45 protein-coding genes and 4 tRNA genes (1 of these 49 running past the window's edge) are annotated in these 57,671 nt (G+C 57.7%); 18 read left to right on the top strand and 31 right to left on the bottom strand.

The annotated features are described in order from the left end of the window. From NQ490_RS13710 to NQ490_RS13655, 12 genes are all read right to left on the bottom strand, one after another. A protein-coding gene (locus tag NQ490_RS13710; protein ID WP_040917619.1) for a PolC-type DNA polymerase III crosses the window boundary here: on the bottom strand, window positions 1-3,885 show its 5' portion. Its footprint begins 423 nt before the window's first position; 3,885 of the gene's 4,308 nt are visible here — the first part of the coding sequence; it begins with the start codon at window positions 3,883-3,885; its stop codon lies off the left edge, out of view. A gap of 39 nt (window positions 3,886-3,924) precedes the next feature. Then, window positions 3,925-4,191 (bottom strand): hypothetical protein, encoded by a 267-nt coding sequence (locus NQ490_RS13705; RefSeq protein WP_007046589.1) that lies wholly within the window; start codon window positions 4,189-4,191, stop codon window positions 3,925-3,927. A 33-nt stretch (window positions 4,192-4,224) separates the two neighbouring features. Then, window positions 4,225-5,277: a flavodoxin-dependent (E)-4-hydroxy-3-methylbut-2-enyl-diphosphate synthase gene (ispG, locus tag NQ490_RS13700; RefSeq protein WP_007046590.1), complete on the bottom strand. Its 1,053-nt coding sequence runs from the start codon at window positions 5,275-5,277 to the stop codon at window positions 4,225-4,227. Window positions 5,278-5,289: 12 nt separating this feature from the next. Continuing rightward, entirely contained in the window at window positions 5,290-6,381 is a 1,092-nt protein-coding gene (locus NQ490_RS13695) for a M50 family metallopeptidase (protein ID WP_007046591.1), read from the bottom strand. A 16-nt stretch (window positions 6,382-6,397) separates the two neighbouring features. Further along, a complete protein-coding gene (dxr, locus tag NQ490_RS13690) occupies window positions 6,398-7,549 on the bottom strand; it encodes a 1-deoxy-D-xylulose-5-phosphate reductoisomerase (RefSeq protein ID WP_007046592.1) in 1,152 nt (383 codons plus the stop codon). An 18-nt stretch (window positions 7,550-7,567) separates the two neighbouring features. Further along, window positions 7,568-8,428: a phosphatidate cytidylyltransferase gene (locus NQ490_RS13685; RefSeq protein WP_007046593.1), complete on the bottom strand. Its 861-nt coding sequence runs from the start codon at window positions 8,426-8,428 to the stop codon at window positions 7,568-7,570. Between the two features lie 105 nt (window positions 8,429-8,533). Further along, window positions 8,534-9,088, bottom strand: a complete 555-nt coding sequence (frr, locus tag NQ490_RS13680) for a ribosome recycling factor (protein WP_007046594.1) — start codon at window positions 9,086-9,088, stop codon at window positions 8,534-8,536. 53 nt (window positions 9,089-9,141) lie between these two features. After that, on the bottom strand, window positions 9,142-9,849 hold the full coding sequence (gene pyrH / locus NQ490_RS13675; RefSeq protein ID WP_007046595.1) for a UMP kinase: 708 nt from the start codon (window positions 9,847-9,849) through the stop codon (window positions 9,142-9,144). Between the two features lie 153 nt (window positions 9,850-10,002). Next, window positions 10,003-10,806: a sensor histidine kinase gene (locus tag NQ490_RS13670; protein WP_007046596.1), complete on the bottom strand. Its 804-nt coding sequence runs from the start codon at window positions 10,804-10,806 to the stop codon at window positions 10,003-10,005. Window positions 10,807-10,840: 34 nt separating this feature from the next. Then, a complete protein-coding gene (locus NQ490_RS13665) occupies window positions 10,841-11,596 on the bottom strand; it encodes a response regulator (RefSeq protein WP_040917620.1) in 756 nt (251 codons plus the stop codon). Between the two features lie 59 nt (window positions 11,597-11,655). Next, window positions 11,656-11,937, bottom strand: coding sequence for a hypothetical protein (locus NQ490_RS13660; RefSeq protein ID WP_007046598.1), 282 nt, complete (start codon window positions 11,935-11,937; stop codon window positions 11,656-11,658). 274 nt (window positions 11,938-12,211) lie between these two features. Then, window positions 12,212-12,287, bottom strand: a tRNA-Ala gene (locus NQ490_RS13655). Window positions 12,288-12,480: 193 nt separating this feature from the next. On the opposite strand from NQ490_RS13655, the gene NQ490_RS13650 reads away from it, so the two are divergent. Together NQ490_RS13650 and NQ490_RS13645 are read left to right on the top strand one after the other, a co-directional pair. Beyond that, complete coding sequence (locus tag NQ490_RS13650; protein ID WP_050764686.1) at window positions 12,481-14,367, top strand: SGNH/GDSL hydrolase family protein; 1,887 nt, start codon at window positions 12,481-12,483, stop codon at window positions 14,365-14,367. Window positions 14,368-14,452: 85 nt separating this feature from the next. After that, window positions 14,453-16,228: an ABC transporter ATP-binding protein gene (locus tag NQ490_RS13645; RefSeq protein ID WP_007046600.1), complete on the top strand. Its 1,776-nt coding sequence runs from the start codon at window positions 14,453-14,455 to the stop codon at window positions 16,226-16,228. A gap of 33 nt (window positions 16,229-16,261) precedes the next feature. On the opposite strand, the gene NQ490_RS13640 is transcribed toward NQ490_RS13645, so the two are convergent. Continuing rightward, entirely contained in the window at window positions 16,262-17,572 is a 1,311-nt protein-coding gene (locus NQ490_RS13640) for an oligosaccharide flippase family protein (RefSeq protein ID WP_007046601.1), read from the bottom strand. Between the two features lie 115 nt (window positions 17,573-17,687). Between NQ490_RS13640 and NQ490_RS13635 the strand changes: the two genes are divergently transcribed. From NQ490_RS13635 to NQ490_RS13620, 4 genes are all read left to right on the top strand, one after another. After that, on the top strand, window positions 17,688-18,497 hold the full coding sequence (locus NQ490_RS13635; protein ID WP_007046602.1) for a purine-nucleoside phosphorylase: 810 nt from the start codon (window positions 17,688-17,690) through the stop codon (window positions 18,495-18,497). 86 nt (window positions 18,498-18,583) lie between these two features. Next, window positions 18,584-19,405: an Mrp/NBP35 family ATP-binding protein gene (locus tag NQ490_RS13630; RefSeq protein WP_187118508.1), complete on the top strand. Its 822-nt coding sequence runs from the start codon at window positions 18,584-18,586 to the stop codon at window positions 19,403-19,405. A 244-nt stretch (window positions 19,406-19,649) separates the two neighbouring features. Next, the gene (gene gltB / locus NQ490_RS13625) at window positions 19,650-24,200 is read left to right on the top strand and encodes a glutamate synthase large subunit (RefSeq protein ID WP_007046604.1); all 4,551 of its coding nucleotides are present in this window, start codon (window positions 19,650-19,652) and stop codon (window positions 24,198-24,200) included. Window positions 24,201-24,214: 14 nt separating this feature from the next. Further along, window positions 24,215-25,687, top strand: coding sequence for a glutamate synthase subunit beta (locus NQ490_RS13620; RefSeq protein ID WP_007046605.1), 1,473 nt, complete (start codon window positions 24,215-24,217; stop codon window positions 25,685-25,687). A gap of 66 nt (window positions 25,688-25,753) precedes the next feature. Here NQ490_RS13620 and NQ490_RS13615 read toward each other — a convergent pair whose 3' ends face one another. The 6 genes from NQ490_RS13615 to NQ490_RS13590 all read right to left on the bottom strand — a co-directional run bounded on the left by NQ490_RS13615 (window position 25,754) and on the right by NQ490_RS13590 (window position 33,192). Next, complete coding sequence (locus NQ490_RS13615) at window positions 25,754-27,076, bottom strand: alpha-amylase family glycosyl hydrolase (RefSeq protein WP_007046606.1); 1,323 nt, start codon at window positions 27,074-27,076, stop codon at window positions 25,754-25,756. Between the two features lie 48 nt (window positions 27,077-27,124). Next, window positions 27,125-27,664, bottom strand: coding sequence for a hypothetical protein (locus tag NQ490_RS13610; protein WP_007046607.1), 540 nt, complete (start codon window positions 27,662-27,664; stop codon window positions 27,125-27,127). 33 nt (window positions 27,665-27,697) lie between these two features. Then, entirely contained in the window at window positions 27,698-28,462 is a 765-nt protein-coding gene (locus tag NQ490_RS13605; protein WP_007046608.1) for a polysaccharide deacetylase family protein, read from the bottom strand. A gap of 155 nt (window positions 28,463-28,617) precedes the next feature. Beyond that, on the bottom strand, window positions 28,618-30,084 hold the full coding sequence (locus tag NQ490_RS13600) for a TrkH family potassium uptake protein (RefSeq protein ID WP_007046609.1): 1,467 nt from the start codon (window positions 30,082-30,084) through the stop codon (window positions 28,618-28,620). Window positions 30,085-30,094: 10 nt separating this feature from the next. Further along, complete coding sequence (gene trkA / locus NQ490_RS13595; protein WP_040917624.1) at window positions 30,095-31,459, bottom strand: Trk system potassium transporter TrkA; 1,365 nt, start codon at window positions 31,457-31,459, stop codon at window positions 30,095-30,097. 227 nt (window positions 31,460-31,686) lie between these two features. Continuing rightward, window positions 31,687-33,192, bottom strand: coding sequence for an IMP dehydrogenase (locus NQ490_RS13590; RefSeq protein WP_040917625.1), 1,506 nt, complete (start codon window positions 33,190-33,192; stop codon window positions 31,687-31,689). A 279-nt stretch (window positions 33,193-33,471) separates the two neighbouring features. On the opposite strand from NQ490_RS13590, the gene NQ490_RS13585 reads away from it, so the two are divergent. After that, window positions 33,472-34,671, top strand: coding sequence for a hypothetical protein (locus NQ490_RS13585; RefSeq protein ID WP_007046612.1), 1,200 nt, complete (start codon window positions 33,472-33,474; stop codon window positions 34,669-34,671). A gap of 100 nt (window positions 34,672-34,771) precedes the next feature. Here the strand turns inward: NQ490_RS13585 and NQ490_RS13580 are convergent. The 3 genes from NQ490_RS13580 to clpB form a co-directional block, all read right to left on the bottom strand. Continuing rightward, window positions 34,772-34,855, bottom strand: a tRNA-Leu gene (locus NQ490_RS13580). Between the two features lie 100 nt (window positions 34,856-34,955). Continuing rightward, window positions 34,956-36,110: a hypothetical protein gene (locus NQ490_RS13575; protein ID WP_040917627.1), complete on the bottom strand. Its 1,155-nt coding sequence runs from the start codon at window positions 36,108-36,110 to the stop codon at window positions 34,956-34,958. Between the two features lie 157 nt (window positions 36,111-36,267). After that, a complete protein-coding gene (clpB, locus tag NQ490_RS13570; RefSeq protein ID WP_007046614.1) occupies window positions 36,268-38,880 on the bottom strand; it encodes an ATP-dependent chaperone ClpB in 2,613 nt (870 codons plus the stop codon). Between the two features lie 286 nt (window positions 38,881-39,166). Here clpB and NQ490_RS13565 point away from each other — a divergent pair, with 286 nt between their 5' ends. The 5 genes from NQ490_RS13565 to NQ490_RS13545 all read left to right on the top strand — a co-directional run bounded on the left by NQ490_RS13565 (window position 39,167) and on the right by NQ490_RS13545 (window position 44,538). Continuing rightward, on the top strand, window positions 39,167-39,835 hold the full coding sequence (locus tag NQ490_RS13565; protein ID WP_007046615.1) for a response regulator transcription factor: 669 nt from the start codon (window positions 39,167-39,169) through the stop codon (window positions 39,833-39,835). Then, window positions 39,832-41,247, top strand: a complete 1,416-nt coding sequence (locus tag NQ490_RS13560) for a sensor histidine kinase (RefSeq protein WP_007046616.1) — start codon at window positions 39,832-39,834, stop codon at window positions 41,245-41,247. Before NQ490_RS13565 ends, NQ490_RS13560 begins: the two co-directional genes overlap by 4 nt. Continuing rightward, window positions 41,234-41,932: a hypothetical protein gene (locus tag NQ490_RS13555; protein ID WP_007046617.1), complete on the top strand. Its 699-nt coding sequence runs from the start codon at window positions 41,234-41,236 to the stop codon at window positions 41,930-41,932. The genes NQ490_RS13560 and NQ490_RS13555 overlap by 14 nt, the downstream gene beginning before the upstream one ends. A 176-nt stretch (window positions 41,933-42,108) precedes the next feature. Further along, window positions 42,109-43,221 carry a hypothetical protein gene (locus NQ490_RS13550; RefSeq protein WP_007046619.1) on the top strand — a complete coding sequence of 371 codons (1,113 nt, stop codon included), beginning with the start codon at window positions 42,109-42,111 and terminating at the stop codon, window positions 43,219-43,221. 21 nt (window positions 43,222-43,242) lie between these two features. Beyond that, on the top strand, window positions 43,243-44,538 hold the full coding sequence (locus NQ490_RS13545; protein WP_007046620.1) for a hypothetical protein: 1,296 nt from the start codon (window positions 43,243-43,245) through the stop codon (window positions 44,536-44,538). A 49-nt stretch (window positions 44,539-44,587) separates the two neighbouring features. On the opposite strand, the gene NQ490_RS13540 is transcribed toward NQ490_RS13545, so the two are convergent. Next, entirely contained in the window at window positions 44,588-45,724 is a 1,137-nt protein-coding gene (locus tag NQ490_RS13540; RefSeq protein WP_007046621.1) for an aldo/keto reductase, read from the bottom strand. A 193-nt stretch (window positions 45,725-45,917) separates the two neighbouring features. Here NQ490_RS13540 and tig point away from each other — a divergent pair, with 193 nt between their 5' ends. The 3 genes from tig (at window position 45,918) to NQ490_RS13525 (ending at window position 48,171) form a co-directional block, all read left to right on the top strand. Next, on the top strand, window positions 45,918-47,099 hold the full coding sequence (gene tig, locus NQ490_RS13535) for a trigger factor (RefSeq protein ID WP_050764688.1): 1,182 nt from the start codon (window positions 45,918-45,920) through the stop codon (window positions 47,097-47,099). 135 nt (window positions 47,100-47,234) lie between these two features. Further along, on the top strand, window positions 47,235-47,516 hold the full coding sequence (locus NQ490_RS13530; protein ID WP_007046623.1) for an autorepressor SdpR family transcription factor: 282 nt from the start codon (window positions 47,235-47,237) through the stop codon (window positions 47,514-47,516). Continuing rightward, entirely contained in the window at window positions 47,506-48,171 is a 666-nt protein-coding gene (locus NQ490_RS13525; RefSeq protein ID WP_007046624.1) for an SdpI family protein, read from the top strand. The genes NQ490_RS13530 and NQ490_RS13525 overlap by 11 nt, the downstream gene beginning before the upstream one ends. A gap of 44 nt (window positions 48,172-48,215) precedes the next feature. On the opposite strand, the gene NQ490_RS13520 is transcribed toward NQ490_RS13525, so the two are convergent. Further along, entirely contained in the window at window positions 48,216-48,719 is a 504-nt protein-coding gene (locus NQ490_RS13520; protein ID WP_007046625.1) for a CarD family transcriptional regulator, read from the bottom strand. 186 nt (window positions 48,720-48,905) lie between these two features. Continuing rightward, on the bottom strand, window positions 48,906-49,544 hold the full coding sequence (locus NQ490_RS13515) for a type I phosphoribosyltransferase (RefSeq protein ID WP_007046627.1): 639 nt from the start codon (window positions 49,542-49,544) through the stop codon (window positions 48,906-48,908). Window positions 49,545-49,722: 178 nt separating this feature from the next. On the opposite strand from NQ490_RS13515, the gene NQ490_RS13510 reads away from it, so the two are divergent. Both NQ490_RS13510 and NQ490_RS13505 read left to right on the top strand, forming a co-directional pair. Next, on the top strand, window positions 49,723-50,634 hold the full coding sequence (locus tag NQ490_RS13510; protein WP_007046628.1) for a DnaD domain protein: 912 nt from the start codon (window positions 49,723-49,725) through the stop codon (window positions 50,632-50,634). Between the two features lie 3 nt (window positions 50,635-50,637). Further along, complete coding sequence (locus tag NQ490_RS13505) at window positions 50,638-51,600, top strand: ATP-binding protein (RefSeq protein WP_007046629.1); 963 nt, start codon at window positions 50,638-50,640, stop codon at window positions 51,598-51,600. 96 nt (window positions 51,601-51,696) lie between these two features. Here the strand turns inward: NQ490_RS13505 and NQ490_RS13500 are convergent. Both NQ490_RS13500 and NQ490_RS13495 read right to left on the bottom strand, forming a co-directional pair. Next, window positions 51,697-51,769 (bottom strand) — tRNA-Pro (locus NQ490_RS13500). Window positions 51,770-51,804: 35 nt separating this feature from the next. Further along, a tRNA-Gln gene (locus NQ490_RS13495) sits at window positions 51,805-51,878 on the bottom strand. 231 nt (window positions 51,879-52,109) lie between these two features. Here NQ490_RS13495 and NQ490_RS13490 point away from each other — a divergent pair. Continuing rightward, window positions 52,110-53,186, top strand: coding sequence for a 6-phosphofructokinase (locus tag NQ490_RS13490; RefSeq protein WP_007046631.1), 1,077 nt, complete (start codon window positions 52,110-52,112; stop codon window positions 53,184-53,186). Between the two features lie 53 nt (window positions 53,187-53,239). Here NQ490_RS13490 and NQ490_RS13485 read toward each other — a convergent pair whose 3' ends face one another. From NQ490_RS13485 to NQ490_RS13470, 4 genes are all read right to left on the bottom strand, one after another. Next, window positions 53,240-54,058 carry a tyrosine-protein phosphatase gene (locus tag NQ490_RS13485; RefSeq protein WP_007046632.1) on the bottom strand — a complete coding sequence of 273 codons (819 nt, stop codon included), beginning with the start codon at window positions 54,056-54,058 and terminating at the stop codon, window positions 53,240-53,242. Between the two features lie 72 nt (window positions 54,059-54,130). Then, window positions 54,131-55,036, bottom strand: a complete 906-nt coding sequence (pfkB, locus tag NQ490_RS13480; protein ID WP_007046633.1) for a 1-phosphofructokinase — start codon at window positions 55,034-55,036, stop codon at window positions 54,131-54,133. A 31-nt stretch (window positions 55,037-55,067) separates the two neighbouring features. Further along, window positions 55,068-56,339, bottom strand: a complete 1,272-nt coding sequence (locus NQ490_RS13475; protein ID WP_007046634.1) for a hypothetical protein — start codon at window positions 56,337-56,339, stop codon at window positions 55,068-55,070. 133 nt (window positions 56,340-56,472) lie between these two features. Then, window positions 56,473-57,639, bottom strand: coding sequence for a nucleotidyltransferase family protein (locus tag NQ490_RS13470; RefSeq protein ID WP_007046635.1), 1,167 nt, complete (start codon window positions 57,637-57,639; stop codon window positions 56,473-56,475). Between the last annotated feature and the right edge of the window lie 32 nt (window positions 57,640-57,671).

Here is a 57,671-nt window from a genome sequence, read left to right as displayed (position 1 = left end):
GATATCCGCGCCGCGCACCGTGAAGTACACTGCGTAGAAGATGGCCGGATGATAGACTTTGAACCACATCAGTCGGATGGCCGCCATCAGGTAGGCCACCGCATGGGCTTTGGGGAACATATATTTGATCTTGCGGCAGGATTCGATGTACCAGTCCGGCACGTCGTGTTCCCGCATAGCTTCCTCCCAGCCCGGCTGGAAACCACCTTTGGCCACCTTGCCTTTACGCACGGCCTCCATAATATCGAAAGCCATTTTGGGTTCCAGGCCTTTGCGCAGCAGATACAACATGATACTGTCACGGCAGCCGATCACTTCCGCGATGGTGCAGGTGCCCGAACGGATCAGTTCGTCGGCGTTGTTGGTCCAAACGTCGGTACCATGGGACAGCCCCGAAATCTGGATCAGTTCCGAGAAATTCTTAGGCTGTGCATCCAGCAGCATCTGGCGCACGAAGTTGGTGCCCATCTCGGGAATTCCAAAGGTACCGGTCTTGGAACCGATCTGTTCCTCCGTCACCCCCAGCGCCTCCGGGCTGGTGAGCAGGCTGTACACCTTCTCGTCGTTCATCGGCACCGAGTCGATGGGGATACCGGAATATTCCTCAAAGTATTTATAGAACGTAGGCACATCGTGGCCCAGCTCATCCAGCTTGAGCAGCGTATCGTGCAGATATTTGAATTCGAAGTGGGTGGTCAGCAGGCCGCCCTTGACGTCGTCCGCCGGATGCTGGATGGCACAAAAGTCATAGATATCAAACGTATCGGGCACAACGACCATGCCGCCGGGATGCTGGCCCGTGGTGCGTTTGACGCCGGTGCAGCCGATAACCAGGCGGTTTTCCTCCGCACGGTTGACGGTCTTTCCACGCTCCTCCAGATACTTTTTGACATAGCCATAGGCCGTCTTATCCTGCAGACCGGAAACCGTACCGGCCTTGAAGACGTTTTCCTTGCCGAAGAGTTCCTCCGTGTAGCGATGGACATGAGACTGATACATACCCGAGAAGTTCAGGTCGATATCCGGTTCCTTGTCACCATAGAACCCCAGGAAGGTTTCGAAGGGAATGTCGTGTCCTTCCACGATCATCTTATGCCCACAGACCGGGCAGTTTTTATCGGGCAGGTCGAAACCGTCCATATGGATACCGTCATCAATCCACTCGCTGTGCTTGCATTCAGGGCACAGATAATGAGGCGGCATGGAGTTGACTTCGGAAATACCGGAGAAGTGGGCAACCGCCGACGAGCCGACGGAACCACGGCTGCCAACCTGGTAACCGCCCGCATTGGAGTAGGCCACCAGACGCACAGCAATGACATACAGAACCGCGTAACCGTGGCCACAGATAGAGTCCAGTTCCTTCTTCAGACGTTTTTGCAGCACATCGGGCAGCGGCGTGCCGTAATCCCTGGCTGCATGTTTCCAGGTATCGTCGCGCAGTTCCTGCTCGGCGCCCGGGATGCTGGGCGGGTAGGTGCCCTTGGGGATAGCCCGCAGATTGTTGTCGATGGTAGCCGCAATCTTGTTGGGGTTGGTGACAACGATTTCAAAGGCCTTGTCCTGGGGCAGATAGCTGAAGTCCTCCAGCATTTCTGTAGTGGTGTGGTAGTACAGCGGCGCCTGGTTGTCGGCATCCTTGAAGCCATTGCCCGCTTGCAGCACAGCACGGTAGATCCAGTCCTCCGGCTCCTGGAAGTGGGAGTCTCCCGTGGCCACCACCGGCTTGTGCAGATCCTCGCCCAGTTTGATCACGGTTCGGTTAAAGTTTTTGATGGCCTCGATAGAGTCCACCTGGCCGTTGCGGACCATGAACTCGTTGTTGCCCAGCGGCTGCACTTCCAGATAATCGTAGTAATCGGCAATGCGCAGCAGCTGCTCATAGGGCTGTCCGGCCACAATTGCCCTGTAAAGTTCGCCTGCTTCACAGGCCGGCGAGAGCAGCAGGCCCTCGCGGTATTTGTTCAGCAGGCTGCGCGGCACGCGGGGCTTTTTAAAGAAATACTGGGTATGCGCCGCGCTGACAATCCGATACAGATTTTTCAGGCCAACCTGGTTCTGCACCAGAATGATCAGGTGATAGTATTTCTTTTTCAGAACTTCCTTGTTGCCGCCCAGACCGGTGTTGATGGCTTCCACGGTGGGGATGTCCTTTTCCTGCAGGTCATTGAGCATGACCTCAAAAATCCGTGCCAGGGCCATGGCATCGTCCACCGCCCGGTGATGGTTAAAAGGCGGAATTTCCAAGTGCTTGTTGATGGTGTCCAGCTTATAGTTGCGCAGGCCCGGGAACAGCGCCTGGCCCATGGGCAACGTATCAATATAGGTGTTTTCGTCAAAGCTGATGCCCGCCTTCTCCCCCGCCTTGCGGATGAAGAGCATATCAAAGCTGTGGGCATTATGCGCTACCAGTACATGGTCCCCACAGAATTCCTTGAATGCACGGATGGCTTCCTCAGGCGTGGGTGCATCGGCCACCATGGCATCGTTGATACCGGTCAGTTCCACAACCTTCTGAGGAATGGGCTTACCGGGATTCACAAAGGTGCAGAACTTCTTTTCCTCGTTGATCTTGCCGTTTTCCACGTAGACGGCACCGATCTCGGTCAACGCCTCCACGTTGGAGTCCAGGCCTGTGGTCTCGGTATCAAACACCACAAAAGACCCGGACAGCGGCATCTGTGCCTTGCCATAAACGGCCGGAATCATATCGTCCACAAAGTACGCTTCACAGCCGTAGATCAGCTTGAAATTCGGGTCGTTTTTGTGAATATCGTCGGTCGCCAGCATCGCTTCGGGATACCCCTGGCAGACACCGTGGTCGGTGATGGCAATGGCACGGTGCCCCATCCGGTGGGCCAGGCGCACAATCTTGCCGGGATCGTTGAAGCCGTCCATGGAACTGGACTTGGTATGCAGATGCAGTTCCACCCGCTTCTGTCCGTCGGGAGCGGTGTCCTGGCGGGGTTCCCGCTCCACCTGCAGCACATCGTAGGGCATGATGACAAAATCATGCTCATACTTGTCGTACATATAATTGCCGCGGACAATCAGCGTGGTGCCGGGCTTGAGCCCTTCCCACTTGGACATGTCGGCATCTTCGTCGCCCAGGATCTTGAGGTTGACCGACCCGGTATAGTCGGTGATGGAAGTAAAATAGATCTTGCGGCGGCTGCCTTTGACTTCGGTGGCAAAGACGTCGCCCCAGACCACCACCTTGCCGCCGTCGCCCAGATCGTTGAGACGACGGGTCTCGGCAGGTTTGAAATTCTTGCCGTAGAATACTTTGACCGGTTTGTTGGACAGGGACAGACCTTCAATGGTGAAATCAGGCGGCGTTTCCTTGGCCTCGAATTTGACCACCGGCGTCTTTTCCTGCAGATACTGCTCGAATTCTTCCTCGGTGCGGGCGTTGCCGGTATCGGCCAGGCGCACAATCGGCAGTGAACCCGTGCGCTCCTGAATCAGCTCCGCCAATACCCGGGGCAATTCCACGCTTTCCAGAATGGTACGTCCCGCGTTCACCCGGATGGTAATTCCGTCTTCGCCAAACACCACCGGCTGGTTCTTGTCCAAAAAGCCATTGACCGGCATGCCTTTTTCTTTCAGTTCCTCGATCATCAGGCAGACCGATTCCGGCGTAATATTCGGATAGGAAAAATAATTGCGAAGATGCAGCTCATACCCTGCAAATACTTCCTGCAGGGATGCACAAAGGCGCCCGCACAGCGCCTGGTCCAGAGGTTCGGCACTGCGCAGGCAGATAACAACCTGACGTTTGGTACGGTGCAGTTCCACGCGCTCAACCAGTACGCTGCCGAAGGCGTTGCAGAACTGCTGGTCCGCCGTAAACTGCGGCCAGACCTGGGTAACAAGTGGTTTCAAAATAGCTCCTTTGCAACTGAATAAGCAAAAGTCCTTGCATCATTTCCGGCGTCCGTTCTGCCGTTTTTGGGCAGCACACCGCTTATAAACGCCCGTTTTGAATCCCGCGATGAAAACGACCAGAAACAGGATGGCCGCAGCCAGACTGCCACCGGCCCGGAAGGGCTGGTCCGCGGCATAGTAAAGATAGCTCGCCAACCCCAGAAAAAGAACCAGCGCGCCGTTGACAATGGCCAGAATGGGCGGCCAGATTGCCTGCAGGACTTCCAACAGGATCGTGCCGATGATCTCCACCAGAGTCTCCATGACGGACCGGCTCCTTTCCGGCACTTCAGCAGCTCACAGTTTATGGATTTCGTCAATGAACTGACCGACGATATCCCCTTTCAGCATGCGGACTTTTTCTCCGCGGATAAAGAGCAGGGCCTCATCCTTGCCGCCGGCAATACCGATGTCCGCATCGGATGCTTCGCCGGGACCGTTGACCACACAACCCATAATGGCAATTTTCAGAGGCTTCTTGAATCCTTCGTCACGCAGACGGCGCTCCACCTCGTTGGCAATCTCGATCATCGGATACTGGGTCCGGCCGCAGGTGGGGCAGCTGATGATCTCAGGCCCTGCCACAGCATAGCCCACCGCCCGCAGGATATCATATCCGGCGTAGACCTCATTTTCCGGATCCTCCGTCAGCGAAACACGCAGCGTATCGCCGATACCTTCCAGCAGCAGTCCCCCAATGCCCATGCCGGACTTGATGAGCCCCATACGGTTGCCGCCCGCCTCGGTCACACCCACGTGGAGCGGGTAGTCCGTCTGCGCCGACAGCATTCGATAGGCTGCCATCATACGGGGGACATTGCTGGATTTGATGGAGATGACAATGTTGTCAAAATCGTGTTTTTCCAGCAGGCGCACATGATACAGTGCACTTTCCACCATAGCCTCCGGCACCGGAGCGCCATACTTGGCAAGGATATGCTTTTCCAGGCTGCCGCCGTTGACACCGATCCGGATGGGCACATTTTTGGCATTGCAGGCATCCGCCACCGCCTTGACCCGGTCATCATCGCCGATGTTGCCGGGGTTGATGCGGATCTTGTCGGCCCCGGCATCCAAGGCGGCCAATGCGGCGCGGTAATCAAAATGGATGTCCGCCACCACGGGGATATCCACCGCTTCCTTAATGGCAGAAACCACCGCCGCATCGGCAGGCGTAGGCACGGTAACACGAACGATCTGGCAGCCGGCTGCCGCCACCCGCTTGGCCTGGGCCACATTGCCCGCAATATCCTTGACCGGAACGTTGAGCATCGTCTGTACGGTGATGGGATGGGTGCCGCCGATGGTAATGTTTCCGATCTTGACTTCTCGTTTCAGTTGGCGCGTCATAGCTGCTCCTCCTTATAAAATCCTGGTAATATCCTGCATCGTCACCAGCAGCATCAGCCACAGAAGCAGGACCATTCCCGCGGTATTGACCGCGATCTGAAAGCGCTGGGGCACTGCATGTCCCGTCAGGCCTTCAAACAACAAAAACAACAGTTTGCAGCCGTCCAGAGCGGGAATGGGCAGCAGGTTGAAAATTCCCACGTTGATGGTCAGAAGAGCCATCAGGGAAAGAACGTCCCGCCAGCCGTACTGTACCGCCTGGCTGACCGCTGAAACCGTACCGATGGGGCCGGATAGCTGGTCGACGCCGACCCGTCCGGTAGCCAGTTCCCAGAAACCTCCAAGAATGGCTGTACTGTAATACTGAAAGAATTCCCCGGTTTGTACCAGCACATTGCGCAGCGTCTTGGGCACCGCCGCCACGCGGAAATCCACACCGCTGATGACGTTGCCGTTTTCATCGGTAGTGGGGGCCACCGTCACATCATGGAGCGTTACGATTTCTCCCTGGCGCAGCACCGTCATCGTATGCTGTTTTGATGTCCCGTCAAACAATTGTGCCAGGGAATTGGCGGTGCGCACCCGGTTACCGTCCACAGCCACAACGGTATCCCCCAGCTCAAGCCCGGTCTGGCTGCTGGAAGCGCCATCCACGAACTGAGCGATGGTAGTACCGCCCAGATTCGCCATGCTGAAAACCAACACAAGCAGAACGATCAGCCCGAGCAGAAAATTCATCACTGCTCCCCACAGCGTCACAAAGAAGCGCTGCCAGGCTCCGGCCTGCTCGAATTCCAGACCGCGCACCGTTACCGGGAACAGCGTTTTCTTCCGTTCCGGCGGACGAACCGGAAGTATTTCTTCCCCGTCCTCATCTGGATCCGGCGGCGTGGCAAAAAGATTGTACCCGCCCAGCGGGATCAGCCGCAATGTATACCGGGTTCCGCCGCGGTTCCAGGCAAACAGCTTTGGGCCAAATCCGATGGAAAATTCCTCCACCCGGATGCCGCAATGCCGGGCCGCCCAAAAATGGCCCAGCTCATGCACCAAAATGACAACCCCGAACACGAGCAGGGATACCAGCCCGGTCAGCAATGCAGTCATAGGCACCTCTCAAATCTCAAATATGGGCTTCCACATACGCGCGGGCCATCCGGTCACATTCATGTACGTCAGCCAGGGTGTAGTCACCGCCGAAGCTGTCGCTGTCCACCATGCCTTCCACCAGGCGGCCGATATCCAGAAATCCGATCTCGTCCCGCAGGAAATGGGCAACCGCCGCCTCATTGGCGCCGTTTGCCGCACAGGGTGCAAGACCTCCCTTACGGATGGCCTTTTTGCAGGCGGCCAGGCAGCGGAAAGTTTCCTCATCCGCCGTGGCAATGCTCAACTTGGTCAGCGCTGTAAAATCCAGCTCCGGGACCGGGCTGGGCAGGCGCTCCGGCCAGGTCAGGGCATACTGGATGGGGATGCGCATATCCGGCACGCCCAGCTGGGCAATGATGGAATGATCGGCAAACTGAACCGCCGAATGAATGATGCTCTCGCGCTGAACGACAATCTGGATCTTGTCTTCCGGCAGGCCGAACAGCCATGCCGCTTCAATCAGTTCCAGACCTTTGTTCATCAACGTCGCCGAGTCGATGGTAATTTTAGCTCCCATGTTCCAGTTGGGATGGCGCAGCGCATCCGCCTTGGTCTTGCCGCGCAGTTCCTCGGTGGTCATGCCGAAGAACGGGCCGCCCGACGCTGTCAGCAAAATTTTCTCCAGCGTTTTGGCGCTGTGGGCATCCTGCAGACACTGGAAGATGGCACTGTGCTCACTGTCCACCGGCAAAAGGTGCACACCGTTGCGTTTGACCGCATCGGTTACCAGGTGACCGCCGGTAACAAGGCTCTCCTTGTTGGCCAGCGCCAGATCATGACCGCTCTCGATGGTTGCCAGCGAGGCATCCAGACCCGCAATGCCGACCACCGCGTTGAGAACCACATCCGGGCCGTCCATGGCGGCCAGCTCCCGCAATGCGTCAGGCCCCTGCATCAGTATCGGTGCATCGGGCTGCCCGGCCAGTTCTCCTTCCAGTTTGCGGAAAGCGTCCGGGTCCACAACCACGACATAGCGCGGATGAAATTCTTGAATCTGCTCCAGCAGTTTATCCACGCGGGAATGCGCTGCCAGACCAAAAACCGAATAACCGTGCATGCGGCATACATCCAGGCTCTGGGTACCGATGGAACCGGTGGAGCCCAGCAGAGTGATGGTCTTACTCATGATTTTTCATCCTTTATTTTACAGTACATAGAAGAAATAACGCACGACAATCGCCACAAACGGGGCAATAAACATCACGCTGTCAAAACGGTCCAGAATCCCGCCGTGTCCCGGGAAGATCGTACCGTAGTCCTTGATGCCCGACTGACGCTTGACTGCCGAGGCAAACAAATCTCCCAGAATACCCAGCACCGAGGCGATGGCTCCCATGAAGAGCAACACCAGGTAATGTTTGGGACGCATCTGGATACTGATCACATTATATCCGGAAGAAAGCAGCGTATAAGCCGCCGTCAGCAGCATTCCGGCAATGATACTGCCCACAACACCCCCGATGGCACCTTCCACCGTCTTGTTGGGACTGACAATCGGTGCCAGCTTGCGCTTGCCAAAGGCACGCCCTGCAAAGTAGGCGGCGGTGTCGCCGCCCCAGGCGAAGCAGAGAATCAACAGAATAAAATATACGGCGTCGTAGCGGTATGTTTCAAAAGGCAACATCCGTTTCAGGTGAATGAGAGAGTAAAAACAGAAGATAATGACCCCGGAAAAATAGACGTATCCTGCCAGTTTGCCGAAATCCAGTTTCTGCACCTGTGCAATCTGGCAGATATTGAAAAACAGCACCACCAGAAAGCTGACCGGCAGCACCAGCATGCGGGCCGCCTGGGTAGTCGTGAGCATGATCAGCAGCGTGTACGGCACAGCCACAGCATAGAGATACCACTGCTTTTTGCCGAATCCCATGGCGGAAAATACTTCATGAATGGCAATCAGGCAAACGGCAGTGAGCACCAGATCAAACAGGATGGTGTTGAAAAATGCCAGTACGACAGCAAGCAAAGCCAGGCCGACGACGGCGGTAATGACGCGGGTCTTCATACGGTGGTTCCCTTTCACGGATGGAATAATACAAATACTCATAACAGCCTATGCGGGCGTGCCCATCGGCATGCCCGCACAGACGATGAGGAAGTTCCGATGCAATCAGACTTCCATGATTTCCTTGTTCTTGGCAGCACAAGTCTCGTCAATCATCTTGACGTACTTGTCGGTCAGTTTCTGGGTTTCTTCCTCCAGTTTCTTCTGGTCATCCTCGGTCAGTTCGCCGGCCTTCTTCATGGCCTTGAACTTATCCATGGCATCGCGGCGGACGTTGCGCACCGCGACCTTGGCTTCCTCGCCCTGTTTCTGAACATCCTTGGTCAGCTGTTTGCGGCGTTCCTCGGTGGGGGCCGGGAACACCAGCCGAATCACCTGACCGTCATCAATGGGATTGATGCCGATATCACTGGTCTGGATCGCCTTGGAGATGGGCTTGAGCATCTGGCGGTCCCAGGGGGTGATGGTCAGGATCCGTGCTTCCGCCACGGACACAGCGGCGATCTGGTTGATCGGCGTGGGGCTGCCGTAATAATCCACCGTGACGCGGTCGAGAACCGCAGGGTTGGCGCGGCCGGCGCGGATCGAAGCCAGCTCCCGGACCAGATGGTCCACGCTGGCGTTCATCTTTTCTTCAAAAGGTTTGGTCGTGCTGCTCATGGCAATTTCTCCTTAGTTTTTATAGTAGTATAGGCACATTTTATGAATTTTTCTTACTCTTTGACGATGGTTCCCACACGCTCGCCCTGCACGGCTTTTGCAATGTTGGCCGGCTCGCCCAGATCAAAGACAACGATGGGCAGACCATTGTCACGGCACAGCGTTGCCGCAGTGGAATCCATCACCGCCAGGCGCTCATCCAGCACCCGGGTGAAAGTCAGGGTGTCATAGCGCACCGCATCGGAATATTTATGCGGATCCTTGTCGTATACCCCATCCACCATCGTCGCCTTGAACATAGCGTCAGCGCCGATCTCCAGCGCACGCAGTGCCGAGGCCGTATCTGTCGAGAAGATCGGGTTGCCGGTCCCGCCGCCGAAGACAACGATCTTACCGCTTTCCAGGGCAGCAATGGCTTTGTCACTGGTAAAAACTTCCGCCACCTGCGGCATGAAAGAACTGGTCATGACCACCGCGGGCACCCCCTGCTGCCGCAGGGCATCCTTGACAGCCAGCGCATTCATGACCGTGGCCAACATGCCGATTTTGTCGGCATCCATCCGATCCATCTTTCCACTGGAGCGGCCACGCCAGAAGTTGCCGCCGCCTACCACAATGCCGATCTGGGCGCCAAGTTCGTGCGCCGCCTTGATGCCGGCGCAGATGGAAGCGATGGTCGCTTCGTCAAAGCCGGTTCCCTTGGGGCCGGAAAGGGCCTCGCCGCTGACTTTCAGCAGGATGCGTTTGTATTGAATCCCCATAATGATTACACCACCTGTTGTTTAGTACGGTTTTATGCCGCATGGGCACAATAAACCATTGTTATTTGTATAGTATTTTACAATAGATTGCAGGTAAAGTAAAGCGCCGCCGAAAAAAAAGAGCACCACCCCCGCGGGTGATGCCCATAAAAACTATTGAGGAGGCTGCAGAAGCGGATAGAGTTCCAGCTGAAGCGCGCGGCGGCGCCGTTCCCGCTGTGCGGGCGCAGCCGCTGCCGATTCCAGCATCATACTCCCCAAATCCACCGCACAGGACGGCAATGTGAACCGAAGGCAGGTCCCCTGCCCCCGTTCCACCGCGAGAGTCCAGCCCATCGCCGCTGCATAGGCGCGAATCAGCGGAAGTCCCAATCCGCCCTGCTCCAGCAGATGCTCGCTCCAAACGCCGCCTTCCAGCAGCCCCGCTGCGTCTTCCGGCAGGCCCGGCCCGTTGTCCCGATAGTAAAACAGTCCCGGCTCACAGGACAGCGTGATCTTCACAGGTCGGCCTGCCGCCAGAGAGTTGGAAACCAGATTGGCCAGCAACCCGTTGAGAAGGGTATCGTCTCCCATGGTCAGCAAAACCGGCATCGAATCCGGTGCTTCCACCGAGACCGAAGCATCCACCGTTTCCTGCAGCAAAATCTCATTGCAGAAAGCTGCCAGTTCCCGCAACTGTCCCAGCAATTCCATGGGGCGCGGCGCACAGACCTGATGCAGAACCGGCGCAACGGCCGCATCCGCCGCGTGGTTTCCCAGACGCTGCAGGGTCAAAAGCTGTTCGGTGATCTGCCGCAAAAGCGGGCGGAGCGTTTCATATTCGGACGGCGTCACACAATGGGCCATCTGGTCGTCCAACACTTCAAAGGCATTCTCCAGCAGATGGAACGACTGGCGGAAGCGTCCGCGCAGTCCGCCGCGCAGCGCCATCGCCAGTTCCTTTTCGTTTGCCTGCATGCCGTGTTCCTCCCCTTTCCGGGCCCGGTTGGCTTTATATGATCTCCTGCTTCAGCAGTTCCAGCATTCCTTTGAGCAACTTGCCATTGGGCAGCACTGCATCTTCCGGCAGTCCGCACCGCAGACACAGCTGCCGGTACAGCGGTGTTCCCTGCTGCCACATCTTGCGCGACAACCGCATGACTGCCGCCGCAACGCTGGCCTCCTGCGTGTTGTTGTCCTGCGCTACCATCTGATAAAGCGCGGCCGCAGAACAGGGCCGGTCTGCCGTATATGCGTACAGCAGCATCTGCTCCAGATAGTCACAGCCACTCATGGCCGGATCACCATGCATCTGCTGCAGGCAGCGTCTGCAGAATCCCCGTGCCCGGTACAAACGATACTGGTCCGCACCTGCTCCCAGCAGATAAACCTGGTCAAACAAATCCTTGAGGCGGTATGGTTTGAGAAGGATCTGGCAGTCCTCAAAAATCTGCATAGCCCGGCGCGCAGCCGTCTGTTCCGGCACCGGGACCGTGAGCAGAATAACCGGCTCCGGCTCCAAATGCAGCTCGTGGATGGCCTCCATCAAAGAAAGGATTCCCATATCCGCCAACAGTACATCCAGCACCAGGACCTGCGGTGTAAGACCGCAGCGCAGCTGCTGCAACAGCTCCCGCCCACCGGACAGTACCGCCGCCGCACAAACTTCAGGGTGGGTCTGTGCATAGAGGCGGATGCAGTCCCGCTCCATACGGGCCTCGGCCACAAAGGCTGCTATCACCGTCTTCTTTTGTACCAGCGGCTGCATCGCGGCTGTTCCTCTTTCCGGAGCGCTCCGGCCCCTTTCCAACGTCCCTTGCATGGCCATTACACCGCCGTTCCGCACAGGTCCCGCAAAACGTCGGGGAGTTGTTCCGGTGCCACCGCATTCTCGTACATGTAACACAGCAGCCGACCGGCAAATGCCTCATCCAATCCGCACAAACTGCAGGAAACATCTTCTGCGGACGTTCTGCGCTTGGCATGAAAACACAGCGCATGACCGGCACGCTGCAGCGCATAGGTCACCTGTTCCGCCTTTTGCAGCCCCTCCAGCTCCGAAAAATCCCGCCGGTAAACGGCCAGATATTCCTGTCCGGCTTGTTCCATGAATTCTTCATCCTCTCCACTATACGAAACCGAAATCCCAGGAGAGCCTGCCGCGGTACAGACCTCCTTTAATAAGGTACTATAGGGCAAACAGGGAAAGGATTCAATCCACACCGAACCTACGTTTTCCTACGCGAAGCGCAAAAAAAGTGTGTTTTGATTCAGTATAGCACAAAAAGTGCAAAATGGGAACGTTTTATGAGAAAATTTGGTGAAAACCATCTCCCATCGGGCAACAAAAAAAGATCCGCACTGCATGCAGTGCGGATCTTTTTGGTGGACCTGGAGGGATTCGAACCCTTGACCTCTCGGATGCGAACCGAACGCTCTCCCAACTGAGCTACAGGCCCAAATTTTTCCGACTTGAATAGTCTACCGCATTCCCGGAAAATTGTCAAGGGGTGCTGCCAAAAAAATGGGATGAACAAATCCGAAGTTGTAAAAAGATCGACCCGGACGCCTTTTTTCTGTCGGAATGGTTTGCGCCCGCCGCGCAAATGGTGTATGATTAGAGCAAATCGGTTTTATGAGGAGTGTTTCTGGATGAAATTGCCGTCCTTCGCCCCCTGGGAAAGCTGGAACCGCAAACTGCTCCTGACGGCTGCCGGCTGCGCCGGGGCCATCGTGGTGTTTTGCTGTCTTCTGATCATCGCCCTGAACGGCAAGCCCGCGCCGGAAGGAAATTTCGATCAGGCTACCGCCGAAACGGCCGAGACCGCCTCTGCCGAGACGGCGGAAATTCCTCACGCCGCCGACCTGGCCGTGGAAACCGCCGCGGTGGGCACCGTTCTGCCGCAGACAGAGGACGCCGGGCGCAGCTATGTGGACGAAACACTGTTCATCGGCGATTCCAACACCGCCCGGTACCTGATGTATGCCGACGAGACCGGACAAGCATTCACATCGCTGAACAACAACATCGGTGTGGTGAGCATGGGAGCCGGTGCCATCACCACCCTCAAGTGTGAGAAATTCAAAGGCTCCTCCACCATGTACACCGTACCAGAGGCGGTGGCCATGCTCAAGCCCAAACGCATCATCATCTGCTATGGTACCAACAATCTCAGCGGTTCCTCCACAGACGCCACCAATTTCATCTCCACCTACTTAAAAGGCCTGCAGGCCATCCAGACGGCCTGGCCATACTGCGACATCATTGTCAGTGCAATCCCGCCGCTGGACAAACAGCGGGAAAACACCAATCTCACCATGACCCAGGTGGACGCCTACAACGCCGCCCTGGTGACCATGTGTGAGGAAAACGGCTTCAAGTTTCTGAACAGTTCCGAAGTGCTGCGGGACAGCACCACCGGCTGGGCCAAGACGGATTACACCCTTTCGGATGGGGTGCATCTGTCCAAGGCTGCTGTAACCGCCTACTTCAATTATGTGCGGACTCACGCCTATGTGACCGAAGACCGCCGTCCCCAGCCGCTGGGCACCATTCCCACCCCCGACGGCGTCCCGGCCAACCTGATCTCCGAAGACCCCATTGCCGTGCGCGGCGCCAAAGTTCCCCTGGAATTCGTGGCCACCAATGGCGGTACCCTGTCCGGGTCCACCAGCCAGCTTGTCAAGAAGGGCGGCACCGCCAGCGCCGTCACTGCGGTTGCGAAAGAAGGCTTCGTTTTTGCCGGATGGACTTCCAGCACCGGCGGCAGCTACAGCAGCGCTACCATTCAGTTCACCATGCCCTCTGACGCCAACGCCGGCGGTGTGGTCCTGACGGCTCATTTTCAGGCGGATGCCCATGAGCATCAATATGTGGAGGTAAGCGGCACCGCCGTGGCTCCCACCTGCCTGAATGCGGGCAGTGCCAAATACAAGTGCAGCATCTGCGGGGAGATCATTGAGAAGGATATTCCTGCACTGGGCCACGATTGGGATGGTGGCAGCCAGCAGGGGGATCAGATGGTATACACCTGCCGTCGCTGCGGCCAGACCAAGAGTGAAACCATTGCGCACACCCACAATTACAACATTGTGGTGAGCGACACGCCTGCAACCTGCACCAGCGCCGAGGTCATCCAATTGAAATGCAGCTGCGGTGCGCAGACCACCACCTACGGCCAGAGTGCTCTGGGGCACCAGCCCGTGACACAGGGTGACAGCAGTGTGGTCTGCGGCCGATGCGGAGTGCTGCTGCAGGAAGCGCCAGCGGCCACTGCTCCACCTGCAACGTCTACCGATCCCGGGACCCCGCCCCCCAGCGGAGACGGTTCCAGTAGTTCAACGGAAAGCAGCAGTTCTACAGAGACAGCACCTTCCGAGAGCAGCAGTTCCACCGACAACAGTTCTGCAGGTTCCTCCGAAAGCAGCTCCTCCGGAGGCGAAGGCGGCGATGGAGGCGCTCCTGCCCCCGAGCCGCCCGCCGAGCCAGAGCCTGAAATACAAGCGGAAAGTGTCCCGGCTTCTTCTGAGCAAGGCTGACACCACCATACAGTAACATTTGCTTCGGACCGCTCCCTTGCGGGAGCGGTCTTTCTATGCAACACAAAGAAATGAGGACTTTACCATGGATTCTTCCCCCAAGAAACAAGGCGGCAGCGGCGAATTGATGCGCCGGTTCCTGCCCTACCTGATGAAATACAAGGGCATCCTGTTTTTCGATTTATTCTGTGCCGCTCTGACCACCTTGTGCGATATCGTTCTGCCCAAGATCATGGGCACCTTGACCAACGCCGCTTCCGGTCAGGGGGCTGCACTGACTGTACAGGCTGTTCTGCGACTGGCCGCTCTGTATTTCGTGCTGCGCATCATCGACGGCGCCGCCAGCTATTTCATGTCCGGTATCGGGCACATTATGGGCGTGCATATCGAGACCGATATGCGCCGGGATGCCTTCGATCATCTGCTGCGGCTGGACCATACCTACTACAACAACACCAAAGTCGGCCAGATCATGGGACGAATCACCAACGATCTGTTCGATGTAACGGAATTTGCCCATCACTGTCCCGAGGAATTTTTCATCGCCTTTATCAAGATTGTAGCTTCCTTTGTGATTCTCTGTCAGGCCAGCATCCCGCTGACGCTGGTGGTATTCGCCTGTGTTCCGCTGATGGGTGTTGTTTCGGTCTGTCTCAATCTCAAACTGCGGGCCCGGTTCCGGCAGCAGCGCTTTCAGATCGGCGAGCTCAACGCCACCATTGAGGACAGCCTGCTGGGGCAGCGGGTGGTCAAAGCCTTCGCCGCTGAGGAACAGGAGCGGGAAAAATTTGCCGAAGGCAACCGTGCGTTTGAGCGCATCAAAACGCTGACTTACCACGCCATGGCCGCCTTCAACACCTCTACCCGCCTGTTCGACGGCCTGATGTACCTGGTTGTTATCCTGGCCGGCGGTCTTGCCCTGGTCTATGGCGCCATCAACGCCGGCGACCTCGTCGCCTATGTGCTGTATGTTTCCACCCTGATTGCCACCATCCGCCGCATCGTGGAATTTGCCGAGCAATTCCAGCGGGGCATGACCGGCATCGAGCGGTTTCTGGAGATCATGGACACGCCTGTGGCCATTGCCGACGCTCCTGATGCTCAGCCGCTGGTGGTGCGGGAAGGCGGCATCGAATTCCGGGATGTGAGTTTTGAATACCCCGATGACCACAACCAGGTCCTGCGCCATGTAAACCTGCGTATCCGTCCCGGAGAAAGCCTGGCCCTGGTAGGGCCTTCCGGCGGCGGCAAAACGACATTGTGCAACCTGATCCCCCGCTTCTATGATGTAACCGGCGGTGAGATTCTCATTGACGGGCAGAATGTGCGCCATGTCACACTGCACAGCCTGCGGGATGCCATCGGCGTCGTACAGCAGGACGTCTACCTCTTCAGCGGCACCGTAGCCGAAAACATTGCTTATGGCAAGCCCGGCGCCACCCGGGAGGAAATCGAGACCGCTGCCAAACTTGCCGGAGCCGACGGTTTTGTGCGTGCCCTGAAAGACGGGTACGACACCTATGTGGGAGAACGCGGTGTCAAACTCAGCGGCGGTCAGAAACAGCGTATTGCCATTGCGCGGGTCTTTCTGAAAAATCCACCCATTCTTTTGCTGGATGAGGCCACCAGCGCTCTGGACAACGAGAGCGAGATTCTCGTGGGACAAAGCCTGGACAAGCTGGCCAAGGGGCGTACCACACTGACCATCGCCCATCGCCTGACCACCATCCAGAACGCCGACCGCATCCTTGTCCTTGGCAAGGACGGCATCGAGGAGGAAGGGACCCACACCGAACTGCTGGCCAAAAAAGGCATCTATTACCGGTTGTGGAACGGACTTGTCAGTGGTCAGACCCTGTAAATCCCAATCCCCCGCCTTTCCGGCGGGGTATTTTTATACGGCGGCAGCCACTTTGAGCATACGACGTGTATTGAGGGTAAAAGTCAAAAGATTGGAGGCAATCATGATGCCGAGAAATGCCATAATGCCGTAGCGAGGCAGCAGCAGCGCAATGGCCGCAATCCGGAAAATGGAATCCATCAGAGAATACCGGAACGTGGCCAGCTGCTCCCCCAGCCCCTTGAGAACACCGTCCACCATACTTTCCAGATACATGAAGGGCGCCACAAAGCCCAACACCTGCACATACCGCCCCACCTCGGCATCCCGGTACACCCACTGGGCCAGCTGCGGGCCAAACACCACAAAACAGGCCCCTGCCGCCAGAGAAAACACTCCGGTCAGTTTCAGCATCGTAACGATCAAACGCCGGGTGCTCTGTCCGTCTCCGCGGGTATAGGCGCGAGTGATCTCCGGCATCAACAGACCGGACAGCGCAGAAAGCACCGAAAACGGGAAGAACAACAGAGGCAACGCCATCCCCTTGAAGTTGCCGTACTGGGTCATGGCCACTGCACGGCTGCCGGTATACAGCGACAGCGTCAGCGGGATCAGGCTGCTTTCCACCGCCTGCAGTCCACTGCCCAGCAGCCGGCTGCCTGTCACCGGCCATACAATCTCATACAGTTCCCGCCGGGTATACGGGTGCAGCGGCTCGTTGCTGCGCCGGGCAAACTCCCGGGTCCTGGCCGCGAAAGTCAACATCAGGCAGCAGGATACACCTTCCGAAACCGTATTGCCCAACACCACCGCCGCGCAGCCGTATCCGGCCCCCCACTGCGCCATGACCCGCAATCCCGCTACCGCCACCGTCATGCGGACCAGCTGTTCGATCAATTGGGCCACCACATTGGGCGTCACCCGCCGCGCTGCGAGAAAGCATCCCCGCAATGCCCCTGCCACCGCCATAAACGGCAGGCTGGGAGCCAGCACCCGCAGGGCTGTCTCGGCCCGGGCATCGTGCAGCAAAAGACGCGCTGCCGGACCGGCCAGCACCGCCTGCGCCACCATCGCAACCGTACCGAAAGCCAGCGCCGCTGCACACAGACCTCGCAGTGTGGCAGACATTCCCTGCCCCCTCGCCAGACTCTGCGCCGCCAGCCGGGTGGCCGCCACATTGATGCCGGCTGTCGCCAACGAAACGAACACCATATACATCGCCAGGATCAGCTGATACAGCCCCATGCCCTCGCCGCCCAGGTAGGCCGAGAGGACCACCCGAAACCCCATGCCCAGCATCCGCAGCACCAGGCCCGAGGCAGTCAGCAGCATTGCATTCTTGAGATACACGCGGCGTCTTGTCATGGTGTGCCCCCTCTCTTCCCCTTTGCATGCCTATGTTCCCACACCGCAGATTATTCCTTGCACACCCATGGGCCCCGGTGGTACAATGAAGCCAACAATTTGCAGGAGGTTTTCCATGAAAGAAGTCGATACCGCTGCCACCTATCTGCGCGAGCATCTGCCCTTTGCCCCCGACCTGGCCCTGGTGCTGGGTTCCGGCCTGGGCGGTCTGGCACAAGAGATTGAGGACGCCGTCGTCATCCCCTACCGGGAGGTACCGGGCTTTCCCATCTCCACTGCGCCGGGCCATGCCGGACAGTTTGTCGCCGGACGGCTGGGCGGGAAAAATGTGCTTTGCATGCAGGGACGTTTCCATTACTACGAAGGCCACGAGATGAGTGCCATTGCACTGCCCGTGCGGGTATTCAAAGCGCTGGGATGTACTGCCCTGGTGCTGACCAACGCCGCCGGCGGCGTGAACTGGGATTTCAACGTGGGCGATTTCATGCTCATCACCGACCATATCAATTTTATGGGCGCCAACCCGCTGCGCGGCGCCAACGATGACAGTATCGGCCCGCGCTTCTGCGATATGACCCATGTCTATGCCCCGGAACTGCAGGAAGTCGCGCTGAAAGTTGCCGCCGAACAGAACCTGGTCCTGCAGAAGGGCGTATATCTGGGCTATATGGGCCCCAGCTTTGAGACCCCCGCCGAGATCCGCGCTTTCCGGACCCTTGGTGCCGATGCCGTGGGCATGAGCACCGTCCCCGAAGCCATCGCCGCCAGCCACTGCGGGCTGCCCGTGCTGGGGCTCAGCCTGATTACCAATATGGCTGCCGGCATGGCGGGAAAGCGGCTGTCCGGCGACGAGGTTATCGAGATCGCCAACCAGCGCGGTGCCGTGTTCCAGCAGCTGGTGCGCGGCATTGTCGAGGCAATGTAAAGTCGACGGCAACCTTGCAATAACAGGGCATTTTTGGTATACTATACGTTGCCTGAGCGCATTTTTATGGTAAGGAGCAAAACATCATGAGTGAAGAATGTACCCACGATTGCAGCACCTGCAGTGCGAATTGTGATCATCGTGCCCCGCAGCATGAGCCGCCCCACCCGAGAAGCCATATCCAAAAGGTCATCGGCGTTGTGTCCGGCAAGGGCGGCGTCGGCAAGAGCATGACCAGCGCCATGCTGGCCGTCGCCATGCGCCGCCTTGGCTACAAGGCCGGCATTCTGGACGCCGACATCACCGGTCCCTCTATCCCCCGCCTGTTCGGGGTAAAAGGTCCGGCTACCGGCGACGGCGAATCCATCAACCCCATTGCCAGCCGTACCGGCATCGAGATCATGAGCATCAATCTGCTGCTGGATGATCCCGAAGCCCCGGTGGTCTGGCGCGGCCCCGTTATTGCAGGCGCCGTCAAGCAGTTCTGGCAGGAAGTGGTATGGGATGTGGATTTCCTGTTTGTGGACATGCCTCCGGGAACCGGTGACGTGCCGCTGACCGTCTTCCAGACGCTGCCGGTGGACGGCATCATCATCGTGTCCAGCCCCCAGGAACTGGTGGGCATGATCGTCGGCAAGGCCGTACAGATGGCCAAGATGATGAACGTGCCGATCCTGGGCCTGGTGGAAAACATGAGCTACGCCGTCTGCCCCGACTGCGGCAAGCATATCAACGTGTTTGGCGACAGCCATGTGGACGAGATTGCCGGCAAGTATCAGCTGCCCGTTCTGGCCAAGATGCCCATCGATCCCGAACTTTCCAAAGAGGCGGACGCCGGTATGATCGAAATGTACGCCGGCGACTTTTTGAACGGTGCTGCCGATGCCGTGGCGAAGTTAATTAAGTGAAACCCGGATTTTGTCCGGCCTGCGCCGAAGAAAATTAAGTTATAAATAGCAGATTTAATTTTCAAAAGGTTTTTCTCTTAATTTCTAAAGATTCTTTTGCTTTAGTGTTGTAAAGTGCCGTTTTTCATGGTATGATAGCGGCAAGAACAAAGACGTTCCCATAAAGGGTCAGTGTACCCTTAGGGAACGCCTTTTTGTTTACCGCCGCAGCGGCGGTAATCTTGGGAAGGAGCGAACACGAAGCATGGAGAATTTTACCGAACGCAAAGCCCCTGCCGGTCTGTACGACCCGCGCTTTGAACACGACAACTGTGGCATCGGCGCTGTGGTCGATATCAAAGGCCGCAAGACCCATAAAACCATCGAGGACGCACTGCAGATCGTCGAACATCTGGAGCATCGCGCCGGCAAGGATGCCGAGGGCAAAACCGGTGACGGTGTCGGCATCCTGACGCAGATCAGTGACAAGTTCTTCCAGAAAGTAGCGGCCGAGCTCGGCATTGAGCTGGGCAAGGAGCGGGAATATGGCATTGGCATGTTCTTTTTCCCGCAGGACGAACTGCGCCGCAATCAGGCCAAGAAACTGTTTGAGATCGTCTGCAAAAAAGAGGGCCTGCCGTTCCTCGGCTGGCGCGAAGTGCCCATCTGCCCCGAAGTGCTGGGCCACAAGGCCCGGGACTGCATGCCCAGCATCTGGCAGGGCTTTGTGGGCAAACCGGCCCGTCTGGAAACCGGCATCGCCTTTGACCGCCGCCTCTACGTGGCGCGCCGCGTCTTTGAGCAGTCCAGCCCCGACACCTACGTCTGCAGCCTGTCCAGCCGTACCATCGTGTACAAGGGCATGTTCCTGGTCAAGGAGCTGCGCCTGTTCTACCCCGACCTGCAGGATACCGATTATGAGTCCGCCATCGGCATGGTACACAGCCGGTTCTCCACCAACACGGCCCCCAGCTGGAATCGCGCCCATCCCAACCGCCTGATCCTGCACAACGGTGAAATCAACACCATCCGCGGAAACGTGGACACCATGCTGGCTCGTGAGGAAACCATCGGCTCCAATTACCTGAAAGATGACATGACCAAGGTGCTGCCCATCGTCAACCAGGGCGGTTCCGACTCGGCCATGCTGGACAACACCCTGGAATTCATGGTCATGAACGGCATGGATCTGCCTCTGGCTGTGATGGTGACCATTCCCGAGCCCTGGAGCAACAACCAGGCCATGGACTCCAAGAAGCGGGACTTCTACCAGTATTATGCCACCATGCTGGAGCCCTGGGACGGCCCCGCCAGCATTCTGTTCAGCGACGGCGACGTGATGGGCGCCGTACTGGACCGCAACGGTCTGCGCCCCAGCCGCTACTACATCACCAAGGATGGCCGACTGATCCTCTCCAGCGAGGTGGGCGTGCTGGATATTCCCGCCAGCGAAATCGTCCGCAAGGATCGCCTGCGCCCCGGCAAGATGCTTCTGGTAGACACCCAGAAAGGTGAACTGGTGGACGATGAGAAACTGAAGGACGATTACGCCAGCCGCCAGCCCTATGGCGAATGGCTGGACCGCAACCTGGTCAATCTGTCCTCCCTGAAAGTGCCCAACAAGCGCGCGCCCATCTACGACAAGGAACAGCTGGTCCAGCTGCAGAAGGCCTTCGGCTACCGGTACGAAGATGTCTCTACCATCATTCTACCGATGGCGAAGAACGGCGGCGAACCGGCCGGCGCCATGGGCAGCGATACACCTCTGGCTGTGCTGAGCCACACCCGGCCTTCTTTGTTTGAGTACTTCAAACAGATGTTTGCCCAGGTCACCAACCCGCCCATCGATGCCCTGCGTGAGAAGATCGTCACTTCCACCACCGTCTATGTAGGCGCCCAGGGCAATCTGCTGGAGGAAGAGGCCGACAACTGCAAGGTCCTCAAGATCGACAATCCCATCCTTACCGAGACCGACCTGCTCAAGATCAAATCCATGAACGTGCCTGGCTTCAAGGTCGAGACACTGTCCATCTGCTACTACAAGAACACCGACCTGGAGAAAGCCATTGAGCGTCTCTTCGTGGATGTCGACCGCGCCTACCGCGACGGCGCCAACATCCTGATTCTCTCCGACCGTGAGATCGACGAATACCATGTGGCCATTCCCAGCCTGCTGGCGGTGGGTGCCGTGAGCAAATATCTGGTCCGCACCCGCAAACGTACCGCCATGGCGCTGATTCTGGAGAGCGGCGAGCCCCGTCTGGTCCATGACTTTGCCACCCTGCTGGGCTATGGCGCCAGCGCCATCAACCCCTATCTGGCACAGCAGACCATCGGCAACCTCATCGACGAGGGTTTGCTTGACAAGGACTATTACGCCGCCGTGCAGGACTACAACAAGGCTGTTCTGGCCGGCATCGTGAAAATCGCCTCCAAGATGGGCATCTCCACCATCCAGTCCTACGCCGGCAGCCAGATCTTCGAGGCTCTGGGCCTGAGCAAGGAAGTGGTGGATAAATACTTCACCAACACCATCTCCCGTGTGGGCGGCATCACCATCCACGACATCCAGGACGACCTGGAAGCCCGCCATCAGGAAGCTTTCGACCCCTTGGGTCTGGACATCAACCGGGAGCTTCCCAGCCTGGGTGCCCACAAGTTCCGCAGCGGTCCCGCTGCCGAGCAGCATCTGTACAATCCCCAGACCATCCATCTGCTGCAGCAGGCCTGCTGGACCGGCAACTACGATACCTTCAAGCAGTACACCAAGGCCGTCGCCAACGAGGGCGGCGACGAGATGCATCTGCGCAGCCTGCTGGAGTTCAACTATCCTGAGCAGGGCATCCCGCTGGAGGAAGTGGAGAGCGTTGAGTCCATCGTCAAACGCTTCAAGACCGCAGCCATGAGCTACGGCGCCCTTTCCGAGGAAGCCCACGAATGCATGGCCATCGCCATGAACCGGCTGGGCGGCAAGTCCAACACCGGTGAAGGCGGCGAGGCCGAGGACCGCTACGGCACCGAGCGCAACTCCGCCATCAAGCAGGTGGCATCCGCCCGTTTCGGCGTGACCAGCAAATACCTGGTCTCCGCCAGCGAGATTCAGATCAAAATGGCCCAGGGTGCCAAGCCCGGCGAGGGCGGCCAGCTGCCCGGTGGCAAGGTCTACCCCTGGGTTGCCAAAACCCGCAACTCTACCACCGGTGTGGGCCTGATCTCTCCCCCGCCGCACCACGACGTTTACTCCATCGAGGACCTTGCCCAGCTGATCTACGACCTGAAATGCGCCAACCGCAAGGCTGCCATCAATGTCAAGCTGGTCAGTGAGGCCGGTGTCGGCACCATCGCCGCCGGTGTGGCCAAGGCCGGTGCCGAAGTCATCCTGATCTCCGGCTTTGACGGCGGTACCGGTGCGGCCCCCCGCAACTCCATCCACAACGCCGGCCTGCCCTGGGAGCTGGGTATTGCAGAGGCTCACCAGTGCCTGATCATGAACGGCCTGCGCAGCCGCGTCCGCATCGAGGCCGACAGCAAGCTGATGAGCGGTCGCGATGTGGCTATCGCTGCTCTGCTGGGTGCCGAGGAATTCGGTTTCGGCACCGGTCCCTTGGTCGTCATGGGCTGCGTGATGATGCGTGTCTGCAATCTGGACACCTGCCCCATGGGTATCTGCACCCAGAACCCCGAGCTGCGCAAGCGGTTCAAGGGCAAGCCGGAATACGTCATGAACTTCATGCGTTTCATGGCAGAAGAACTGCGGGAATACATGGCAAAACTCGGCGTGCATACCGTGGATGAGCTGGTCGGCCGTACCGATCTGCTGAAGGTCAAGGCTGTGCCCGCCGGCTCCCGTGCCAGCGAACTGGATCTGAGCGCTCTGCTCAGCAATCCTCTGGTTCCCGACACCAACATCCACTTCGACCCCAAAGCGGTCTACAACTTCGGTTTGGAAAAGACCCCTGATATGCGGGTGCTCATGAAGAAGTTCAAGAAATCCTTCGACATGGCAGAACCCAAGCCGATGACCGTCACCCTGGATGTGGGCAACACCGATCGTGCTTTCGGCACCATCTTCGGCAGTGAGATCACCGCCAAGTTCGGCAATACCCTACCCGACGACACTTTCCATGTGCTCTGCCACGGCTACGGCGGTCAGAGCTTCGGTGCCTTCCTGCCCAAAGGTCTGACCCTGGAGCTGGTCGGCGACTCCAACGACTATATGGGCAAAGGCTTGAGCGGCGGCAAACTCATCGTTTACCCGCCCCAGGACGCCTCCTTTGACCGCAGCGAGAACATCGTCATCGGCAACGTGGCGCTGTACGGTGCTACCGGCGGCAAAGCCTTCATCAACGGCGTGGCCGGCGAACGCTTCTGCGTGCGCAACTCCGGCGCCACCGCTGTGGTGGAGGGCGTGGGTGATCACGGCTGCGAGTATATGACCGGCGGCACCGTGGTCGTGCTGGGCAAAACCGGCAAAAACTTCGCGGCCGGCATGAGCGGCGGTATCGCCTACGTGCTGGACGAGGACTGGGACTTCTACAAGCGCGTCAACAAGGACATGGTCAGCCTGGAGCCGGTGGAGCACAAGTACGATGTTTCGCTGCTGAAGGATCTGATCCGCGAGCATGTGGAACTGACCGGTTCGCCCCGCGGCAAGGAAATTCTGGAGAACTTCGGTGAATATCTGCCCAAGTTCAAGAAGGTCCTGCCCCATGACTACGACAAGATGCTGCGGCTGATCGCCCAGATGGAAGAGAAGGGCGAAGACAGTGAGCAGGCCCAGATCGAAGCATTCTACGCAATGAAAAACGCCAAGTAAGGAGGCAGACTGCAATGGGTAAACCGACAGGATTTATGGAGATCAAGCGGCAGAACAGCCTGGAACTGCCGCCTGAAGAACGTATTCAGAATTTCAAGGAGTTTCATCTGCCCCTTCTGGCGGAAGAACAGCAGGCACAGGGTGCACGCTGCATGGATTGCGGTGTTCCCTTCTGCCAGAGCGGTATGCTGCTGGGCGGTATGTTCAGCGGCTGCCCGCTGAACAACCTGATCCCTGAATGGAATGACCTGATCTACCAGGGCAAGTGGAATCTGGCGGTGCATCGTCTGATTGCCACCAACCGCTACCCCGAATTCACCAGCCGGGTCTGCCCCGCCCTGTGCGAGGCTGCCTGCACCTGCGGCATGACCACCGGCGACCCGGTCACCGTCAAGGAGAACGAACGGGCCATCGTGGAATACGGCTATGAAAGCGGTGCCATCCATGCGGTTCCTCCGCCGACCCGCACCGGCAAAAAGGTTGCGGTCGTGGGCGCCGGCCCCGCCGGCCTCTCGGTGGCCGATCTTCTGAACAAGCGCGGTCACAGGGTCACCATCTATGAGCGCGAGGATCGCGTGGGCGGCCTGCTGATGTACGGCATCCCCAACATGAAGCTGGAGAAATGGGTCATCGACCGTCGTGTGAAGATCCTGCAGGACGAAGGCATCGAATTTGTCATGAACGCCAATGTAGGCGGCAATATCAGTGCCGAAGATCTGAAGTCCCAGTACGACGCCGTGGTGCTCTGCTGCGGTGCCAAGCAGGCCCGTGACATCAACGCTCCGGGCCGGGACGCGGGCAACATCTACTTTGCGGTGGATTACCTGACCAGCGTGACCCGCAGTCTGCTGGATTCCAACTTTGCTGACGGCAAGGCCATCAGCGCCGAAGGCAAGCGGGTGCTGGTCATCGGCGGCGGCGATACCGGCAACGACTGTGTGGGTACGGCCATCCGCCAGGGCTGCGAGAGTGTGCTGCAGTTGGAAATGATGCCCTGCCCGCCCGCCGAACGTGCGCCCGGCAATGACTGGCCGGAATGGCCCCGTGTGTTGAAGACGGACTACGGTCAGCAGGAAGCCATCGCCAAGTTCGGCAGCGATCCCCGCGTCTATCAGACCACCGTGAAGGAGTTCTATAAGAACGAAGCCGGGCAGGTCTGTGGTGCTTTGCTGGAAAAGCTGGAGAGCCAGGTCGTGGACGGACGCCGCCAGATGGTCCCCACCGGTGAAGAATTCAGTGTGGACTGCGATCTCGTTCTGATTGCCGCGGGTTTTGTGGGTTGTGAATCCTACGTAGCCGACGCCTTCGGCGTGGATCTGACGGCCCGCGGCGTAGTGGCAGATGACCACTATGCCACCAATGTTCCCGGTGTCTTTGCCTGCGGCGATATGCGCCGTGGTCAGAGCCTGGTTGTCTGGGCCCTGCGGGAGGGCCGCGACACGGCCGCCGTGGTGGATAAGAGCCTGATGGGCTATACCAACCTGTAAATTGCAAAGAAAAACGCCCTGCGAAGGAATTCCTTCGCAGGGCGTTTTTTGTTATAGGAAAAAGACTCAGCGTTCCATCTTCCAGAAAGCGCAGCTGTAGGGAGGCAATTCACTGCCGCCGCCAAAGTCATGGGGCTCCCCGGTGATGAGATCCATCGCCATACCGCAGCCCGCATCAAAGTGGGCCACATACGGTGCACCGTCAGCATTGATCGCCACCAGGACCCGTTCCTCGTCGGTGCGGCGCTCAAAGATCAGTTGTTTGGGCTGCACCAACACATTGCGGTAGCTGCCGTTGCAGAGGGCTGGGCTGGACGTACGAGCCTGGGCCAGCAGCGAAATCCACTGCGTCAGCTCGTTTTCTTCCGGCTTCTCAATGGCCGGGCGGAGGGTGGGATCGCCGTTTTTCTTGTCGCCTTCGATCCCCCACTCACTGCCGTAGTAGATCGCCGGAACACCCGGCATACCAAAGAGCAGGCCATACAGCGGCCTGAGGCACGCCTTGTCGGTCAGAATCGTCGCCACACGGGTGACGTCGTGGTTGTCCACAAAACTGAGCAGGTGCTTGCCGGTATAAAGGCACCAGGGCTCCGAGCCGAACTGCCGGTTGAGACTATAGCTGATTTCGTGCATATTGCCGGTGTTGAAGCTGGAATACAGCCCCTTGTAGCACTCGTAGTTGGTTACGCTGTGGCAGGCATGGTCATTCATCCAACGGTTATAATCGCCATGCAGCGTCTCACCCACCAGCACAAACTCCGGCTTGACTTCATTGGCCAGAGAGCGCAGTTCCGCCAGGAACCCCAGATCCAGGCAGTAGGCCACGTCGAGACGCAGACCGTCGATGTCATAGTCCCTGACCCAGCCGCGCACCACGTCAAACAGATACTGTTTCACCGCCGGGTTCTGGAGGTTGAGCTTCACCAGCTCATTGCAGCCTTCCCATGCCTCGTACCAGAAACCATCGTTGTAATTGGTATTGCCGTCAAAACTGATGTGGAACCAATCTTTGTAAGGGCTGTCCCACTTTTTTTCCTGTACATCCCGGAACGCCCAGAAACCACGGCCCACATGGTTGAATACACCGTCCAGCAGCACCCGGATGCCCGCCTGATGCAGTGCATCCACGACCTTCTTCAGATCCTCGTTGGTGCCCAGGCGGCAATCCACCTTGGTATAATCCCGGGTGTCGTACCCGTGGGCGTCGCTCTCAAACAGCGGGTTGAAGAGCACACAGGTAGCCCCCAGATCCCGGATATGCTCCACCCAGTCCAACACCCGCAACAACCGGTGCTGTTCCGACTGGGCCGTATCTCCGTCATTTTGCAGCGGCGCACCGCAGAGTCCCAGCGGGTAGATCTGATAGACCACAGCTTCATTGTACCACATAGTTTGTCCTCCTATTATTTTCAGCGGGGCGCTTTCCCCGCTCTGCCGTCAGAAAAAACGCCGTACCCGCCGGCGCAGCACGCGACGATAATACACCGTCACGGCGCCCAGCGCACGGTCACATAAAAAGAAGGAAAGGTTGCCCAGAGCCAGCAGCAGTGCCAGGATTCCCGGGCCCTCCGCCGTAAGTTCCTGCAGGACAACCGGCCCCAGCAAGGCAAACAGCAGGCCATAAACGATCACCGTGGCGGCATTGAAAACCACCAGTTTCACCGTCCAGCGCAGCGCGGCCGGCTTCAGCTTCCACAATGCGCGGCGCAGCACCGGATAGTATCCCACCACCAGCGCATAAAATAAGGCCAGTTCCGTTTCCGGCACCAGCAGCAGTCCCAGCACCGCGGCGGTCCCGTACAGAAGCAGCGCATACCGGGCGCCATATTCCTCCAGCACCGGAATCAGCAGGAAAGAAGCCAGCATCGGCGCCGCATACGTGCCGATCTGCAAGGCAGCCCCCAACAGCATCATCACCACCGAGAGTGCCCCCAGCACTCCGCAGAGGGCAATCTTCTGGCTTTCGGTCTTGCGCATTCGGGTTTCACCTGCTTTCGCAGTTATTATACCCTATTCCCCGGCGCTTTGCAATTCTGCCAGCTGTTCCACCGTACAAAAAGTATAGCCTTCTTCACGGAACCACGCAATAATCTGCGGAAGAGCCTCCACTGTCTGAGCGGTCGCCCTGGTGTCGTGCAGCAGTACCACACAGGTGGCAAGATCTTTTGCATCTTCCTGAATGTTGCGCAGGATCCTGTCAGCATCCGGGTGGGATGCTGTGGCATCCTCCCCGCAGACATTCCAGTCAATCCAGTGCCACCCCTTTTCCTCCGTTTCGGCTTTGAGTTCCTTCATGATACCACTGCCTCCATACCGGTGACTGACGGTATTGGTGCTGCCGCCGGGAAACCGCAGCCAGGTCAGGTCTTCCAGCGAAAGGTACGGTTCCAGTGCCTGCCGCAAAGTCTTGATATCCTGCCAGAACGCCTCACTGCTCTGGTAGATCTTCGCATAACGGTGACTGGCGCTGTGCATCGCCACCTGGTGGCCCTGCTGCACAATGGTGCGGACCATCGGCAGATATTCCTGATTGATATCCTGGGCACAAACAAAAAATGTTGCAGGGACCTTTTCCCTGGCGAGGATTTCCAGAATGGGACGGGTGTTTACACTGGGGCCATCGTCAAAGGTCAGGCAGACCTGTTTGGGCAATGCCGTTTCCCTCGTAGCAGCCGCCACCGCAAAGCAGTCGTTGGGGATGTCCGTGTCGGCGAATTCCTGATGATACAAAAGATGCACCACCGCGGCCAGAATGGCCAGCAGCAGCCCCAGCACACTCCAGGCCAGCAGTTTCTGGTGCAGTTCCTCCTGTCGGCGATCGTAACGAATGACAGGTCCCTCCTCCCGGCGTTTTGCTACAGCCTATGCGGGCGGTGGACAAAATAAAACCCTGTCCTTTCCGAAGAAAGGGCAGGGTTCGGGAAAACGATTTACCCGTGCAAGGGATTGACGGGACGCTTACGCCACAGCCGCGGCGAGAAGAGGGCCAGAATGGGATACAATTCCAGGCGACCCGCCAGCATATCAAAGGAAAGCAGCAGCTTGACCGGGTCGGAGAAATCCGCAAAGGAGCCCATCGGGCCCACCAGCTCCAGACCAGGGCCCACATTGTTGAAGCAGGTTGCCACCGCCGTAAAAGTGGTGACCAGATCGAATCCGTCGAGGGATGCCAGCAGCACCGAAGCCGAGAACAGCAGCATATAGATGTTGAAGTAGTTGTGCACGCCGCGCAGCGTTTTTTCGTCCAGTGCCTTGCCCTCGAACCGGATGGAAGTGATGGCGTGGCTGTGCAGCATTTTGTTCAGATCCTGCCGGGCTGCCTTGAAGAAAATAATAATTCGGGAGACCTTCAATCCGCCGGCCGTAGAACCTGCGCAGGCGCCAATGAAGATGAGCAGCACCAACACTGTGCGGGAATAGTTCGGCCAGAGATTGAAATCCGTGGTGGCATAGCCGGTAGTGGTAACGATGGATGCCACCTGGAAGAAAGCAGTGCGCAATGCGGTCCCCACATTGTCATACAGACTGGCGATGTTGATGGTGATGGTGATGGTGGAAAACGCCACAATTCCCAGATAGACCCGCAGTTCCTCCGAGTGGAAGGCTTCCTTGAAATGGCGCAGCAAGATAAAGTAGTACAGATTGAAATTGATGCCGAACAAAAGCATAAAGACACCGATGACCACTTCAAAGAAGGGGTTCTGGTAAGCCCCTACGCTGAGGGCCCGGTTGCTGAACCCACCGGTACCGGCAGTACCAAAGGAATGGATCAGTGCATCATACAACGGCATGCCGCCCACACACAGGATCACCACTTCCACCACGGTCAGCGCAAAATAGATCTCATAGAGGATCTTGGCACTGTCCCGCAGTTTGCTGGAGATCTTACCCACGGTGGGCCCGGGGACCTCCGCGCGCATCAGGTGCATGGCACGGCCATCTGTCATGGGCAGGATCGCCATGGCGAAGACCAGCACACCCATGCCGCCCACCCAGTGGGAAAAACTGCGCCAGAACAGAAGTCCCTTGCTCATAGCTTCCACATCGGTGAGGATGGTGGAGCCAGTGGTGGTGAATCCCGAAACCATCTCAAAAAAGGCGTCAAAGAAGGACGGGATTTCTCCCGAGATCATGAAAGGCAGCGCTCCGAACACCGACATGAGCACCCAGACCAGCGCCACGATGACAAGGCCGTCCCGGGCGTAGATCGTGGTGTTGCGGGGCTGCCGGTGACTGAGCAAAATACCCAGCAGCGTGAGCGCCAACGCCGGCCACAGGAATGCCAGCACGATATTCCATTCCCCGTACAGCGCCGAACAGGCCATCGGACAGAGCATCAGCACCGCTTCGATCCAGAAGATACGCCCCAGGACAAAACCAACCATTTTATAGTTCATGCCTGGCGCCTCACTTTACAATATCGCGCAGCGCGTGCAGCGTAGTGTCGGTGGTGACGACGACCACGTCATCCCCCTCGGAAAGCGCATCGTCGCCGGAGGGGATAACGGTCTGACCATTGCGCCGCACAATGCCGGCAATGAGCAGTCCGTCCTTGAACTGCAGTTCTTTCAACGGCTTACCGATAAACGGCAGGCCGGCCCCCACGTTGAATTCCAGTGCTTCGACCCGGCCGCCCACCAGGCGATGCAGCGTCTTGATGTTGTCGGAATCAATGCTGTTCTGCATGGCGCGCACGTAACGGGCAATGGCTTCGCTGGTGACCGCCGCCGTGGAAACGACGCTGTCTACCAGATTGTTGGCCGCCGCCAGATCCGCGAAAGACGGCCGGTTGATCTTGGCCACCACCTTGCAGGCATTGAACTGGGAAGCATACATCGCCAGGATGATGTTGGTCTCATCCATACCGGTCAGCGCTACAAAGGCGTCCATCTCATCGATGCGTTCCTCGCTGAGCAGTTCACTGTCGGCACCGTCTCCGTGGATGACCAGCACGCCGGGAAACTTTTCGCTCATATCCTGGCAGCGCTGGAGATTGTTGTCGATGACGGTCAGCCGCTTCTGGGCATCCTGCAGCTCCCGGACCAAATAGTAGGTCATACGGCCGGCGCCCACAATCATAATGTTGTTGGCACGTTCCTTGAACAGATGCAGTTTGCGGAAGAAAGTTTCCAGATCCCGGGGGGAAGCTGTCAGATAGATCTTGTCCCCCGCCTGCAATTCAAAGGAGCCGGAGGGAATGATGGTCTCCTGGCCGCGGGCCACTGCACAAATCAGGATTTTGACGCGGATATTGCGGTACAGATCCGTCAGCGGCATGCCCACCAGCGGATTGTCCGGACCGATGCGGTATTCCACCAGTTCAAACCGCTGGCGGCAGAACTGCTCCCGCTTGATGGCACTGGGGAAACGCAGCACACGGGCAATTTCCCGCGCGGTGGCCTGCTCCGGATTGATGACCATGGAAAGGCCCAGTTCTCCGCGCATAAAGCGCAGCTGTTTGGCGTATTCCGGATTGCGGATACGGGCAATGGTATGCCGCGTACCGATCTTTTTGGCAACCAGACAGGAGAGAATGTTGATCTCATCGCTGGAGGTAGTGGCAATCAGCAGATCGGCCCCTTCCTCGAACGCCTCCTTCTGTACACCGTAGCAACCGCCGTTGCCGGCCACTCCTCGCACATCATAGATGTTGACGATATTGTCGATGATCTCCGAATTCTGGTCGATGACGACAAGATCGTGTCCCTCCCCGGCAAGCTGCGCCGTCAGGGCACGGCCGACCTTTCCCAGGCCGACGACCACGATTCTCATAGCGTTACTCCTTCTCTTTTCCTGTGTTCCCATCTACCGTCAAATGGGAGCATTTTTTACGTTATCAGGTTTAATTATAACAAAGCGGACAAAAAAAGCAATAGGGCTTTCCCTGAATGTATGGCAAAGCCCTGCGCCATCAAATTTTCATTCCTCCGCGGGCAAAAAAATACGGCCTTCCCACGTGGAAAAGCCGTATTGCGAATGGTTCAGATGTTCTGGTTCAATCAGCTGTTCTGCACATTGTTCTTCAGAATGACGTCATGGCTGCCGCCTTCCACGATGGAAGTGGAAGAAACCACGGTCAGGCGGGCCTTCTCCTGCAGTTCGGGGATGGAGAGCGCACCGCAGTTGCACATGGTGGAACGCACCTTGTACAGGGTGGTCTGCACACCGTCCGCCAACGGTCCGGCGTAGGGCACGTAAGAGTCGACGCCTTCCTCAAAGCTCAGCTTCTGGGCGCCACCCAGGTCATACCGCTGCCAGTTGCGGGCACGGTTGGAACCCTCGCCCCAGTATTCCTTCACATAGTTGCCGCCCACACGCAGCTTGTTCGTGGGGGATTCGTCAAAACGGGCGAAGTAACGGCCCAGCATGACGAAGTCCGCACCCATGGCCAGCGCCAGCGTGATGTGATAGTCCTGCACAATGCCGCCGTCGGAGCAGATGGGCACATAGATGCCAGTTTCCTTATAATACTCATCGCGGGCTTTGGCGACCTCGATGACCGCCGTAGCCTGACCGCGGCCGATGCCCTTGGTCTCACGGGTGATGCAGATAGAACCACCGCCGATACCGATCTTGACGAAGTCGGCACCTGCCTTGGCCAGGAACATAAAGCCATCGCGGTCCACCACGTTGCCAGCGCCAACCTTTACCTTGTCGCCGTAATGTTCACGGATCCAGTCGATGGTGCGGGACTGCCACTCGCTGAAGCCCTCGGAGGAGTCGATGCAGAGCACGTCCACACCGGCTTCCACCAGCGCGGGAACGCGCTCGGCGTAGTCGCGGGTGTTGATGCCGGCGCCGACCACATAGCTCTTGTTGGCGTCCAGCAGTTCGTTGACGTTTTCCTTGTGGGAGTCGTAGTCCTTGCGGAAGACCATATACTGCAGATGGCCTTCCTCATCCACCAGAGGCAGAGAGTTGATCTTGTTATCCCAGATGATGTCGTTGCAGTCATGCAGGCTGGTAGTAGCGGGGGCCGTGACCAGCTTGTCCAGCGGCGTCATAAACTCGGTGACCTTGAGGTCGTGGGTCATGCGGGACAGACGATAGTCACGGGAAGCCACAATACCCAGCAGCTTGCCGTGGGCCGTGCCGTCATCAGTGATGGCCACGGTGGAGTGACCGGTGCGGGTCTTCAGGTCCAGCACATCGCCGAGAGTCGCCTCCGGCGGCAGGTTGGAGTCGGAAGTGACAAAACCCTTTTTATAGGCTTTCACACGGCGTACCATATCCGCTTCCTGCTCAATGGTCTGCGAACCATAGATGAACGAAACACCGCCCTGCTTGGCCAGCGCGATGGCCAGCTTCTCGCCGGAAACGGACTGCATGATGGCAGAAACCATCGGGATGTTCATTTCCAGGGGGCACTCTTCCTCCCCTTTGCGGTACTTTACCAGCGGGGTCTTGAGGCTGACAGCCATCGGCACGCATTCCGAAGAGGAATAGCCGGGGACGAGCAGATATTCACCAAAGGTACGAGACGGTTCGGAAAAATAATACGCCATAAATGCACTCTCCTGACTTCCTGATTTCCAAGGTCCCATGAACACAGAACCATTGTTTTTATGTGATTAGGAAGATTGTACCACATTCGCGGACAAAACACAAAAGATTTCACGAAAATCTTTCTTGCACGGGAACCGCGAAAGTTGTTGAATTTGCACCAAAGCCATTCCGAAAAGTACGACTTCATTTTTCACGGTTCTAACCGCGCAGCGCAGGGAGTTTGCGGCGCGCTGATTTTATGGTATAATAGGCCCATTCCAACGAAAGGATTTTTCCCTATGCTATTGCACCATTGCAAGTTCTTGGACCCGGGACAGACTCGGCGGCAGGCTTGGGCGCAGCGCATTTTCTGTGCAGCCCTGGTTCTGCTCCTGATTCTGTCCGAGGTGTTCAGTTCCAATATTCAGGCTACGCTGCCCGCTCTCAGCCATCTGGCACGCCTTGCCCTGACCGGCGGTGCCGTCCTGCTGCTGGGCGCCAAAGTTGTTCTGCTCACCGACTACGAACATCGGTGGCAGCCGATTCTGGCAGGACTGGTTCTGCTCTACACGGCGTTTGCTGCCTGGCACGGTGACGACGTCTGGTTTTTCCTGGCCGCTCTGGTGGGGCTCGGCGCCAAGGATATCGATCTGCGCGGCGCCCTGCGGACCTATCTGGTTGCGGCAGCCGCAGGGCTTGTGTTTGTACAACTGCTGCATTTTGCCACGCCGCTGATGCCCTACAATTTTTACTGCCGCAACTGGGATTTTGGTTACGGTCATTACAATGGTTTCGGTGCCCGTCTGGTGGGCGTCTTCTTCGCCTGGGCCTGGCTGCGGCACGACCGGCTGCGCTGGTTCGACTGGGCCGGATTGGCTGCCCTGTTTGTATTCACCTACAAGGTGCCCGGCAGCCGCGGCGCTGCCGGCGCCATGGCTGCCCTGCTGGTGCTCTTTGCAGTGCAGCGGTTTGTGCCCCGCCTCTTCGATAACCGGATCTGGTATACCCTGGTTCTGGCCCTGCCGGTGGTGCTGGCCGCCTTCAGCCATTATGCCGGATATGTGTACAACCCCGAATGGCCCTACGAGCGGATGGCACTGCTTTTGCTGAGCATTTTTCTCTCCGGCCGGTTCGAGATCTGGCACAATGTGTTCTGGGGCTCCAAACTTTCCTGGCTGGGCGGTTTGCCCACAGACGGCGACGAACACAGTGCCATCGACAACACCTTCCTGGCAATTCCCATGAACAAGGGCTACCTCGGTGCGATTCTGATCGCGGTTTTCTTCCTGCTGCTCCTGTGGCGGTTGGCCAAGCATCGTCATGCCACTGAGATTCTCTGCCTGGTGGCATTGACACTCTATCTGTTCATGGAAAACAAACCGTTTTTGCTCTCAGCAGACCCCTTCCTCCTGTTGGCCCCCTGCGTATTCTTTACAGGCTCCGGGAAATCTTCCGAAGAGCCACTGCCGGTCCTTTGCCGGCGAACCCGACAGAGATAGCAAACCCGCGGTGCGAGTCACTCGTACCGCGGGTTTCCTTTGTCTGTTCATATAAAACTAAAACAAAAAGCGATGTAACCCTGGTTACATCGCTTTTTGTTGGTGCGGAAGATGGGACTTGAACCCACACGTCATGGACACACGCACCTCAAACGTGCCTGTCTGCCGATTCCAGCACTTCCGCTCACAGCTTAACTGCAAGGGATATTTTAGCACAAAGCTGACAGATAAGTCAAGCCCTTTTTTGCAGGTTTTTCCAGCAGCTCTTCCGGAGCACCGACAAGTCATCCGTCCAACGGTTTGCCCTCTACGCAGAACGTGCGTCCATTCCAGGGGGAAAAGCCTTCACAAGTCTGGAAGCGATATTCCTGCGCAGTGTATCCGGCTTCGCTGCTGAGTTTGGCTACCAGCGTATCGCCATCCCATCCGAACTGCCAGCCGGTGTTCTGTCCCTGATACCCCGGCACCGAACCACTGTCCAATCCGGACGTATAAGCTTCGATATTTTTCGCGGCAAAGCCCGGCCACTCTGCCGACAGAAACCGCTGGTTGCCGCTCCAATCATCCTCTGCGGTAAAGTCGATGGTCAGAATCCGGTTTCCCTCTGTTATCGCTCTCCTTGCATTCTGCCAGGTATCCTCCTCGATGCCAAAATCCTGGCCCCGGTAATACAGATAGCGATAGAGTTCCTCCTCGGTCCAGTCGGCAGGTGAGGTAAATTCCCGCAGCCCTGCAGCGGCCATGGCCTGACACTGATGCAGCACCATACGGGACTGGTAAATTGTCAGACCTTCCGCCATCATCGTCTGCCCCGGTCGGGGCATTTTTTCACCATTCTGAGCATTATGCCAACCGCTGATTATCTCACAGGGCTGCGTGGTGTCTGCAGGCACCAGAATATACACTGCGGTCAGGCCGTCCCCGTATTGAGGCCCCTGATAGTAAGTTTCCGGTTCATATTCCACATAAAAGTAGACCTCCACCAGAAGATCGGTTCCGGCATAAACACGATCCAGTGCCCGTTCCCCCACCTCTCCATAAGACATCATTGTCAACAATTGGTCATTGTATATACAAGTTTCGTAGGGCACCACCGACGCAGCCACACTGTCCACCAGGGCGTAGCGATAGGATGCCGGACCGGTGGTCATATCGGCATACCAGTACTGCTGGGCCCGCAGCGCCGCATCCTCGCACTGTTCATAGGTGAAAACAGCGGCGCCTTCCGGGTCCGGCAGCGACGGTTCAGAGGTCTGCTCGACGGCGCTCTCGTTTTCTGCCGCCTCCGGCGTCTGCTCGGGTGCCGCGCTTTCTGCTGTTTCAGTGGAAATTTCTTCCGTATGCGCTGCAGAAGCCGGATCCCTCTGACAGCCTGTCAAGGCAATCAGCATCACCCCAGCCAGCGCCAACGCCACCTGCCGGTAGAAACTCCGTTTCATCTTCTTCGCCCCCCTTTGCTGTCTGATTTCATTGTACAGGTTCCTGCAAAAGAGCGTCAATGGGCAGAACTGCCAAAAGCAAATACCCCATTTTGACAAACAAAAATGCATCTGGCAAAGCGTAACGCTTTGCCAGATGCAGAAGGGTATACGGATATTACCGCAGATACAGGCGGCCGGTGTTATCGGCGTCTACCGTCAGCGTATCGCCTGCTCCATGGGCACCGGCGATGATCTCCTTGGCGATCATCGTCTCCACATGGGACTGGATATACCGCTTCAGCGGACGGGCGCCGTAGATCGGGTCGTACCCGCCGTCGATGATGGCGTTCTTGGCGGCCTCCGTCACATCGAGATGCAGCTGCTTGTCTTCCAGACGGCGGCGCAGGTCGGTGAGCATCAGATCCACAATGGAACCGATCTCCTGCTTGGTCAGGCTCTTGTAGTAGACAATATCATCCAGACGGTTGAGGAACTCCGGACGGAACTGCCGCTTGAGCAGTTGATCGATGGCATTCTTCGCCTCATCGGACAGCTCATTGCTGCCGTTGGCACGGCTCTTTTCCAGATCTTCCAGAATCAGGTCGGAGCCCAGGTTGGAAGTCAGGATGATGACGGTATTCTTGAAGTCCACCGTGCGGCCCTGGCTGTCGGTGATACGGCCATCGTCCAATACCTGCAGCAGGATGTTGAAGACATCGGGATGAGCCTTTTCCACCTCATCAAAGAGGACCACGCTGTAGGGATGACGGCGCACCGCTTCGGTGAGCTGACCGCCCTCCTCATACCCCACATATCCCGGAGGCGCACCGATCAGACGCGAGACACTGAATTTCTCCATATACTCGGTCATGTCGATACGGACCATATTCTTTTCATCGTCAAACAGGGCTTGGGCCAGCGCTTTGGCCAGCTCGGTCTTGCCGACACCGGTGGGACCCAGGAACAGGAAACTGCCGATGGGCCGGTTGGGGTTGGCAATACCGGCGCGGGAACGCAGGATGGCGTCGGAAACCTTCTGGACTGCCTCGTCCTGGCCGATGACCCGCTGATGCAGCACATCGGGCAGACGCAGCAGTTTCTCGCGCTCACCTTCCACCAGTTTGGCCACCGGAATACCGGTCCAGCGCGCCACAATACGGGCGATCTCCTCGTCGGTCACGCGATCACGCAGCAGGCTGGCTTCCTTCTTCTCGTTGGCCAGCTTTTCCTCCGCTTCCAGCTCCTTCTGCAGATTGGGCAGCTTGCCGTACTGCAGTTCGCCGGCCTTGGCGTAATCGCCGGTGCGAGTCGCCTTTTCGATCTCCGCTTTGGTGGATTCCACCTCGGCGCGCAGACTCTGCACCTTGTTGATGGCGTTTTTCTCGTTCTCCCACTGGGCCTTCTTGCTGTTGAAGCTGTCCCGCAGTTCCGCCATCTCCTTTTCCAGAGCCGCCAGACGCTGCTTGGACAGTTCGTCGGTTTCCTTCTTCAGCGAAGCTTCCTCGATCTGCAGCTGGGTGATCCGATGGTTCATCTCATCCAGTTCGGCCGGCATGGAATCCAGTTCGGTCTTGACCATGGCACAGGCTTCATCCACCAGGTCGATGGCCTTATCGGGCAGGAACCGGTCAGTGATATACCGGTCGGACAGCGTAGCCGCCGCGATCAGCGCCCCGTCCTGAATCTTGACACCGTGGAACACCTCATAGCGTTCCTTCAGGCCACGCAGGATGGAGATGGTATCCTCCACTGTGGGTTCATTGACCATAACCGGCTGGAAACGACGCTCCAGCGCAGGGTCTTTTTCAATATATTCACGGTACTCATCCAGGGTGGTGGCACCGATGCAATGCAGTTCACCGCGGGCCAGCATGGGCTTCAGCAGGTTGCCGGCATCCATCGCGCCGTCGGTCTTACCGGCGCCCACAATGGTGTGCAGTTCATCGATGAAGAGGATGATCTTGCCCTCGGACTTTTTGACTTCGTTCAGAACGGACTTCAGGCGCTCCTCAAATTCGCCGCGGTATTTGGCGCCTGCGACCAGAGCACCCATGTCCAGACTGAATACCGTGCGATCCTTCAGGTTTTCCGGCACATCCCCGCGGACGATCCGCTGGGCCAGACCTTCGGCGATGGCCGTCTTGCCGACACCTGCCTCACCGATCAACACCGGGTTGTTCTTGCGCTTACGGGACAGTATGCGGATGACGTTGCGGATCTCGCTGTCACGGCCAATCACCGGGTCCAGCTTGTTGGCACGGGCCATCTCCACCAGATCCTGGCCGTACTTCTTCAGCGCGTCGTAGGTGGATTCCGGATTGTCACTGGTCACCCGCTGGTTGCCGCGCACGGCGGAAAGCTGTTTCATGAAGTTTTCCTGCGTGATACCGAACGCCTGGAAAATTTCACCGGCCGCCTTACCGGGACGACGCAGCATACCGAGGAATACATGCTCCACGCTGATGTATTCGTCCTTCATCTGTTTGGCCTGTTCCTCGGCTGCATTCAGTGCCCGGTCCAGATCGCCGGAAATATAAACCTTTTCAGGGTCCCGGCCGGAGCCGGTCACACGGGGCAGCGCCTCTACCTTCTGCAGTGCAGCCTGGGCAAACGCGTTGGGGTCTGCCCCCAGTTTGGTGAGCAGCTGCGGGATCAGCCCGTCCTGCTGCTGGGCCAGCGCGGCGAGGACATGTTCCTGCTCCACCGCCTGGTTGGAATATTCTACCGCGAGACGCTGCGCGCTCTGCAGCGCCTCGATGGTTTTTTGCGTCAATTGATTCATGTTCATAGTGCGTACCTCCTTACCGTGCAGATACACGCAAATTCATCTATTAGCAACGGAGGCCATCGAGTGCTTTCTTTTCCCGTCTACCTCTATGGCGGCGCGGTATAGGCACCGTTTTGTTTGAATTAGCACTCTATGCATCCGACTGCTAATATTGTACCACAACCATACGGTGTGTCAATAGGAAAATTGAAAACATTTTGTGAATGCCCCGGCTTTTTTGCCGGTTGATAGAAGTCGGAAAGAAGTGTACAGTAGACTGAGAGTACTTCGAAGGAGGAATTCCCCTATGCGCCCCATTCTGATCGTAGAAGATGAACGCCCCATCGCCGACCTGATCGAACTGACCTTGACCGGAGCCGGGTACACCTGTGAGCAGGTCAACGACGGCGAGACCGCCGCTGATCGGATTGCCGACCACGATTACGAACTGGCCATTCTGGATATTATGCTGCCCAAGGTAGACGGTTATGAATTGCTTGGGTATCTTCGCAGTGTGGGCACGCCGGTTATTTTTGTCACGGCCAAAACCTCCCTGAAAGACCGGGTGCGCGGTCTGCACGAAGGTGCCGACGATTATCTGACCAAACCTTTTGAACCGCTGGAACTGGTGGCCCGGGTGGAAAGCGTGCTCCGGCGCACCAGCCGCGCCAACGTGATCCTGCACGCCTTCGGCGTTGATCTGGATCCCGCAGGCCGCACCGTCCTGCAGAATGGCAGACCGGTTCATCTGTCCCCGCGGGAGTTCGAGCTGCTGGAACTGCTGATGCGCAACCGCGGCATGACACTCTACCGGGAAGTTCTTTATGAACGGCTGTGGGGCGACGACGACACTTTTGACACCCGTCCCCTGGATCTTTGCATCACCCGGCTGCGCAAAAAGCTGGGCTGGAAAAGCGAGATCTGCACGGTGTTCCGTGTGGGCTATCGCCTGGAAAAGGAGGAAAATACGCCATGAAATTCGGCCACAAACTGACGCTGGCACTGTTGGGTGTGCTGGCCATCGTGCTGAGCCTGAGCACCGTCTGGACGCAGGAACGCCAGTTTGACCGCGCCCTGGAGGACATCCGGCAGACCGCACAGGAGGAATGGCAGCGGGAATCGATGGCCTTCCAAAGCGGGCTGCGCACCGATGCCCAAACGCCGCTGAGCGTCCGGGCCTGGAGTTACCTGGGCGGCCTGGCCCGGCAGGGCAGCAGCGGGCTGCTGGCCGTCTACGACGAAAGCGGCCGGTCGCTGGCGTCCACCATGCCCGCCACACTGGCCCAGAGCGAGTTGACCCAGAATGTTCCGGGCAGCGAAGCGCTGGAAAGCCATGTAGCCACCGGGACAGACGGCACACGCTACCTGATCAGCAGCGGTCTTATCGTCTGCCCGGAGCAATGCCTGACCTTTGTGAGCGCCCAGAGTCTTGGCAGCCTGTTTGCCGACCGGGCACTGCGGCTGCGGGATGCCGTATTGGGGCAGACGCTGGCTCTGGCGATCGCCGCTGTACTGGCCTTGCTGCTCTGCCGCCGAATGGTCCGCCCCCTGGAGCAGCTGAATACCGCCAGCCGGGAGATCGCCGCCGGCGCCTACGACCGGCGTACCACCCTGCCCGGATCCGATGAAATTGCCGGGCTGAGCCGCAGCTTTGACGAGATGGCCGCCGCCGTGGAAGACAAAGTCAACGCCCTGCAGACCCATCTGCAGGAACGGGAAGATTTCATTGCCGCCTTTACCCACGAACTGAAGACCCCCATGACCAGCATGCTGGGCTATGCCGATCTGCTGCGCGGCACCGAGGTGCCACCCGCCACGCGGCAAAAGGCCGCCGATTTCATCTACCATGAGAGCAAGCGGCTGGAAGCACTGAGCGGTCGCCTGATGGAGCTGATGCGGCTCAATGACAGCGAGCCGCCTGCCCTGGAACCCGTCCGACTGGACACCGTATTCCGCCAGCTGACCCGGGCACTCCCCGCCGGAAAACCGCCGCTGGAACTGCCTGCCTGCAAGCTCACCGTACTGGCGCAGCCGGAACTGCTGTGCGACCTGCTGTACAACCTGGTACAGAACGCCCGCCATGCCACCCCGCCCGACGGAAAAATCACGTTGGAAGTTTCCGAGCAGAACGAAGCCGTCACCCTCACCTTGCGGGACACCGGCTGCGGCATTCCCGCCGAAGATCTCCCCCGCATCACCGAACCTTTTTATATGGTGGACAAATCCCGTGCACGGCAGCAGGGAGGCAGTGGTATGGGGCTGGCTTTATGCGAACGCATCGCCCTTCTGCACGACACCCGCCTCTCCTTTGAGAGTGTCCCGGGAACCGGGACCGCGGCGACTTTCACATTGCACAAAGCGAAGGAGGCTAAGAATGAAACTGCGTGAACGATGGGTTCCCCTGCTGGGTACTGTCCTGCTGGTAATTTTGTGTACAGCGCTTCCCTTCTTGTGGTTTGCCGCGCGAGACCGCCAGCTGGATGCTTCCTGTTGGCGTGCCGACCCGGCCAGCGACTTTCTGAGTGCTGCCGGGCGGGAAAACGCCGTAGCGCGGGAATTGTACTTTTGGCGGCAACAGCCGACGGAGGCTCTCCCCTATGTGCAGCCCACCGAATCCGTCACAGCACGGCAAGAGGTACAACCTTATCTGGCTGCTTTACGCACCGCCGGTGTGCTGCCCGAATCCTTTTTGAATGCAGCTGACGAATTGGTCACCCAGGCCACACAGTGCCTGTCGAGTGATCTGGAAAGCAACCAAATTTCCTACTATTTCAGTGACGAGAACAGCCGCAACCTCACCCTGACCGTCAGCCAATACGGAACGCTGACAGCGGTGAACGGAGATCTTGGCCTGCAGGATGGGTTTGTTCCTGCCGATGTTGCCGCGGCTTACTGCACCATGCTGGGGCTGGACAGCTTTACTGACTGGGAGGACGCCGAGCCGTTGGGCTATGGAGCCCCTGCTCCCTATTACAGTGCCGACGCCCAGCTGTATCTGGTAGCCAACATAGACCGCGGGTACTTCAGCATGAGCGTCACCTCCATGGCGCCTTATGCCTATGCCGGATTGTGATTATATAGTATAAAGGGAGGATGTTTGGATGAAACGAATTTGTTCTGTGTTGCTGACAACCTTGCTGCTGGTGGGCTGCGGCAGAACCGGCTGCCGAAAGCGGGACGCCCCTGCGGCGGCTGCAGAACGGCGACGAAAAGCAGTACTATACCCAGGAATCTTTCCATGACAGCACCATGACCCTGTACCATGTAGTGGATCTGCAGTCCGGCGAAGACACAATCCCCTGCGATGTAGAGAGCTGTGCCCACAACAGCGAAAGCTGCCCCGCTGTCAGCACCGATGTCCCTGCCTACCACCCCCTCGTCCTGAACGACACCACGCTGGTGGTGATCTCCGTAAAATCAGATTTTTCTCAAATCGGGGCAGTGGATTCTTCTCCGGACGGGAGTGTGTCTCTTTCTTACCACAGCAAAGTCCTGCTGATGGACCGTGACTGCCAGAACCGCCGGGTCCTGACGGACCTGGATGGAATCAATCTTTTCTGGGATGCAACCCAAATTTATACCGACGATGATTTTCTATACTGCGCCGGAAGCGAAAACAACGTCTATAATATCTATCGCATCAGCCTGTCCGATGGCAGCATCACCAATCTGACGGAGCGCTTTTCGGATTCCCAGTTCATGATGGGGGTCGTTGGCCGCGATTTTGTCCTGCAGCAGGAAGATCTCACCTATCCCGACCCGTCTGCAGACGTTGCCACCGACGGCTGGCCGGAAACCACCGGCACCAAAAGCCACGTACTGCTGAACGCGGACACCTGTGAGACCCGCGTGCTGAAAAGCTACTCCTCCGACGAGTGCAATCTCGATTTGCTGGATGCCAGCGTAGTGGACGGGCAGTATTACACCGTTGACCGCGCCGCCGGGACCCTCAGCACGGTGGACCCTGACACCGGCGAGGAGCACCTGATCACCGACCAGCTCCCCACTGCTGATCGTGACGATCATTCGGCCGACTATCTGATCGAGGCCAACCTCAACGGCTGGCTGATCTTCTACAATCAGCCCATCATCGTCAATGCCGAGACCGGCGAGGTCCGTCAACGGATCGACCTGCCGGAAAACCTCTGGAACGGGTACGGTCACCAGCCACAGATTTTTCTGCAGCTGAAAGACCGTCTGCTGGTGGACTGCCGGTATGAGCCCTACACCCGGACCGACATCGCCGAAGACGGCGCGCCGTTTACCACCCAGACCGAACAGATGTACCTGGGGCTGATCTCCATTGACGATTTTCTCAACGGCATTCCCGACTATACCGAGGTCTGCAAAGGTCCCTACTGATAACAGCATAAAGGAGTTTGTATGAAACGTATTTTTTCCCTGGCACTGGTCACCCTGCTGCTGGCAGGCTGTGCCGCCGCGCCCGCATCCGAGACAAGCGAAACCACCAGCACTTCCGCCACAGCGGAAACTCCCGCCGCAGATACCCCCACCTCGGGCGATGCTCAATCCTTACGCCCGCTGCAGCTGGGTGATGAAAAACAGTATTACATGGACGAGATGGTAACCGGCGAACTCATCCGCTACCGGGTGGCTGATCTGGTCAACCATGTGACGGAGGTCCCCTGCAACGTGGAAGGCTGCACCCACGACAGCGAAAGTTGCCCGGCCGTCTTCCGCCGGGGCGAATGTGACCGGGTGTTTGTGCTGGACGATGACACGCTGGTGGCGTTCACCAACAATCAGTTCCCCGAAACCGAGGACAGTCTTGTGGTATTGCTGGACCGCAACTGCCAGAACCGTCGGGTGGCAGCCACCATTCCCAACAGTTGCTTCTTATCCTTGGGATACGGCGCCTCCGATTGTCCCTACACCGATGGACAGTATCTGTACTGCTCCGGCTATAAATCCGGGTACGGAGAAGACGATGCCTTGTTCCGCATCGATACGGAGAGCGGCGAAGTGACCGATCTGCTGGAAAACGCACCGGTTCAGGATGTGCAGTTTTTGGGCGCGCTGGGTACCCAGTTCGTCTTTTCTCAGTCCGATGTGACCTACCCGGAGCCCACCGGCGACCTGATAGCGGACGCGCAGGCAGCCCCCACCGGCACTTCCACTCATTGGCTTTTCAATCCCTATACCGGTGAATGGAAGGTGTTCCAGACTTATACCTCCGACGATGGCAGTCTGACCCGGATGTACAGCATCATCGTGGACGGGCAATACTACCAGGCGGACCGGGAGACTGGTTCCATCTCGGTGGTGAATCCTGTTACCGGCGAGGCCAAACTGCTCACCGACCAGTACCCCACCGACCAGCTGCAGGATTCTTTCACGATTCAGGACACCGTGCAAGACTGGCTGATTTTCTACGCCCCGTCCCCGATGGTCAATTTGCAGACCGGCGAAGTCCGGGAGAAACCGAATCTGCCCGACAACTACTGGAACGGTTCTGGCCACCAGCCCAACATCTATCTGAATCTGGGCGACACACTGCTGGTGGATTGCCGGTACGAACCTTATACCCGCACCGTCCTCGGCACCGACGGCACCCCCTATACTATTGACACCGAACACGAGTATCTGGGACTGATCTCCGCCGAAGATTTCCTGAACGGTGTGCCCAACTACACCGAAGTAGGAGAATACACCACATAAAACAAAGCCGCTCCGGCAGGTCTGCCGGGGCGGCTTTCTTCAGGCATTCTTATTTTTCAAAATGTTTGGCAACCTGCTTCAGGTTCTCGATGATGGGCAGATGCTGCGGGCAGACGCCTTCGCACTGGCCACAGGCGATGCAGTCGCTGGCTTTGCCAAAGGTCTTGGTCAGGTTGTCGTAATACTCGCCCTGCGGAGTCCAGTCCTTGCCCTCCATTTCCTGTAGATCCGCATTGTACAGCGAGAAATACTTCGGGATGGCAATGTGCATGGGGCAGCCATCGGTGCAGTAGGAGCAACCCGTGCAGGGAATCGCAATGCTGGAATTGATGATGGACACCGCCTGCCGGATCAGTTCTTCCTCCTCCTTGTTGAGAGGCTGGAAGCGCTGCATGTAACCTGTGTTGTCCAACAGCTGAGCCATATCGCTCATGCCGGAAAGCACCATCTTCACATTGGGGCAACTGGCGGCAAAGCGGATGGCCCAGGACGGGATCGACGCGTCGGGCGCATACCCCTTGAAGAGTTTTTCCACGCCTGCGGGCACCTTGGCCAGCGTACCGCCTTTGACTGGTTCCATAACAACGACCGGCTTGCCATGTTTTTCCGCCACTTCGTAGCATTTGCGGGACTGCACGCCCTCGCTGTCCCAGTCCAGATAGTTCAGCTGCAGCTGCACAAACTCCACTTCCGGATGTTCGGTCAGCACCTTATCCAGCAGATCGGCGTGATCATGAAAGGAGAAGCCGATATGCTTCACCAGCCCTTGCTGCTTCTTTTCCTGTAGCCAGGTAAAGCAATCCAGCTTCTTGTAGATTTCGTAGTGCTCGGTGCCCACATCGTGCAGCAGATAGTAGTCAAAATATCCCGCGCCGGTTTTCTCCAACTGGGTGTTGAAGATCTTATCCCGATCCTCCAGATTGTGGATAAAGCCTGCGTGCAGCTTATCCGCCAGCGTAAAAGACTGCCGCGGGTGACGGCTGGTCAGGCAGGTCTTGACTGCGTTCTCGCTCTGGAATGCACAGTACATCCAGGCTGTATCAAAATAGGTAAAGCCGCGTTCCAGAAAAGTATCCACCATCTGTTTGGTCTGCTCGATGTCGATACTTCCCGCATCGTTAGGGTCGGTCAAAGGCAGACGCATCAGACCAAAGCCCAGTTTTTGTGCATGATTGAAAATATCCATTGTCCGGTTCCTCCGTTGTTTGTTCCCGGCAGATTCTTCTGCCGTTCTCCGGTATGTTTCTATTATACATCTTAAAGCACGCTTCAAGTCAATGCTTGCGAGGCCGCAATTTTTTCATTTTTCACTGTACTTTTTTCAAAAAACGTGTATAATAAAGGTTGCGTATGCAATTTTTACAACACAGGAGAACCCCATGAAAAAGAAAACTTTATACCGTACCGCGGCTTGCGCGCTGGCTGTCGCCATGACCGCTTCCCTGGCCGGCTGCAGCAAATCTGCTGACAGCGAATCCACTGCCGAGACCGCCACGCCGGAAACCGCCACCAGCGAGACCGCGGATGATTCCGCCTACGACTACCTTGCAGACTTCAGCTATTCCGACGGCTTTGACGAGAATGGTTATCTGAAAGGCGTCACGGCCGCCGACTATGTCACCCTGCCCGACGATTACGCAGACATCACCATCGATGCTTCTCTGGCCGAGGTGACGGACCAGGATATCACTGACTACATCGACAGCAACATTCTTTCCAGCTTTGCCACTACCAACCAGGTCACCGATCGCGCTGCCGCCACCGGCGATACCGTCAACATCGACTACGTGGGCACCATCGACGGCGTGGAGTTTGACGGCGGCAGTGCCCAGGGCTATGATCTGGAGCTGGGCAGCGGCACCTTCATCGACGGCTTCGAAGATCAGATCGTCGGTCATACCCCCGGCGAGACCTTCGATGTGAATGTCACCTTCCCCGACAATTACGGCAGCACTGATCTGGCCGGCAAAGCGGCGGTGTTCAGCACCACGCTGAACTACATCAGCGAGACCGTCACCCCCGAGCTGACCGACGCCTGGGTACAGGAGAACCTTTCCCCCACCATGGGAGTCAGCGACGTGACCACCCTCAATGATTTCGTCAAGAAACAGCTTGCTTTCAACAACCAGTACAGTGATGTCTATACCGCCCTGCACGACAAGGTTTCCTTTGCCGACGAACTGCCCGAGTCCGCCAAGGAATACTTCCGGAATGTACTGCTCTACGGCATCTACAGCTACGCTCAGAAGTACGGCACGGATATGACCACCATCGTGACCTCCGGTTTCCTGGGTTCCGGCTACTCCACCGTGGATGAGTTCATCGCCGACATGGACGGCAGCATCAACACCCAGCTGGAGCAGACGCTGCTGCTGCAGGCCATCGCCGAAAAAGAGGGCATCCAGTGTGACACCGATACCCTGAACACCGAGTTTGTCAACCAGTACGGCATCAAGGATCCCAGCAACTTCACCGAGATCTACGGCGAAAATTACGTCAAGTGCCAGCTGCTGGACAGCATCGTCATGCAGAACCTCATCAACAACGTCAAATACGAATAATCTTACTTCCGGTGCACATCCCGTGCACCGGATTTTTTGTACCCCCTTGACAGCCGGAATCGGGTGTTGTATAGTAAGCCCATAGATATTTAGACGTTTATCTAAATATCTATTTATGAAAGGAAGGAGCTTGCTATGGGAGATGCGTTCAAAGCATTGGCTGATCCCACCCGCCGCCATATTCTGGAACTGCTGGCCCAAAGTGACATGACCGCCGGGGAAATCGCCGCACAGTTTTCCATGACCAAACCGTCCGTCAGCCATCATCTCAGCATCCTGAAAGCAGCCGGCCTGGTATGTGATCAGCGCAGCGGTCAGAATATCGTATACAGCGTCAATCTGACCGTCTTTCAGGAACTGGTCAAATGGTTCTACGATGTCGATCTTGTGAAGGGGGATCCCGACCATGAAAAATAAAAAACTCTATCTGCTGCTGGCAGCTGTCTGTGTGCTGAATTTCGCTGCGCACCTCTACTTCTATCCGTCCCTGCCGGATATCGTACCCACCCACTGGGGCTTCGACGGCCAGGCCAATGGCTGGGGGCCCAAATCCTCTACCCTGTTCATCTGCATCATACCGCTGGCACTTTTGATCCTGTTGGCCGTTATCCCAAAAATCGACCCACGTGCTCAAAACTACGAAAAGTTCGAAAAAATCTATCGCGGCTTTGTGATTGGTATCATTGTCTTCATGTGCGGTATCACCTGGTTGACCGAGCTGACCGTTTACAACGTATTGCCCGGCAGCAGCAATCTCGTCAGCGTTCTGGTATGCGGCGGCCTCGGTGTACTGTTCATCGCACTGGGCAATTACATGCCACGCATCAAGCAGAATTACACTTTCGGCTGCAAGACGCCCTGGGCGCTGAACGACGAGCACAACTGGAACCGTACCCAACGCATGGGCGGTATCGTGTTCGTGGTCATCGGCATTGCCATGCTGGTCGCCACTCTGTTCACACACGCATTAGGCGAAACCGGCACCATGATTGTAGTGCTGGGTTCTACGTTGGGCGGAACGGCCTGGATCTACCTGTATTCCTATCTCGTGTATATCGGAAAAATGAAATAAGCAGCAAGCGGGCCGCCTGTACAGGCGGCCCGTTGTTTTATATTTTATTGGTTTGCGGCATTATCCAGCACGCCGGCGATGAAATCCGGCACCTCCCCGGGGTCAATGCCCATGGTATAGGCAAACTCGCTGTGCAGGATGTTCTGTGCCTCCCGCAAAGCGCTGTCCTCATAGCTGGAAAGCTGTTTGCCCATGGCATGGCGATGACGGCGCTCGGTATAGATATCCCGGATCATCCGCAGCAACGCATGCCGGTCACCGCTCTGCAATGTCTGGCGGTAATGTTCCTTGCGCACCTCCGGGTCAGGCTCATGCTCCGGTGCCGGTTCCTGCAGAAGATCCATCAGCTCCTGCTTGCTGGGCAGCGCACGCATCCGGTCCAGCAATACCTGGCTGTTGCAAGGCACGCAGATCTTCATCGTGCTGTCATAGACCGGCTTCAAAATATAGCACTCGCACTGCTGCCCCGCCAATCGCACATTCTTCTTCTCTGCAATCGTGCACACACCGCTCGTCCCGTAACTTACCGCATCTCCAACCTGAAACATGCTGCGTCCTCCTTTTTCCCTGTTTCGCGTCTGGATATAGTTTCATCTACTATATAGTATAGTCCTTTTTTGACAAAAATGTCATAGGCTTTTTGTACAAAAATAACGTTGTTACGCGCACACACTCTTGCAACAAAAGAAAAATCCCCCTGTGACCAGGGGGATTCGTGCTTTGAGGAGAATCCTTTACAGGCTGGAATATCCGAAGCTATTGACCAGCGCATCGATCTTTTGTCCAGCCTTGCACCACGGGCAGGCATGAGAATCATAGCTCTCATAATCGGGCAGGTCGTTGGGATCAAAAATACTGGTGACGGGGAACCCTGCGCATTCCTGCTGGGTTGCGAATATTGCCGCAATCCCCACCGGGATACCGCCATAATAGTTGATAGCCTCCACGGCGCTCTCCACCGTGTAACCGGTGGTGACCGAAGCGGCTACCACCAACACATGTTTGCCGGCGATCATGGGGGCTGTATTCTCGCGGAACAGCAACTGGCTGCCCACAGTATGTTCGGGTGTCACCACATAAATGGTCTGATGGGCGTTCATATTGGCATAGCCCGCCTTGGTCAGTTCACTGGCCATGCAGGCGCCGATGACCTCGGTACCATCGAGGCAAAGGATGGTGTCCACGATGGTATTGAGGGTATACTCCTTGACCAGTTCCGCTGCGACTGCACGCGCTTCCGACAGGCGGGATTTGGTCATCGTTACATCAATATAATAGTTGATATGGCTGTGGCTGGTAGCAAAGTGTCCTTTACAGACACGGAGCATCAGGTTGGTCTTACCGGTGGGCAGTTTGACGAGATTCATGGCCATTGGAGGTCCCTCCCTTTAACTTTCTACCTTATATTGTAAAGAGTTTGATGACCGATTGCAAGGAACGCATTGCCCAAAATAAAGCAAAGCTTTTTGGGCAGTTTTGCGGCCCTTGCTTTACACCTTGCAGGCAAACTGGTATAATGAGATTACTTTTTAAAGTGGGGAGATTTGCGGTATGGCATACAAACTGGCGGAATACCATGGAGATACTCTGGCGGTCCCCCAGATCGTGCTGACACATCTGGCCCAGGCCGACGGAGATACTGTGCGCACCGCGCTGTATGTGCTGCAGACCGGCGATACCGATCCGCGGACCATCGCCCGTTCGCTGGGATTGCCCAGCATCGAAGCAGCCCGCCGGGCGCTGCAGTATTGGGCGGGAGCCGGTTTATTGGAGAGTTCCAAATCTGCCACGCCGCTGGTTCCAGCGGAAGAAAAAGCATCCAAAATCGATCTGGCCAGCCTGAACGACCCCTACGTAGCTGTTCTGTGTGAAGAGGCACAGACAGCGTTTGGCAAGGCGCTGAGCCGCAGCGAAATGCAGCGTCTGGTGGCACTTTACCTCAATGAAGGCTGGCAGCCCGATGTCATCCTGTTGTGCTGTGCCGAAGTTGCCCGGCAAGGGCGCCGCAGCGTGGCTGCTGTAGCGCGGGAACTGGCTCGCTGGCGGGAGGACGGTGTGGAATCCGGCGAGGATGCCGAACGTTACCTGCGTAAAGTCAAGCAGCGGGAGGACTGGTGTGCCGATGCGGCAGCTCAGTTCGGCATTGCCCCCGCTGCGCTGACGCGGTGGGAGCGCGGTGCCATCGCCCGCTGGCACGAGGAGTGGGGCATCGGCCGAGACATGATCGACGAAGCCCTGCTGCGTGCCGGAAGCAAAAACACCATACGGTATGTGGACGGTATTCTGCGTGCCTGGCGTGCCCAGGGTATCACCACGGTGGCTGCCGCCCGGGGCCAGGGCCAGCTTTCCGGCAGCAATATTCTGGCCACCGAACGCCCCGCTGCACCGCAGCCCGCGGCCGCCAGCGCCCAGAAAGATCTGTTCAACCGCGATTGGACTGCCATGTTTGACGAGGAGGGATAACCCATGCGCACCAAGGATGAATTGTTCCGCGCCGCTCAGCGCGAGATTGCCTCCCGTCGGCAGTATGCCGTCATGCAGGCCGAGAATGCCCGCCGCGCCGCTTTCGCGGCCCACCCCGCCCTGGCACAGGCAGATGACGCACAAATGCGTGCCGGCCTGGCGCTGGCCAAAGCGGCCGCCTTGGGCGGCGATGTGGAAGCGGCACGTACAGCGCTGACCCGGGCCGATGAAGCACTGACCGCAGCTACCCGGGAAGCCGGTTATGCCGAAAACGCCTTTCAGCCCGCTTACGCATGCCCCCGGTGCCACGACACCGGCATGTACAACGGCAATCCCTGCACCTGCGTGGCAGAGATCGCCCGTCGTCTGCGCCGTGAAGAAATCAACGCTGCCAGTCCGTTGGGATTATGTCAGTTCTCCACCTTCGACGTCAACCGATACTCCGCCGACATCGAACCGGAACTGGGAATCTCGGCAAGGGCCTATATGGAGAAACTGTTGCACTACTGCGAAAACTATGCTCAGAAATTCAGCAGCAAAAGCACCAATCTCCTCTTCATGGGCCACACCGGCCTGGGCAAGACTCATCTGGCACTGGCTATTGCCGATGCCGTCCTGGGGGGCGGCCACGACGTACTCTACACCAGTGCCGCCGCTTTGGCTGCCCGACTGGGTCGTGAACACTTTGATTTTGACAGCAGTGACGAGTGGCTGAACGCCTGCCAGGAAGCAGATCTGCTGATTCTGGACGACCTGGGCACGGAATATATCACTCCGCTGACCATCAGCGTGCTGTATGAACTGATCAACACCCGGATGCTTACCGAGCGCCCGACGATCTACACCACCAACATCACCGACCAGAGTGTCTTTGTAGCCCGTTACACCGAAAAAGTTGCCAGCCGCATGCTGGGCGGCTGCAAGATGTTCAAGTTCTTTGGCTCCGATCAGCGCCTGCAATCCTAAAACAAAAGACCGCATCCCGTTCATGGCGATGCGGTCTTTTTTAACTTCTACAAAAAAACCGCGAACAGCTTTGCAGCTCTTCGCGGTTATGACAAGTCGGAGTGACGGGATTCGAACCCACGGCCTCTTGGTCCCGAACCAAGCGCGCTACCAACTGCGCTACACCCCGATAAAAAAAACCGCAGCAGCAGAGCTGCTGCGGTGTGGTTGGGGATGAGAGGATCGAACTCCCACGGGCGGAGTCAGAGTCCGCTGCACTACCATTATGCGAATCCCCATCGCATTGTGTTGTGGGCGCTACCCTCAACGCTTAACTATTATAGCCGGTGATAAGGCTTTTGTCAACAGTTTTTTTGCGATTTTTTCATGTTTTTTGCAAGTGGCGTTTCATCGTCCATTTTTCTTTTCCAGGGTTGACAAGCCGCCCCCTGTGTCGTACATTTATAGTAAGATTGCATGGCATGGCTGTGCAGAAACCGCGCACGGCGCGGCATACGGGAGGTAATCATATGGCAATTCGTGTTGGTATCCTGACTTCCGGCGGCGACTGCCCCGGTCTGAACGCCACCATCCGCGGCGTGGCTAAGGCGCTGTACAACCGCATGGGCGACAAGGTCGAAATCGTAGGCATCCTGAACGGCTACGACGGCCTGATCAACGGCAACTATCGCGAGATGAGCCCGGATGAGTTTTCCGGCATCCTGACCGTGGGCGGCACCATTCTGGGCACCAAGCGCACTCCCTTCAAAAAGATGCGCGTGGTCGAGGACGACAAGGTGGACAAGGTCGCGGCCATGAAAAAGAATTATCGCGCCGCCAAACTGGACTGCCTGCTCTGTCTGGGCGGCAACGGTACCCATAAAACCGCCAATCTGCTGAGTCAAGAGGGGCTCAACATCATCGGTCTGCCCAAGACCATTGACAACGACATCTACGGCACCGATGTGACTTTCGGTTTCCACACGGCTGTGGATATCGCCACTGAAGTCATCGACCGCATCCACACCACCGCCGGCAGCCACAGCCGCGTAATGTGTATCGAAATCATGGGCAACAAAGCCGGTTGGCTGACGCTGTATTCCGGCATTGCCGGCGGTGCCGACATTATCCTGATCCCCGAAATGCCTTATGACATCAAGAAGGTCGCCGCCGCCGTGGAGAACCGAGCCAAGGCCGGCAAGAACTTCTCTATCCTGGCGGTGGCCGAGGGGGCCTTCTCGGTGGAGGAAGCCAAACTGAAACGCAAGGAGTGGACTGCCCAGCGTGCCCAGGCCGGGTACACCACCGCCACTGCCCGCATCGCACACCAGATCGAGGAGATGACCGGCGCCGAGACGCGTATCTGCGTGCCGGGTCATATGCAGCGCGGCGGCAGCCCCAGTGCCTACGACCGCGTGCTGGCTACCCAGTTCGGTTCCTATGCCGCCAGCCTGGTGGCGGATGAGCATTACGGCGTGACCGTGGCGATGGTCAACCGTCATGTAACCGCCAATCCCCTTGCTGATATTGCCGGCAAGACCCGTGGCGTTCCCGGGGACTGCGATATGGTTCATGTTGCTCGTGCCATGGGCATCAGTCTCGGCTGATCGGTTCGCCATTCTCTGAAAGCAAAAGCGCTGCCCCGAGGGGGCAGCGCTTTTTATGTTGTGAGGTAAAAATCCCGCAGTGCGTTCAGCCGTTGCGCATCGAGGCCGTACTCCTGCCGGAAATAGTCCTCATAACTGGCATGGCGCACCAGAATTTCGTCAATGGCACCAGCGCCCATCTCCTCGCTGACCCCCTCCACCGACAAGAGCAGCCGCCGCTCCTCAGGAGATTTTCCCCGCAGGGACGCCTCAATGATCTGGCGGCGATAGACATTGGTCAACATATAATCCGCCAACGCTGTCTCCCGGGGGACTCCCAGTGCCAGCAGAATCAGCATGGCGGCAATACCCGTCCGGTCCTTTCCGCAGGTACAGTGGAACAACAACGGACCGCGGTGTTCTTCCAGAAGCCGGAACAGCGTGTGATAGGCCGGATTGCCGAAAGGCATCTGCCGGTACAGCACACTGAACCAATCAAAGTCATGGACCGGATGCCCCGCCGCCTTCTCAAACGCAGCCTTTTCGGCAGCCAGCCGTTCAATCCCTGTGGAGGAGAAGTCCATCTCGGTACCGTCGTTCATCCGCATAGCGCAAACGCGGTGATAAGCGGTTTCAGGCACTGCGGGATTGGGATGCTTGTCGGCCTCCCCGGCACTGCGCAAATCAAGAATATCCCGCAGATGCCAACTCTGCAGAACGGCCTGATCCGCCGGGCTCTGCAAAGCGTCCAGATTTCCACCGCGATACAACATCCCCCATCGCACCGTCCGGCCGTCCGCCGCTGCATAGCCGCCCAATTCCCGGAAATTCACTGCCCCCTCCAGCGCGATCTCTGCGCCGGGCGCCGGCCTTTTCTCCTGTTCCATTGCCATTGCTCTCCTCCCATGATTTCGCTTCATCATAACACAGAAACCCGGCCGGGACAAGCCCCGCCGGGTCTTACTTTACAGTTGATGAAACAGCCGGTCAATATCACTGCGCGCCGCCAATCCCAAACTGAAAGCCGTAGCACTGCCGCAGGCCGTTCCCAGACGCAGGGCGGTTTCGTAGGAGCCGGTCTCCAGATAGCCGGCCAGAAAACCCGCCAGCATGCTGTCCCCTGCGCCTACGCTGTTGACAACGGTACCGCTTGGAACGCCGATACGATGTACTGCCCCCGTTTCGTCCAGCAGCAGGGCCCCATCCCCGGCCATACTGACCAGTACGTTGCACGCCCCACGGCTCTGCAGTTCTCTCGCCGCCTGAAGGATCTGTGTGTCCCCCTGCAAAGGGCGTCCCACAATTTCAGCCAGTTCATGGTGATTGGGTTTGATCAGAAACGGCTGATACAGCAGCACGTTTGCCAGCAAGGTTCCCGAGGCATCCACAACGCTCCGCACACCGCGTCCCTGCAGTCGCGCCAAAATCTTCTCATAGGTATCCGCGGGCAGACAGGACGGAATACTGCCCGCCAGCACAAGGATATCCTCTTGCTGCAGGGCCTCCAGCTTCTGGTGGAGTTTTTCCATGGCTTCCTGCGGGATCTCCGGTCCTGCACCGTTGAGCTCGGTTTCCTGCCCGGCCTTGATCTTCACATTGATACGGGTCATTCCGGCGGCAAGGTGAACAAAATCCGTCTGCAGCCCTTGCGCCACCAGTCCCCGTTCCAGCCAGGCGCCCGTCTCGCCGGCCACAAATCCCAGCGCTATGCTGGGACGCCCCAGCTGTGCCAGGATTCCGGAGACATTGATGCCCTTACCGCCCAGGACACAATCCTCCCCCGCAGAGCGGTTGATGGTCCCTGTTTGCAGTGGTGTCTCCAGCCGGACGACATAATCAATGGCCGGATTCAAGGTGACGGTATAAATCATAGAAAGCGCTTCCTTTATAGATGTAGAATTTTCAGGGCGTTCCCGGCCGGGTCACAGGGGTCATCGGGACGGATTGATCCAATAGGGATTCCCGACTGGCGATTGCATAGCGGGCATACCCGTCAATCAGATAGAGCGTCCCATCGCGGTCCGCCAACTGCTGCATGCCGGTGGAGGCATCGTCCCACACCAGATACTGCCCCGGTCCGGCTTCGCACACCACCCAGATGGCACGATCCTCGCCGCCGATCCAGCGACGCTGCGGACTGCGGGTCAGAGTGTCATCTGCGCGGTTATAGACATACAGCCATTCCTTGCCTTCCTCCTGACCGTAGAACATCACATCTTCCGTATAGATGCCCATGAGCTGCAGATCCTGGGGCAGTTGCGTCACCACGACATCCTCGGTTTGGCCCAGCGGGCGCCGGACCAGCCGGTGCTCCCCATCCTCGCACCACAGGGCATCTTCCACCAGGGCGCGGTCCAGCATCCAACCGGAACAGCTGTACAGCACTTCCTCTGTGCCAGTGAGCGGGTTGAAGGCACAGAGAGATGTGGTCATCCAGGGATTCAACTCGCCGCTATTCTGTACCCGATAATGGTCGTAGACCGGCTCCACCGGGCAATCCTCCGCCAGCGTGCTGCGGGTGATGAGCAGCTTGCCCTCCCATACCCCCATCAATTCTCCGCTAAAGGGCGTCCACTCGGTGAGAGTCTCCAGAGTCCGCGCTTCCGGGTCCAGCCGTACCAGGGCGTAGGCATCCGGTCGGGAAGGATCATCCGAGATTTGGCAATAGGAAAAATACAGAGACTCGCCATCTCCTGCCAATCCACCGTTCCAGACGGCCACCGAAGTGCCCTGGGGGAACTCATACAGTGCCTCCCGGTTGCTGCCGTCCAGATCACTGCGCAGCAGCATAGGGGTATCGGTAATCATCCCGGACCAGATCCAGTAGAGAGACTCCTCATCGGCAAACACATTCAGATTGGCCGTTTCCAGCTCCAGCGGCTCCCCAACGATCTGTTCCGTGGCTTGGGCAAAATCGAAGGAATGGGCGGCAACACCGCCATTCCCGTACCCGTAGCCGCCCTCACCGTACAGCGGTTCCCGCTGGTAGTACGCCGTACTGTTTTGCGCATCGATCCAGTACAGCGGCAGCGTGGGTTCTTCGGTGGATTCGGGCGCTCCGGCCGTTTCTGCGGTTTCCGGGGAGGTCGAGGGAACCGGTGCCGTCTCTTCCGCCGGTTCACTGCAGGCTGTCAGCGCCAAAAGCAACAGCAGGGAAACGCAGAGTTTTTTCATCGGTGGCCTCCTTTCCAGGGACAGGAACTTTTAAGCGGACGGGGCTCTGAATAGCCTTTTCGGATTTTTACAGCACGCATTTTGCGGCGCAAAAGTGCAACAATGTTAATGTTTTTTGCTCTATTTCTCCATATTATAGTAACACCGGTTTTGCGGTAAAGGCAAGTCCCATGGGACGGATTTTTTCTCTGCAAAGTGACGAAAAATCCACTGCGCGGCTGTGCAGGCCTCCAATTTTTGCCGCATCATCCCCGGTGCGCATCAGATCCGCCAGGGAGGTGCCTGCCGGCAAGGATGCGTTTTTCAGCCGAGAAAGGGCCTGTTTTCTCGCTCCCAACACCAACAGATAGGGCGGCTGCGGCAGCACTGCCGGGAATTCCAGCGCCGCATCCAGCACCAGGCGGCGGAGACGGGCATGAGGATACCGCTTGGTTTTCAGCCGGGTGTACAGATCTTCCAACCCGGTGGCCTCCCGGACAGCCGCCTCCAGGCGATGTTCCAGCCCCTCACTGATGCCGCGCGTCCTGGCAAAACGCTCCGGGGGAACGGCACGCAGCAAAGAAAGCACAGCCGTCTCAAATTTCACAGGATCCAGCAGCTGCCCCGCTTCCCCAGCTTCCCGGTACAGTTTCATGGCAGCTGTTGGCACAAAGGGGGCCCATTCATCCATCGGTCGTGCCCGCAGATAGCTGGCACTGGCCATCGGTGTACCGTTATATTCGCCGGCCTGTCCGCCGTGGGCCGCGCCCCAACGGGGCAGCGGCATGGGCTGCAGACCGCTGCCCTGTGCCAGGATTGCCTTGCAGTATTCAATGCCCAGTATGTTGTTGGGGGTACGCAGCAACGCTCCCATACCGGGCTGCAGGGCCTCCGCAGCCTCGGCCCGGGCCGCCGCATAGGTCATCCCGGTAGCCAATCTCTGCCGCAAAAGTTCCTGCAGGGATGCCGACCCCAACAGCTCCGCTGCCTGCATCAGGGTGTTTCCCTGCGGTGTTTCGGCACCAAAGGCCAGTGTATCGCACCCCAGCGCCGTCAGAAGAAACACCCCTGCCGACGCAAACTGTTCCGCCGTGGCACAGGCATAGGGCGCCGGCATGGCCACCACCAGATCCGCGCCGGCTTCCAGGGCGGCCCGTGCCCGGACCGCATCCGGCAGGATGGGCACACCACCCCGCTGGACCGTTCCGCTGCTCATGCAAACCGCAACAGACTCCGCTCCTGCACGACGCACAGCGGCAATCTGTGCGGCGTGTCCATTGTGAAAAGGATCATATTCCGTAATGATACCGGCAAATTTCATAGTCACTCCTACTATGCAAAAATTGTGCTATC

The organism is Subdoligranulum variabile (assembly GCF_025152575.1).
GTDB classification, from domain to species: domain Bacteria; phylum Bacillota; class Clostridia; order Oscillospirales; family Ruminococcaceae; genus Gemmiger; species Gemmiger variabilis.
The sequence above is the reverse complement of the archived record's forward strand: the minus strand, read 5'-3'. Positions and strand labels throughout refer to the sequence as shown.

Bases quoted from the DNA above. Each gene is read 5' to 3' on its own strand.
- NQ490_RS13490 (WP_007046631.1), top strand. From the start codon at position 52,110: ATGGCAATTCGTGTTGGTATCCTGACTTCCGGCGGCGACTGCCCCGGT.
- NQ490_RS13695 (WP_007046591.1), bottom strand. From the start codon at position 6,381: ATGACTGCATTGCTGACCGGGCTGGTATCCCTGCTCGTGTTCGGGGTT.
- NQ490_RS13660 (WP_007046598.1), bottom strand. From the start codon at position 11,937: ATGGAACAAGCCGGACAGGAATATCTGGCCGTTTACCGGCGGGATTTT.
- NQ490_RS13665 (WP_040917620.1), bottom strand. From the start codon at position 11,596: ATGCAGCCGCTGGTACAAAAGAAGACGGTGATAGCAGCCTTTGTGGCC.
- NQ490_RS13575 (WP_040917627.1), bottom strand. From the start codon at position 36,110: ATGAAACGGAGTTTCTACCGGCAGGTGGCGTTGGCGCTGGCTGGGGTG.
- clpB (WP_007046614.1), bottom strand. From the start codon at position 38,880: ATGAACATGAATCAATTGACGCAAAAAACCATCGAGGCGCTGCAGAGC.
- NQ490_RS13670 (WP_007046596.1), bottom strand. From the start codon at position 10,806: ATGCAGGCAAACGAAAAGGAACTGGCGATGGCGCTGCGCGGCGGACTG.
- NQ490_RS13475 (WP_007046634.1), bottom strand. From the start codon at position 56,339: ATGAAAAAACTCTGCGTTTCCCTGCTGTTGCTTTTGGCGCTGACAGCC.
- NQ490_RS13635 (WP_007046602.1), top strand. From the start codon at position 17,688: ATGAAAGAAGTCGATACCGCTGCCACCTATCTGCGCGAGCATCTGCCC.
- pyrH (WP_007046595.1), bottom strand. From the start codon at position 9,849: ATGGGGATTCAATACAAACGCATCCTGCTGAAAGTCAGCGGCGAGGCC.
- NQ490_RS13650 (WP_050764686.1), top strand. From the start codon at position 12,481: ATGAAATTGCCGTCCTTCGCCCCCTGGGAAAGCTGGAACCGCAAACTG.
- NQ490_RS13615 (WP_007046606.1), bottom strand. From the start codon at position 27,076: ATGTGGTACAATGAAGCTGTGGTCTATCAGATCTACCCGCTGGGACTC.
- NQ490_RS13520 (WP_007046625.1), bottom strand. From the start codon at position 48,719: ATGTTTCAGGTTGGAGATGCGGTAAGTTACGGGACGAGCGGTGTGTGC.
- NQ490_RS13525 (WP_007046624.1), top strand. From the start codon at position 47,506: ATGAAAAATAAAAAACTCTATCTGCTGCTGGCAGCTGTCTGTGTGCTG.
- gltB (WP_007046604.1), top strand. From the start codon at position 19,650: ATGGAGAATTTTACCGAACGCAAAGCCCCTGCCGGTCTGTACGACCCG.
- NQ490_RS13470 (WP_007046635.1), bottom strand. From the start codon at position 57,639: ATGAAATTTGCCGGTATCATTACGGAATATGATCCTTTTCACAATGGA.
- trkA (WP_040917624.1), bottom strand. From the start codon at position 31,459: ATGAGAATCGTGGTCGTCGGCCTGGGAAAGGTCGGCCGTGCCCTGACG.
- NQ490_RS13545 (WP_007046620.1), top strand. From the start codon at position 43,243: ATGAAACGTATTTTTTCCCTGGCACTGGTCACCCTGCTGCTGGCAGGC.
- NQ490_RS13510 (WP_007046628.1), top strand. From the start codon at position 49,723: ATGGCATACAAACTGGCGGAATACCATGGAGATACTCTGGCGGTCCCC.
- NQ490_RS13485 (WP_007046632.1), bottom strand. From the start codon at position 54,058: ATGGCAATGGAACAGGAGAAAAGGCCGGCGCCCGGCGCAGAGATCGCG.
- NQ490_RS13685 (WP_007046593.1), bottom strand. From the start codon at position 8,428: ATGAAGACCCGCGTCATTACCGCCGTCGTCGGCCTGGCTTTGCTTGCT.
- NQ490_RS13505 (WP_007046629.1), top strand. From the start codon at position 50,638: ATGCGCACCAAGGATGAATTGTTCCGCGCCGCTCAGCGCGAGATTGCC.
- NQ490_RS13515 (WP_007046627.1), bottom strand. From the start codon at position 49,544: ATGGCCATGAATCTCGTCAAACTGCCCACCGGTAAGACCAACCTGATG.
- ispG (WP_007046590.1), bottom strand. From the start codon at position 5,277: ATGACGCGCCAACTGAAACGAGAAGTCAAGATCGGAAACATTACCATC.
- NQ490_RS13630 (WP_187118508.1), top strand. From the start codon at position 18,584: ATGAGTGAAGAATGTACCCACGATTGCAGCACCTGCAGTGCGAATTGT.
- NQ490_RS13620 (WP_007046605.1), top strand. From the start codon at position 24,215: ATGGGTAAACCGACAGGATTTATGGAGATCAAGCGGCAGAACAGCCTG.
- NQ490_RS13550 (WP_007046619.1), top strand. From the start codon at position 42,109: ATGACCCTGTACCATGTAGTGGATCTGCAGTCCGGCGAAGACACAATC.
- NQ490_RS13590 (WP_040917625.1), bottom strand. From the start codon at position 33,192: ATGGCGTATTATTTTTCCGAACCGTCTCGTACCTTTGGTGAATATCTG.
- NQ490_RS13530 (WP_007046623.1), top strand. From the start codon at position 47,235: ATGGGAGATGCGTTCAAAGCATTGGCTGATCCCACCCGCCGCCATATT.
- NQ490_RS13585 (WP_007046612.1), top strand. From the start codon at position 33,472: ATGCTATTGCACCATTGCAAGTTCTTGGACCCGGGACAGACTCGGCGG.
- tig (WP_050764688.1), top strand. From the start codon at position 45,918: ATGAAAAAGAAAACTTTATACCGTACCGCGGCTTGCGCGCTGGCTGTC.
- dxr (WP_007046592.1), bottom strand. From the start codon at position 7,549: ATGAGTAAGACCATCACTCTGCTGGGCTCCACCGGTTCCATCGGTACC.
- NQ490_RS13560 (WP_007046616.1), top strand. From the start codon at position 39,832: ATGAAATTCGGCCACAAACTGACGCTGGCACTGTTGGGTGTGCTGGCC.
- NQ490_RS13540 (WP_007046621.1), bottom strand. From the start codon at position 45,724: ATGGATATTTTCAATCATGCACAAAAACTGGGCTTTGGTCTGATGCGT.
- NQ490_RS13610 (WP_007046607.1), bottom strand. From the start codon at position 27,664: ATGCGCAAGACCGAAAGCCAGAAGATTGCCCTCTGCGGAGTGCTGGGG.
- NQ490_RS13645 (WP_007046600.1), top strand. From the start codon at position 14,453: ATGGATTCTTCCCCCAAGAAACAAGGCGGCAGCGGCGAATTGATGCGC.
- NQ490_RS13640 (WP_007046601.1), bottom strand. From the start codon at position 17,572: ATGACAAGACGCCGCGTGTATCTCAAGAATGCAATGCTGCTGACTGCC.
- NQ490_RS13555 (WP_007046617.1), top strand. From the start codon at position 41,234: ATGAAACTGCGTGAACGATGGGTTCCCCTGCTGGGTACTGTCCTGCTG.
- NQ490_RS13565 (WP_007046615.1), top strand. From the start codon at position 39,167: ATGCGCCCCATTCTGATCGTAGAAGATGAACGCCCCATCGCCGACCTG.
- pfkB (WP_007046633.1), bottom strand. From the start codon at position 55,036: ATGATTTATACCGTCACCTTGAATCCGGCCATTGATTATGTCGTCCGG.
- NQ490_RS13600 (WP_007046609.1), bottom strand. From the start codon at position 30,084: ATGAACTATAAAATGGTTGGTTTTGTCCTGGGGCGTATCTTCTGGATC.
- NQ490_RS13705 (WP_007046589.1), bottom strand. From the start codon at position 4,191: ATGGAGACTCTGGTGGAGATCATCGGCACGATCCTGTTGGAAGTCCTG.
- frr (WP_007046594.1), bottom strand. From the start codon at position 9,088: ATGAGCAGCACGACCAAACCTTTTGAAGAAAAGATGAACGCCAGCGTG.